We start from the raw sequence: 57,671 nt of genomic DNA on the forward strand, positions 1-57,671 counted from the left end.
CGCGCTGGCCGGGGCTATCGCCCTGCTATTGGCTGATGTGGTCGCCCGACTGGCGCTGGCGTCGGCTGAACTGCCTATCGGGGTGGTCACCGCCACATTGGGGGCACCAGTGTTTATCTGGCTGCTGCTCAAATCCGCGCGTTAGCGCATCGGTAAACAACTGCTTTCATCATTCGCAGTCTATGATTAAAGGCTAACGATGAAACCCGCTATTCTACCGACATCAGGGAGACACCATGCAAAACTCGCTTCTTAATACTCACGTTACGACGATTGATGGAGAGGTCACTACACTTGAAAAATACGCCGGAAAAGTGCTGCTCATTGTAAACGTCGCCTCCAGATGTGGCCTGACGCCGCAATATGAACAGTTGGAAAATATCCAGAAGGCGTGGGCAGATCAGGGGTTTGTCGTGTTGGGTTTTCCCTGCAACCAGTTTATGGGGCAGGAGCCAGGCAGCGAAGAGGAGATTAAAACCTATTGTGCCAGCACCTGGGGCGTCACGTTCCCGATGTTCAGTAAAATTGATGTGAATGGCGACGCGCGCCATCCGCTGTATCAAAAACTGATAGCCGCTGCGCCAACGGCAGTCGCGCCGGAGAAGAGCGGCTTTTACGAACGGATGGTAAGCAAAGGGCGTACGCCACTCTATCCGGATGATATTCTGTGGAATTTTGAAAAATTTTTGGTAGGCCGGGATGGTCAGGTGGTACAGCGTTTTTCGCCGGATATGACGCCTGAAGATCCTATTGTGATGGAAAGCATAAAAATCGCGTTGGCAAAATAATGTCTCAATTGATGCAATTAAAGGATGTCGCCGAGAGCACCCGCCTGGGACCGCTTTCCGGCGAAGTAAGCGCAGGAGAGATCCTTCATCTTGTCGGGCCGAACGGCGCCGGGAAAAGCACGCTACTGGCGCGTATGGCGGGGTTAACCTCCGGCGAGGGGAGCATCAGGTTTGGCGGAGCGCCGCTGGAGGCATGGGCGACGGCAACGCTTGCCCAACACCGCGCTTATCTTGCGCAACAGCAAAATCCGCCGTTCGCCATGCCGGTCTGGCATTACCTGACATTGCATCAACCTGATAAAACGCGAACCGGGCAGCTTAACGAGGTGGCCGATATGCTTGGATTGGGCGACAAACTGGGGCGAAGCGTGAATCAGCTTTCCGGTGGCGAGTGGCAGCGTGTTCGTCTTGCTGCCGTTGTACTACAAATTCATCCCGACGCTAATCCGGTCGGTCAATTATTGTTGCTTGATGAGCCGATGAACAGTCTCGATGTTGCGCAACAAAACGCTCTGGATCGGGTATTACATCATTTGTGTCAGGCAGGAATTGCGATTGTGATGAGTAGCCACGATCTGAACCACACGCTGCGCCATGCGCATAAAGCCTGGTTACTAAAGCGCGGTAAACTCATTGCCTGCGGCCGCCGGGAAGAGGTGCTCACCCCCTCTTATCTGGCGCAAGCCTACGGTCTGCGCTTTCGACGACTCGACGTCGAGGGGCATCCAATGCTCATTTCGGCCACTTAAGTAAAATCGTTTCTTGAAAAGCAGGTAATTTCGACGCTAAATTAATACCAAAATAAAAACAGAGGATTGTTGCGGCATGCGTTTTTGGCTTCTTGTTATCACAGCATTGTTCCTGGCAGGATGCAGTACTCATCGGGCACCGGCGCCAAATGCCAGATTATCAGACTCCATTACCGTCATTGCGGGTCTGAACGATCAGTTGCAGTCCTGGCGCGGTACGCCATACCGTTACGGCGGCATGAGTCGCAGAGGCGTGGACTGTTCCGGCTTTGTGGTAGTCACTATGCGCGACAAGTTTGATTTGCAGTTGCCTCGTGATACGCGTGAACAATCAAAAATCGGCACCAGAATCGATAAAGATGAATTGCTGCCCGGAGATTTGGTTTTCTTTAAAACCGGTTCGGGCGAAAGTGGTTTACATGTTGGTATTTACGATACAAATAATGAGTTTATTCATGCCTCTACCAGTCGTGGCGTGATGCGTTCATCGCTGGATAATGTGTACTGGCGAAAAAACTTCTGGCAGGCACGGCGAATTTAACCTCGCAGACGATATAAATTTTATAGTCTATTTTTAACATATCGCCGGTTGAACTTATGACATCTGTTGTCATCATATATAATGATATAACCGTAGCATTTACAAACGTACTTTTATTAAAAACGGGCGTGTTCACGCCCTGTTAAAAGTACAACATTGGATATTGGTTTATAATCAGAGTAAGTTAAAAAAAGGAACCGGTTCACCGGTAAACAAGAAAAATGATGACGCTTCAATTAGTATCTGAAGTTACGTCTGTTTCCGTCCGTAGTGACTGGATGGCGAATAGCGCCCTAACCATGGGACTGGCGTAATGATTGCTTCACTTGATGAGCTTTACCATTCCGAACTCTTTTTCCTTCCCGTCATGGATGAAAACGCTCGGCTTGTTGGTTTAGAGATTATTGCAACGTTTGCCGCTGAAGACGGCGCCGTGCGGATGCCGACTGAGTTGGTAGCGCCTCGCCTTTCGGTGGAGGAACAATACTGTCTGTTTGTTGAAAAACTGGCGTTGTTAGAAACCTGTCAGCACTTTTTTATTCAGCATAAACTTATTGCATGGCTTAATTTACCGCCTGCAATTAGTGACTTATTATTATTAGATAGCGAACTTTTTTCCCGGACAGCGCGCTTTCCGTTTCTTGAATTAGCTATAAATGAGAATTATCCTGGGTTAAACCAGGGCAAAAACAATGAAACGTTAGCTAATCTGGCAATGCATTTCCCATTAATGCTGGCAAATTTTGGCGCAGGCGAGGCGTCGACTAAAGCTATTTTCGATGGGCTTTTCAAACGAGTCATGTTGGATAAAAATTTTATTCAGCAGCGAGCTGAAATGATCTCATTCGAACCATTCATGCACGCTATTGTTGCCCAGATCTCCTCCAGCTGCGAGTCGCTGATGATTGCCGGTATTGATACTGAGGCGATGTTTGCGCGCGCAGCGCCATTGGGGTTTAGCGCATTCCAGGGCGGACTATGGCCTCCGGTGCCAGTAAGTCAGCTCATTAAACTCGTTCAGCGATAACCTTTCTGTTTGCCGGTGTTTAACCGGTGATTAACCGTCTACACTGAAGACAGGAGGCCCTATGACCCTGTCTTTTACTGCCCGTTGGCGCGATGAACTGCCAGCAACGTATACCGCGCTTTTACCCACACCGTTAAAAAATGCGCGACTGATTTGGTATAACGACGAACTGGCGCAGCAGTTAGCCATTCCCGCGTCGTTATTTGACGCTACCAATGGCGCTGGCGTTTGGGGCGGCGAAACCTTATTACCCGGTATGTCGCCTGTCGCGCAGGTATATAGCGGGCATCAGTTCGGCGTCTGGGCGGGACAACTCGGCGACGGACGCGGTATTTTGCTGGGCGAACAGCTCCTGGCGGATGGCTCGACCCTCGACTGGCATCTGAAAGGCGCCGGATTAACACCCTATTCGCGAATGGGAGATGGACGCGCCGTCCTGCGTTCAACCATACGAGAAAGTCTTGCCAGCGAAGCCATGCATTATCTGGGTATTCCCACGACGCGCGCGTTATCTATCGTAGCCAGCGATACGCCGGTTCAGCGAGAGACGCAGGAAACGGGCGCGATGTTAATGCGTCTGGCGCAAAGTCATATGCGTTTTGGTCATTTCGAACATTTCTACTACCGCCGTGAGCCGGAAAAAGTTCAGCAACTGGCTGATTTCGCTATTCGTCATTACTGGCCGCAATGGCAGGATGTCCCGGAAAAATATGATTTGTGGTTTGAAGAGGTGGCGGCGCGTACCGGAAGACTCATCGCCGAGTGGCAAACCGTCGGTTTTTCGCACGGCGTTATGAATACGGATAACATGTCGATTCTGGGGCTGACCATCGACTATGGTCCCTTTGGTTTTCTCGATGACTACGATCCCGGCTTCATTGGTAACCATTCCGATCATCAGGGACGTTACCGCTTCGATAACCAACCGTCGGTGGCGCTGTGGAATTTACAACGTCTGGCGCAGACGTTAACCCCTTTTATTGAGATCGACGCGTTAAACAGAGCGCTGGATCGCTACCAGGACGCGTTGTTAACGCACTATGGGCAGCGAATGCGCCAGAAGCTGGGCTTCTTTACCGAGCAAAAAGACGATAACGCTTTACTGAATGAATTGTTTAGTCTGATGGCGCGCGAAGGGAGTGACTATACCCGTACATTTCGGATGTTAAGCCATACGGAGCAACACAGCGCTTCCTCGCCGTTGCGGGATACGTTTATCGATCGCGCGGCGTTCGATGCCTGGTTCGATCGCTACCGGGCGCGATTGCGCACAGAGGCGGTGGATGACGCGCTGCGCCAGCAGCAGATGCAACGCGTGAATCCTGCGATTGTGTTGCGCAACTGGTTGGCTCAACGCGCGATAGATGCGGCTGAACAAGGAGACATGGCGGAACTGCATCGGTTGCATGAAGTTTTACGTCAACCTTTTACCGATCGAGATGATGACTATGCCAGCCGACCGCCGGAGTGGGGAAAGCGGCTGGAGGTCAGTTGTTCAAGTTAGCCTGATGCCAGCAGTATCGTCTGCTGGCGCAGCGCTATTTGGTTAACAGTAGCTTCCCGGCCTGAGTTTTGCGCAACAGATACTCCTGACCGTTGTGATCGATAATGACTTTGCCGTCCGGACCTAATAGCGCCTGACTGTTGACGCGCCGTTCAGCGGCAGGGAGAAGCGTTTCATTGTCTATTTCCTTAGGGTGAGGCAGCTCGGTGTTATCCATACGCGACATGTTATTTATTAATAATCAAACTCACAATGATTATTATTATCAATAATTAATGCAATAACAGCAAGTGCTAATTCTGTGGAGTGATATACGCGCGCGGAGAGAAAAGGGCGGGTAAAGCATCGAAGAAACGCCCATCCCGGCAGGATGGGCGAGCTATTAAAAGCGGCTATCTACCGCCGCGGCCAGTTTTTCCAACAGAACTTCCGTATCTTCCCAGTTCAGGCAGGGATCGGTAATGGACTGACCATAGATTAATGGTTGACCGCTGATAATTTTTTGCGTGCCTTCCCGTAAAAAACTCTCGGCCATAATCCCGGCAATTGCCGTGGAGCCATTACGAATCTGCTGGCAAATATCATCACATACCTCCAACTGGCGGCGATGCTGTTTTTGACAGTTGCCGTGGCTGAAGTCGACGACCAGATGTTCCGGCAGATCAAATTCATGCAACGTATCGCAGGCGGCGGCAATATCTTCAGCGTGGTAGTTCGGTTTTTTACCGCCGCGCATGATGATGTGCCCATACGGGTTGCCACTCGTCTGGTAGATGGTCATCTGTCCGTCTTTATCCGGCGAGAGAAACATATGGCTGGCGCGGGAGGCGCGAATAGCGTCAACGGCAATGCGGGTATTGCCATCCGTACCATTTTTAAAGCCGACCGGACAAGAGAGCGCAGAAGCCATTTCCCGATGGATTTGGCTTTCGGTGGTACGCGCGCCAATCGCTCCCCAACTGATCAGATCGGCAATAAACTGGCCAGTGACCATATCAAGAAACTCTGTGGCGGTCGGTACTCCCAGTTCGTTCACCTGCAATAGCAAGCGACGCGCCAGTTCAAGCCCATAATTGACGCGGTAACTTCCATTCAAGTCAGGATCGGAAATCAGGCCTTTCCATCCCACGACGGTGCGCGGTTTTTCAAAATAGGTACGCATGACGATCTCCAGACGCGCCTGATGCTTTTGGCGTTGTGCCTGGAGCTGCGTCGCGTATTCCATGGCAGCATTCAGATCGTGAATCGAACAGGGGCCAATGACGACCAGTAGCCGTGGATCTTCACCATTTAAAATCTTTTCTATCCGGCGTCGGGAGTCGGTAACGTGACTGGCGACGGAGGACGATACAGGATACCGCTGCGCGAGTTCGGTCGGTGTTACCAGGCTGTCGATACGCGCAGTACGGAGTTCGTCGGTTCTGTTCATTACAAGTCTCAGAAATTTGTTGCTTCAACGGCAGGACTACCGGGAAGTGATGGGCATCACGATAAACCAATCCCTGCTGATTTCAAGTGCGAGGCGTGTCACACCTCGCAGGCAGAACGGCATGATAACAAAAACCAACCCATTAAACTAGTTTGCTAGTACATCCTGCGGTTAAGCCCCATAATGTCGAGAATTTTGGTGGCTATCTCTTCAACGGAATAATTGGTGCTGTTCAGGCAGGGGATCTGATTCTTACGATACAGCGCTTCGACCTCCGCCACTTCCATGCGGCACTGACGCAACGAGGCATAGCGACTGTTTTCACGGCGTTCTTCGCGAATTGCCGCCAGGCGTTCAGGGTCAATTGTCAGGCCGAACAGTTTATGTTGTAGCGGTTTTAACGATGTGGGCAGCGTCAAATTATCCATATCATCGGCGATGAAAGGGTAGTTAGCCGCACGAATACCGAATTGCATTGCCAGATAGAGGCTGGTGGGCGTTTTTCCACAGCGCGAAACGCCAAGTAAAATGACCTGAGCCTGATCGAGGTTGCGCAATGAAATGCCATCATCATGCGCCAGGGTATAATCGATAGCGGCAATACGGGCGTCATACTTGTTCAGGTTACCCGGATTAAGCCCATGAGTACGATGAGCGATCGGCGTCGGATCCAGTTTCATCTCCTGCTGAAGCGGCGCCACCAGCGCCTGGACGATATCCTGGCAGAAACCTTCGCTCTGTAAGATGATGGCGCGAATTTCAGGTAAAACAATCGAGTAAAACACCAGCGGGCGAACGCCGGTTTGCTGATAAATGGCGTCAATTTGGTCTTTGACGGCGCGGGCGCGACTTTCGTTTTCCACGAATGGCAGCGTGATGCTGCTGATCGTCACCGGAAACTGCGACATAACCGCGTGACCCAGGACCTCGGCGGTGATGGCGGTACCATCAGAAATATAGAAAACATGGCGATCAACAACATTATCCATTCTGTTCATCCTGAAGAGTAAACATAATTATCTGAAAGCATAAATTAAAAGTAACGGGAAACGTATAACTTGTCGCTTATTTTATAAAATGACAGGCGCTTTTTATAATTAATGAAAAGCATGTTTCATTTCCTGGAAACGCAGTTTATACCGTGGGTGATTAAGGGAATGCCGTGCTATGCGCGGGTTTGCGCAACTACGTAAACAATCTGAAAAAATGAAAAAATAAATTTGCTTGAACGATTCACCGTTTTTTTCGCGGGTTTAAGTATGCCAGGATAAATACGCAACTATGTGTTTCTTAAACTCGTTCATTTATCACAAAAGGATTGTTCGATGTCCAACAATGGCTCGTCACCGCTGGTGCTTTGGTATAACCAACTCGGCATGAATGATGTAGACAGAGTTGGGGGCAAAAATGCCTCCCTGGGTGAAATGATTACTAACCTTTCCGGCATGGGCGTATCCGTTCCGAATGGTTTTGCAACCACTGCCGATGCGTTTAACCAGTTTTTGGATCAAAGCGGCGTAAACCAGCGCATTTATGAGCTGCTGGATAAGACAGATATTGATGATGTCTCCCAGCTGGCGAAAGCGGGCGCGCAGATCCGCCAGTGGATTATCGACACTCCTTTCCAGCCGGCGCTGGAAAACGCCATCCGCGATGCCTATGCGCAGCTTTCGTCGGATGATGAAAATGCCTCTTTTGCCGTGCGTTCCTCCGCTACGGCGGAAGATATGCCAGATGCTTCGTTTGCGGGCCAACAGGAAACGTTTCTTAACGTTCAGGGCTTCGACGCGGTGCTGGTGGCAGTGAAACACGTATTTGCTTCTCTGTTTAACGATCGCGCCATCTCTTATCGCGTTCACCAGGGATATGATCATCGCGGCGTAGCGCTTTCCGCTGGCGTGCAGCGGATGGTTCGCTCCGATCTCGCCTCGTCAGGGGTGATGTTCTCTATCGATACCGAATCCGGCTTTGACCAGGTGGTCTTTATCACCTCGGCATGGGGACTGGGTGAAATGGTGGTGCAGGGCGCGGTTAACCCGGATGAATTTTATGTCCATAAGCCAACCCTGGCGGCAGGCCGTCCGGCCATCGTACGCCGCACCATGGGGTCGAAAAAAATCCGCATGGTTTACGCCGCCACCCAGGAGCACGGCAAGCAAGTGAAGATTGAGGATGTGCCGCAGGAACAGCGCGACATTTTCTCGCTCACCAACGAAGAAGTGCAGGAACTGGCGAAACAAGCGGTGCAGATTGAGCAGCACTATGGTCGTCCGATGGATATCGAATGGGCGAAAGACGGTCATACCGGTAAGCTCTTTATTGTGCAGGCACGTCCGGAAACCGTGCGCTCCCGTGGCCAGGTGATGGAGCGTTATACGCTACATGCGCAGGGGAAAATCATTGCCGAAGGTCGCGCCATTGGTCATCGTATCGGCGCAGGTACGGTAAAAGTTATTCACGATATCGGCGAAATGAACCGTATTGAGCCTGGCGATGTGCTTGTCACCGATATGACCGACCCGGACTGGGAACCGATCATGAAAAAAGCGGCGGCGATTGTCACTAACCGTGGCGGGCGCACCTGTCACGCGGCGATTATCGCCCGCGAATTGGGCATTCCGGCGGTAGTCGGCTGCGGCGACGCCACCGAACGCATGAAAGATGGCGAAAAAGTAACCGTCTCCTGTGCGGAAGGTGATACCGGTTATGTGTATGCCGACATGCTGGATTTCAGCGTAAAAAGCTCCAGCGTAGATACCATGCCAGAGCTACCGCTGAAGGTCATGATGAACGTCGGCAACCCGGACAGGGCATTTGACTTTGCCTGCCTGCCGAATGAAGGTGTAGGTCTGGCGCGACTGGAATTCATCATTAACCGTATGATTGGCGTTCACCCGCGTGCGCTGCTGGAGTTTGACGACCAGGATGCCGCGCTGCAAAACGACATTCGTGAGATGATGAAAGGGTTTGACTCGCCGCGTGAATTTTACGTTGGTCGACTGACGGAAGGGATCGCGACGTTAGGCGCCGCCTTCTACCCGAAACGCGTTATCGTTCGCCTGTCTGACTTTAAGTCCAACGAATACGCCAACCTGGTCGGCGGCGAACGTTATGAGCCGCATGAAGAAAACCCGATGCTGGGCTTCCGCGGCGCGGGTCGTTACGTCGCAGAAAGTTTCCGCGATTGTTTTGCGCTGGAATGCGAAGCGGTGAAACGCGTGCGCAACGATATGGGCCTTACCAACGTCGAAATCATGATCCCGTTCGTGCGGACGGTCGACCAGGCGAAAGCGGTCATCGAAGAGCTGGCGCGCCAGGGGCTTAAACGCGGCGAGAACGGGCTGAAGATCATCATGATGTGCGAGATCCCGTCCAATGCCTTGCTGGCTGAACAGTTCCTCGAGTATTTTGATGGCTTCTCGATTGGTTCTAACGACATGACGCAGCTGGCGCTGGGGCTGGATCGCGATTCCGGCGTGGTGTCTGAACTGTTTGACGAGCGTAACGACGCGGTGAAAGCGCTGCTGTCGATGGCGATCCGCGCGGCGAAAAAACAGGGCAAATATGTTGGAATTTGTGGTCAGGGTCCGTCCGACCATGAAGACTTTGCCGCCTGGCTGATGGAAGAGGGGATCGACAGCCTGTCGCTGAACCCGGACACCGTGGTTCAGACCTGGCTGAGTCTGGCGGAACTGAAGAAGTAGTGTAATACCGGATGGCGGCGTTAACGTCGCCATCCGGCAATTTATACCGCAGTGTGCTCCTGGCGCAGCCGCTCAATAATATCCTGCCGCAACAGAAACTTCTGCACTTTGCCAGAGGCGGTTCTGGGCAGTTTTTCTACGATGACGATCCGTTCCGGATATTTATACTTCGCTACCCGTTTTCGACTGAAAAAAGCGATCACCTCTTCCAGCGTCAGCGAAAGGTGCGGCGGTTTTAAGACTACATACGCGCATGAACGTTCGCCTAAGCGTTCATCAGGCATAGCAACGACGCAAGCATCGTGTATGCGGGGGTGTTGCAATAAAATATCCTCCACCTCGCGACTGCTGATATTTTCACCTCCACGTATAATAATATCCTTTTTGCGCCCGGTAATTTTGATATAACCGTCTTCATCCATGCGGCAGAGGTCGCCGCTGTAATACCAGCCCTCATTATCCAGTGCGCGGGCGGTAAGTTCCGGCTCGTCCAGGTATCCCATAAAAACGTTCGGCCCGCGCGAGGCTTCTTCGCCTTCGTGGCCTGCTGGAAGCGTATTGCGATCTTCATCCACGATTTTAATTTCTACACCGGTGGCGGCATAACCATCGGTGTTCATCATGCGTGAAGTCGAATCACCCAGATTAACCATCGAGTGTGGAGAACTTTCTGTAGAACCGTAAATACTCAATAATTTGATACCGCGCTGCTGGCAGTCGCGGGCAACCTTTTTGGGAATAGTCGTGCCGCCGCATAAGAAGAATCGCAGTGAGGAGAGGTCGGCAGGCTGTTGCTCAACGGCACAAAGCAGATCGTAAATAAACGGCGTCGCGCCTGACATACAGGTACAGCGTTGCTGCGCTAATAAGGTAAGGCAGGCTTCTGGGGTAAAGATGTCCAGCAATACGCTACGCGCCCCGATTAAAAAGGGCGCGGTGACGCCGTGTAAAAATCCGGTGGCGTGGCCCAGTGGCGCAGGCATCAGGAACACATCTTGCCAGGTTAAATTCAACCGCGCGCAATACGCCCGTTCGCTGGCAAGAATATTATTGTGGGTCAACATCACCCCTTTCGGCATTCCTTCTGTGCCGGAGGTAAACAGCACTGCCGCCAGCTCATCACCGTGAATGTTAATGTCTGACTGCAACGGTTCGCTGCGGTCGATGATTTGACTAAGCGCAAGCGCTGTGGTGGCAGGCGCCAGTTTATCCACGCCGACAATATGCGTCAGATGGCGCAGTTGATTTTGTAGCGGAAGGATAAGATCGACCGGACGATTCTGTTTGAATACGGTGGGGGCGAAGAATATTTTAGCCTGACATTTGTTCAGCACCCAAACCAGCTCTGCTTCTCGCCAGGCGGGAAGCAGCGGGACAGATACCGCGCCCGTTTTCAGGCAGGCCAGATAAATGAGAGTAAACTCACACCAGCCCGGAAGCTGAAAGGCCACGCGATCGCCCGGTTGAATCCCCTGAGACAGTAACCAGTTTGCCAGGCGGCTTGCCGCGCAATCGAGCGCGGCGTAGGTCCAGGACGCGCCATGATTATCGACCACGGCGATTTTATCGGGTACGGCGCGTGCGGTTTGCCGCCAGTAGTCGCCCAGTGAAGCATCGCCCCAGTAGCCGGACTCGCGATAGGTTTTCCGCCTTGCGGCGTCAAACGTTAATGTAACACTCATTGACTTGTTCTCTATTAATACAAATGACGTAATCTCCGGGGGCAAGCCGAATAAGACGCCGTAGCGTCGTTATCCGGTGTTTCAGAGCGTCAGCCGTAGCGAAACTCAACGCCGAACGTTCCCGCCGGGTATTCCCATTTTTCGAGAAGAGTATTGCCGCAGAGAACCCTGCAGGTCCCGCACTCCAGGCAGCCCGCGGAGTCAAAATGAATATTTCCCGCATCGTCCAGCTTATAGAGTCCGGCAGGGCAGGCTTTTATTAATTTATTAAACTCCTGCATGTCAGGCGAGGAGCGCAAAATGATATGTGGGTGTCCTTCATCTACGTAAAATTTATTTACGCCCAATTTGACGTCAACATTCACCTTATTGTCCGAACTCATAATGCCGTAGCCCCTTTTATGCCGTCTTTTAATAGATTCACCAGTCCAATTTTTTTCGCATGTGACAGGATAGTTTTACGCAACGGTGGGACTGGACCGCCATCAACGGTGAACAGATCGCCCACAATGTTTGCCGCCATTCGCGGGTACTCGGTAAAAAGCCGTGGGTTTTCCATTAATCCGGGGAGTTTGCGGAAATGCCGCATATCGCGTAACACGCCGTTTTTCTCCAGCGCGCGTTTGTAACCGGCAAGACTCGCGGCGGAAAAATCTTGCCGCGCTTTAGCGTCAATGGCGGTTTGAGCGGCCGCTTGCGCGGACGCGATGGCTAAATCCATGCCGCGGACGGTATAACCGAGATTCAGGCAAAGACCGGCGGCGTCGCCGACAATCATCACGCCGTCATTTGCCAGCTCCGGCATCATTGCTATGCCGCCTTCGGGCACCATATGAGCGGAGTATTCAAGCAGTGTTCCCCCCTGAATCAAAGGGCGTATTGCCGGATGCTGTTTAAAATCTTCCAACATTTGCGGTACGCTTTTGGTCGCGTGAGCAATGTCGCCCAGGCCACATACCAGCCCCAGAGAAACCGAATCGCGGTTGGTATAAAGAAACCCGCCGCCCATGAGCCCGTTGGAGGGCGCGCCAGCGAATAACCAGGCGGCGCCTTCATGGGACGCCAGATTAAAGCGCTCTTCAATAAGTGCCGGAGAGAGCCCAATCAACTCTTTTACGCCGACGGCATAGTGATGCGCAGAAGAGGCAGGCACCATGTCCAGCGAACGGCCCAGCATGGAATTCACGCCGTCCGCGAGAATCACAATATTCGCATCAAGAATATCATCCCCGGCCTGAACGCCAGTGACGCGATTGCCTTCACGTACCAGAGCGTCGACCCGTACACCTGGGATAAACTGTGCGCCAGCCTGCTCCGCCTGCGCCATTAGCCACGGGTCCAGTTTGTTGCGCAGTACGGTATATGACGTAAGGGGCGGAGTAGGGGGCGCGCGGTGAAAATCAAGTGTGACGGCGCTTTCTTCGGTTAAAAAGGAGATTTTTTCACGGGTAACGACACGTTCGATGGGGGCGGACGTTGCGAATCCCGGCATAATACTTTCGATACTGTGAGCGTAGAGCCGCCCACCGGTCATATTTTTGCTGCCCGCGCTGTTTCCGCGTTCAATAACCAGTACATCCAGTCCCGCTTTTGCCATCACATACGCGGCGACCGTTCCTGCTACGCCTGCGCCCACCACAATAGCGTCAAATTTATCATCCGACATGCTTTATGCTCCTTTCCCGCCGTATCGACGACGGGAGATGTGCGTTGAAAAAGGAATTAGCGGCTTAACTGGTCGATGAGGGCAGGAACAACCTTATAGATATCGCCCACCAGACCATAATCGGCATAATTGAAAATGGGCGCGTTTTTATCTTTGTTTATTGCGACAATAATTCTTGCGCCGTTTCCACCCACCATATGTTGAATTTGGCCGGAAATGCCCAGCGTCAGATAGAGATCGGATTTCAACAGAACGCCGGATACGCCAATATAACGCTCGCGTTCCATCCAGTTTTCACCTTCCGCAATGGGGCGGGAACAGCCCACTTCTGCGCCGAGGACGGTCGCCAGTTTATGCACCATATCCAGATCGCTTTGCGCCGCCAGGCCTCGTCCTACGCCGATGACCCGTTTGGCTTTGCTCAAATCGACGCTGCTTAACGATTTCGCGCGCCGCTGCTGGCACAATACCTCGTGGCGTGGGGCAATATATGCCAGCGTGGTCTGCGGGCAAGTATGACCGGGGAGAGGGGCGGCGGGTTCCAGCACGCCGGGTGCCAGCGTAATAATCGCCTGCGGGCTGTTTAATTTCTCTTTGCCGAAAGCAAGTCCGCCGTACATGCGATGCTCTGCGTGTAGCGTCCCGTCGAGGAGGTCAATAGACGTCGCGTCGTTCACCATCACGGCGTCAAGCTGGATGCTCAGCCGGGCGCCCAGCGCTTTACAGCGCTTGGTCGCCGCCATGAGCAGTAGCCCATTTTTGTCGCCTAATAACGAGGCCAGCGTTTCGGCATAGTTTTCCACGCGCTGCAAATTCGTATGCGATTCAAGAATGACTATCTCATCAGCGCCAAGCGCTTTCACGTAGTCGATCTCCGTGTTCCCTTGCACGATGGCGTAAACTTTTTCTCCCCACTGCCGCGCGCCGGTCATTAATTCGGCATAACGCTCTACGTTATCGCTAAATACCCATACGTTAGCTAAATGATTCATGATAATTTTTCTCCGTTGGGCTTAGTTCAGGGATTTTTTCAAATGGTCGGCCAGTGCGGTGATGGCTTCCGGCGAATCGTTATCGAGAATGATATGCTTGCGTTCTGTCTGCGGCGGTACCGAGATGGCGACCAGTTCCGCCAGTGGCGTGGTTGGGGTCCAGTGGATATCGCTCGCCAGCCACGACGTAACGGCTTTTTTCCCGGCGCCGAGAATGGCTTTCATTGACGGGATGCGTGGAACGTTAATATCTGAGGTCACGCAAAGCACCGCGGGCAGCGTGAGCTCGATAATTTCAACGTCTTCTTCCAGTGTGCGTTCAACGATGATTTTGTCGCCGTCGCGTTGAATACGGCTTACTGCGTTGATGACGGGGAGTTTCAGGAGTTCGCCAGTCAGCAGGCCCACCTGTTGGGCATAAATATCGCCGGAGCCCTCTCCAAAGAGCAGCAGGTCAAAGCCAATTTTCTCCGCCGCGGATGCTAGCGCCAGCGCGGTTTCTTTGGGCAGGGCGTGCTCCAGTTGCGCATCCTGAACCATAAAAAGCGCATCCGGCCCGCGGGATAACACATCTTTGCGGACTTTTGAATTTTGTAACAGAGAGCCGCCGACGGTGAGCGCGGCGATCTCGTCGCCATCGCCAGCTAACTGCGCGGCGGCCTCAATTGCATTTAAATCAAACTGGCTGATTTTGGCCTCGGCACGATCAAAATTGAGCGAATGCTCCGGGGTCACGGTAATGTCCTGTTCTTCAGGCACCAACTTAAAGCAGGTTATTATTTTCATTGCATCTCCAGTGAGTCGCGTGCGGATAAGTAACGTAAATCTGACTGAAAATAGTCTGCGGCAGTCTGAAGAGGTTTTCGATGGGTCAATCTGTTTTCCTTGCCAACAATCTTGCACGAAAAATCTGCGAACAGAGAATCGTTAGCAACCATCTGAAAAGGGCGTCATAAAAATATAAATACGGTAGTGAGAATAATAAGTGCGAAGCATATCATCATTTTTTAACATGAAACGTGCGATGTTGTTTCTGTGAGGTTAAAAGAAAACATCAAAGATATGTCGGCTATGTATTTTTGTCTGATAATACGCTATCGACAGGTAATCTGAGCTGTCTGCAAAAGAACATAATATCTTGCATTCGGAACGAATAATCTTGTTTTGCTGGTAATCTCCACGGTTGTACAACACTGACGCTCGCTTTATTTTATCCTGGTTATCTTTTTAAACCTGACAGAGGTTATTATGTATCAGCGCTGTTTTGACTCCGCCGCGGAGACGATTTTTGAACAGGACAAGACCCCTCGATTTTCACGTTTTGTCATTAGCGATGATCCAAACTGGGAGTCTGGCCATCATATGCATGATAATGAAACAGAGCTTATTTACGTCAAAAAAGGGATAGCCAGGTTAATTATTGACTCTTCACTCTACGTCGCGCATGCGGACGATATTGTCGTCGTTGAGCGGGGGCGGCTACACGCTGTAGCATCCGACAGCAATTCGCCGGCTACCACCTATACCTGTGCGCTGTATGGGTTTTGTTTTCCAGGTTGGGAAGAAAACCAACTATTGCAGAGTCATTCCTGTCCGGTGGTTTCCGTGGTTCAGGGGAAAGAGGTCATTAAAAGTATCTTTAATGAATTAAGCGTGTTACTTCCGCAGGGGAAAAATGTATTGGCTTCCTCTGTATACGATGCATTTGCTTACACCCTGACCGCACTTTACTATGAAAATTTTAAAAACGCCTATCGTTCTGAACAAGGTTACATTAAAAAAGATGTATTAATTAAGGATGTACTTGTTTATCTCAATAATAATTATCGTGAAAAAATCACGCTTAACCAGCTATCGAAAAAATTTCGCGCCAGCGTCAGTTATATATGCCATGAATTTGCCAAAGAATATCATATATCCCCTATCAACTATGTTATTCAACGACGTATGACCGAGGCCAAGTTTGCGCTGACAAACACTGAGTCGCCACTGGCAGAAATTTCATGGCGGGTAGGATATGAAAATGTGGACCATTTTGCCAAATTGTTTATGCGGCATGTAGGATGTTCTCCCAACGATTATCGTAAGCAATTTAAAAATAGTCTGGTTGAGCAGGCGTATTTGCTGCCAAATACCTGACGGCGAAATTTATCTGATTTATTCGGCCTGATGCCGTAAAGCAGTCAGGCCGAATAAGACGTTCCGGTACGATCCTTACTTGTTCTGATAGTCTTTCAGAATTTGGCGTCCTGCCACATAGATCATAATTTCATCCGTGCCGCCACCGATACGTTCGCAGCGAACATCGCGCCAGAAGCGGGAGACACGGGCTTCGTCAGTATAACCAAGCCCACCCATAATCTGAATCGCATCGTCAATCACTTCCATCGCTGTGCGTGCGCAGTACAGCTTAGCCAGCGCGGCGCTGGTACGCAGTGACTCTTCCCGATCGGCCTGCCAGGCGACTTTCAACACCATATTGCGCATGTTTTCGATTTTGATGGCCATTAACGCCAGCTTTTCCTGGATCATCTGGTTATGGCCGATGGGTTTACCAAAGGCGATACGCTGGTTGGCGTAACGGGCGGCATCTTCAAATGCGCATTCGGCGAAACCTGTACTGCGCGCCGCATTAATCAAACGCTCCATCTCAAAATTGTACATGACATTGAGGAAACCCATGCCTTCTTCACCGACCCGGTCGCTTTCGTCCACCTCGACATTATCGAGATAAACTTCGCATGTACTCAACATGTGCCAGCCAATTTTGTGCAGCGGATTAATCTTTATGCCCGGTTTATTTGAGTCCACCCACCAAAGCGTGAACGCTTTTTTAGGATCTTTTGGCTCCGTATCGCGCGCCAGAACCAGCATGTAAGGATATTCTTTTGCACCGGTGATAAACGTTTTTTGGCCGTTAAGATAAACCTTGCCGTTTTTACGCGTCCAGGTTGTTGTAGCGCTATTATTATCAGATCCCGCGCCAGGTTCTGTTAAGGCTAGCGCATATGCTGGATCGCCGGTGGCCAGAGTACTTTCTGCTGTTTTACGCAGTTGTTCTGCGGAACCAAAACGGCGCATGCTGTGAATGCATTGGCCGTTGGTAATCAAAAAGGCCGGAGCGCCGCATTTTGAGATTTCCATCAGCGCCAGCATTTGCGTTACATAGTCAGCCGGAATGCCGCCAAATTCTTCCGGGACGCCCAGCATCGAAATACCGTTTTCTGCCAGCGCCTGCATAAATTCTCTGGGATAGGTGCCCGTTTGATCGCAGGTACGGAAATACTCTTCCGGAAAATTGCTGGTGATTAACTCGCGAATACTGGCCAGTAATAGTTCTTGTTCTTCAGTTAATGAAAAATCCATATTTGTACTCCTTTTAATGTGTTGCGTCAGGAAGCGTGAATCCCATAGTGCTATCGGTAAATAATCTTGTGTCCATCAGTTTTAAATCTGGTGAGATAACCGGTGAAAAATCCATCTTGTCAAGAATATCCCGTTGCAGATCGACGCCAGGCGCAATTTCAATTAAATGCAGGCCATCTTGTTTGAGAGTGAAAACCGCACGTTCAGTGATGTAACGCACATCTAACCCGCGCTCAAGCGCAATTTTTCCACTGAACGTAATTTCCGGCAGTTCGCTGACGAATTTTTTGACGCGACCTTCCTGCAGAATATTTAATTTGCCATCGGTAATTTCAGTTTTTAAACTTCCGGCCGTCAGAGTTCCGCAGAAAATAATTTTTTGCGACGTTGCGCTAATATCGATAAACCCGCCGGTGCCCATAATTTTGCCGTTGAATTTATGTACACCGACATTACCGTGTTGATCCACTTCGGCAAAACTTAAATAGCAGACATCGAGCCCACCGCCGTGATAAAAATCAAATTGTGAGGTCATATCAAGGATCGCGCGGGTATTGACATTGGCGCCGAAGGCCACGCCCTGAGAGGTAATACCGCCCACCGGGCCAGTTTCTACGGTCAGCACGAAGTCATCGGCGCAGCCTTCCTCGCGAGCGACCAGACCAATACCGTCGGCAATGCCTACGCCCACATTGCCTACCGCGCCTTTACGCATTTCAAACAGCGCGCGTCGGGCTACCAGCTTGCGCTGATTAAGGGGCAGGGTAAGCTGGGTACTATCATCAAGAGTAAAATCCCCGGAGATAAATCGGTTCACCGGCGCGCCGCCATAGAGTTGCGTCTGGTCGGCGTCGACAACCACAATATCCACCAGATAGCCGGGAATACGCACGGATTTTGGATGCAGCGTGGCTTTTTTTACCATTTTCTGCACCTGCATCATTACAATACCGCCATTATTGTGAACGGCCTGGGCGATCACCAGCGCATCAAGATACATCACCTCATCTTCAAATGATGCATAGCCTTCGCTGTCGCAGGTGGTGGCGCGGATAAAAGCCACATTAGGCGCTATCGCTTTATAATAGAGATATTCTTTATTATCGATCTCTACCAGCTTAATGAGATCTTCTTTAGTCACGTCGTTTAATTTTCCGCCCTGTTGGCGAGGGTCGACAAAGGTACCAATACCGATATCGCTCAGAATACCCGGCTGGTGTGCGGCACTGGCGCGCAGCGTCTGGGTTAATACGCCTTGTGGGTAGTTATAGGCGGCGATTTTATTTTGTTCAGCCAGTTCAGAAATACGGGGAGATTGCCCCCAATGTCCGCATAGCGCCCATTTTACCAGCCCCTCCTGCGCCAGCGGGCTGATGCCGCGATCGGCGCGGTCACCTAATCCGGTAGGGCTAATAATAGATAAATCTCGTGGTGACTGGGTTGCTTGATATTTATCTGCCAGTGCGGTAATTAATGTTGTCGCTTCGAGAATACCGCCGCCTGCGCCCAGAATACATAAAGTGGCCTCGTCTGGAATATAATTTACTGCTTCTTGTGCAGAGAGCACGGGAACGCGGCCATTAATGCGTGATGGCTTATTGAGTTTCATATTTACTCCACTATTATCCCTGAAAGCAATATCGATATAACCGTGTTAAGGTAATAAAGACAGCGGCTTTCAATGAATATGGAACATATTCATGTCAGATAACTATTTATTTTTATTGTGGCAGAAAGAGAATATTCTGCCACACGATAAAGTATTACGCCTGGTGCAATATAGTTAATACGGTACGCAGATCGGCTACCGATATTTGTCCCGGCGCAGATGCTTTTTTCACCGCGCCAAACGTTGCTGCAGAACCGAACACTTCGCCGGCAAGACGAGATATTACCCCGGTTTTCGACATCGACATGGTAATAATCGGACGATCCGCATAGCGCTCCTGCATTTCTACAGTGGCGGTAAGTAAGGTCAGGACATCGGCTTTAGTCTGCGGCATGACGGCGATCTTCGGAATATCGGCGCCCAGTTCCTGCATTTTACGCAGACGCTGAACAATCTCTTCCGCTGCGGGCGTTTTATGAAAATCATGGTTAGACATGATCACCGCAACGTTGTGTTGATGAGCATAGCCGACGGTGGCTTTCACCTCATCGTCGCCGGTAAAAAGCTCAAGATCGATCATATCGACCAGACCGCTGTCAACCGCTGCACGATTCAGAGCGATATACTGTTCGGTGGTTAGTGCCTGTTCGCCGCCTTCTTTCGCGCTGCGGAAGGTAAATAGCAAGGGTTTATCGGTAATAATCTCCCGGATGGCGCCGGCGGCCTCAAGTACGCTTTCCGCCGTTGTCACGTTGGCAAAATGGTCAACGCGCCACTCCAGAATATCGAAATCCGCTTCACGGTAGGCGAGTGCTTCCGATTTCACATCGGTAATGGTTTTTCCCATTAGCGACACAATGATCTTTGGCGCGCCTTCGCCAACCACGAGATCTCTTACAGTTACGGTTTTCATTTGGTACCCTTCATTGTCATTCGTCGCAATTATAATTTTACCGGTCAGGCTGTGAATCCCATCACCTGCTTCACATAGTCCAATGGAAATGCTTTTCCTGTCCACAGTTCAAACTGTTCGGCTCCTTGCCATAACAACATGCCGTAACCATCAATTGTTTTGCAACCAGCTTGTTGCGCCTGCTGCAATAACTTTGTCATATGCGGATTATAAACACATTCGGTGACCAGCAATTCAGGGCGGAGCAGGGAAACATCGCCGATCAGGGATTCGTTCTCCAATGGTTTCATGCCAACTTTGGTGCCGTTCGTCAGAATATCTGCGCTGGCAAGCGCTTCAGTAAAAGCGTGCTGATCGGCAAGATCGGTGACGGTAACGACGCAATCGGTGTTTTCATTCACCCGCTTCGCAAAGGCAACCGCTTTTTCGAAAAAGTCATCTTTACGGTTAAACAGTTTAATTTCCTTAATGCCTTCAATGGCTGCCTGGGCGCCAATGGCGGTAGCCGCGCCTCCCGCGCCGAGCAGCACCATGGTTTTTCCCCGAATATCGAAACCGCTTTCTTTAATTGCCCGAATATGGCCCGTACCATCCGTGTTGTAGCCGCGTAGATAGCCGTCATCGTTAACAATGGTGTTGATAGCGCCAACCAGTTTTGCTGCTGGCGTTAATTCATCGACATACTTACACGCGAGCTGTTTGTTTGGCATGGAGACGCCCGTACCGCGCATTTTTAATGCTTTCAGTCCTTCAATGGCGCTGGCAAACGTCGTGTTATCCACTTCGAAAGCCATATAGGTATACGGTAGCCCCGCTTTTTCTAACGCTTTGTTTTGCATTTCGGGCGATAAGCTATGACGGATAGGATACGCCATAAGACCAATTAATTCATATTTTGCGGTAACATCCATTTTATACTCCTTAATAAGTGGACAGTGCAGAGCAGGGCGCATGCCTGTTGCGCATCGTTAACATTTTTACTGGAAATAACGCTCGCCAAATCGGACATCGTTTTGCGGGATCTTAAATACGCGATAATAGCGAATAAATACAATAATGGCGGTGATAAATGTCAGTAGTGCAAAGGTAAAATCTAACAAAATGATATATTGCAGGCCAATAGTAGAGAGATAACCGGTAATCAGTGGGATAAGAAAGTTAGCAACGCCCCCCATCATCATATATATACTGGTGACTTTAGCTTTACTCTTAGGGAAAAATTCCGACATTACCGATACACCTAATTGTAAAATACCTCCAGCAGCGGAAAAACCAATCACGAAGGCGCCAGCATTACAGATCAGTGGAGAGGGATACAGATAAATTGCCGCAGCGGTGAGTGTCGCCAGCCCGGCATTGAAAACATTGGCCCAGATGGGGCGAACCATTTTTTTCAGCAATGCGGCAAAAATAAACACGCAAACCAACGATCCCATACTGTAATAAGAGATGGTTTTCAGCGCGTCGGATTCCGCCATTCCGGCGAAGGCCATCGCATATTTAGGCATCCAGACCACAATCACATAGAAGGTTGAGAACGCGGCGACGCCAAATAAAACGGAAGCTACGCCTTCCAGCCAGACGAGGGGAGTACTGTTCATCTGGGGTAATTCTTTCGCAATACTGGCATCGACAAGTTGGCTGGGAAAACGGCTTTTCAACAGCATCAACGTGATGAGGACGAAAAGGATACCGGGGATTACCACCGCGTAGCCGTACCAGATATGGTTGACTAACAAGGCGCTGACGATAAGGGGATAAATCATTTGCCCAAAAGAGACCATCGCTTTAACCAGAATAACTGCCGAGCCCGATGCTTTGGGAAAACACTCCATTAATGCAGGGTATCCGCCGGTATCCAGCGCGGAGTTCGCCACGCCGACACACACCGCTAATATGAAAGCGATCATCAGGTTAGGACTGGCGGGAATACCGAAGAAAAACAGCATATATAGTACGGCGCCAAGCAGTATTATTGCCCGACGGCCAAATTTATCGGACAGTACGCCAAAGAATAAAATACTGACCAGACGGCCAAGACCAATGCCAGAGATTAAATAGGCGATACCGGCACTATCCGTGGAGAATTTCTGTGCAAGGGAGGTCATGTTCTGGGCTAGTGTAATAACACTCATGCCGTGGAGAAAGTAACTAAAATAAATGCAGATAACAGCCAGCAAATATGGCATGTTGCGAGCCTTGTTCTGAGACATTTGTTCACAGCTCCTTGCTGATGGTTTGATTCAATGTCCTGCTTATTACTGCTTTACTACATGCAGCGATTGTTCAGTAACACTATAATTCGGTACTGTCGTTATATGTACATAACATGGCGTTTAAAATGCCAGGTTTATTGCATTGATAGCATTTCATTTGTTAGCCAGGAAATATAAAAATTGCTGCGAATTTGTTGTTTAATACATATAACTCGTGATGCTCATCGCAATTTTTCTGATAAGTGTGAAGATAATGAATAATAATTAACACGAAAATTACATTTTTTGTTTCCCGGTGATAATGGCTAACGTTTTATTTTGCATAGCAAGGCAATAATATTGCAGTTGGCACGCTAACATTTATTGCGCAGTTGACGCTGCTTCAGCGTGATGTTGTGATTCAGCCCGACTTCGGTAACCGATGAACAGTGCGAGGAGAAATCCCGCTGCGGCGATACCGGTATCAAACCACATAATATGTGCAATGCTCATTTCTGAAATCCGCGCTGTGATCAACGGAATAGTGAACGTCGCGATACTGCCGGCGCTGTAATAAATGCCGGTCGCTTTACCTTTCTCCTGTGGAAAACGGGCCGCCATCAGCGTCAGGCCGATTTGTACTACGCCACCGGCGGAAGAGAATCCAATGACGAATGCGAAGATCATAACAACATAGGCCTGAGGATGCAGGCAGACCGTCAGAAGCGCAATAAAAGAGATAAAGGTATAAAACATCAATAATGTGGTAGAGCGAATTGTTTTTCTGACCAGCGGGGCGGTTATAAAAACGCAGAGTAGCGAGCCGCAGGTATAAATACTTAACAGTTTGATGGATTGGGTATACGACATTCCTGCGACGAACTGTCCATACTGCGCCAGCCACTGGCTGATAAGGTAAAAGGTTGCCATCGAGATATAGCCATAAAGGGTGTAGCTGATAAGATCGATGAGGGAGCAATGATGTACGCCTGCGACAGGCGCTTGCGAGATTTTGGGTTTCAATATCCGACCTGGATAGGGTGGAAAAGGGCAGCGTAATAAAAACAGAGCATTAATAAGCATGATTGCCCCGGCAAGCAGGAAGGACCAGCCAAACCACATATTAGCCCAGACTAATAAACTGATAATAATGGGCAACAAGAATTGCCCGCCAGAGACAAATGCTTTGATCAGAATATTTGCCGTACTGGGGGAGCGAGGGAAGGCTTCCATCAAACTGGGATAGGTACCTGCATCTAAAAAACTGTTGGCCATACCCGCTAAAAAGCCACAGGCATAAGCGACAAAAATCGTCTGAGCATAAAGAATGCCAATGAAAAAAATCAGGTAACAGGCGGTCCCCAGAATGATAAAAGGACGGCGACCAAAGCGATCGGAAAGCATACCGGCGATTAACAAAACGCTTAGCCGGCCAATACCAAGCGAAGAGATCACAATAGATACGCCTGCGGCACTGGTATGCCATTGCTGTTCAAGCGATGACATGTTCAGGCTCATCAGGATAACCCCCATGCCATGTACAAAGTAATTAAAATACAACCCTACAGCGGTAGGGAAATAACGATTTTTCATATTATCTGACTCAGAGATGTCGCCTGAACGTTACAGTGGTATACACAGGCAGGAAGCATATTGGATAGGGTGACAAGTCAATGTCGTGATTGTGTGGTTTTCTATCCGGTATCAATACGATGCGGCGATAAAGTTTACGTCTAACACAGCCGCTCCAGATCATGTGCGAAAAGTTCGGCAGCAACAGATTGATAAATTTTCCACTCGATAAAATCACCCTCTGTATAAATGGACTGAAAAGAAGATAAATCAGGGAAGTAACGCATTGTATTATTGCCGATGCGGTTATTTATTTTGTCAACAATGGCGTTAATTCGTCGCTGTCTCCTGGCTTTCATTTCCTTTAACCTGGCAATGATTTCTGGAGAGATGGGAGTGTCGCCAGCTTCCCATCGTTGCCAGGTTTCCGAATTATTATCCTGGGTGATATAGATTGTGCATTCTTCAATCGTCATATCAAAAATACGCCGTAGTGCTTGTAGTTCTAACGCGTTCATCATTTTTTAGGCTTTTATATGAAAAAAGTGATGCTATAAATAGCACCACCGACACCGTTTCGACTTGAACAGAATCACACTATTTTGTGCAATATTATTTGTTCGTTGCAGATATCGCGGTGTTGAAGGAAAACGGGAGCTGGCTTATGTAACAATGCGGCGAAAAAAGTTAAAAAAAAAAGCCCATCGTAGGAGACGGGCAAAGACTACACACAGCAATTCGTTGTTTCACTCAGGGGATTTCCATGCTTATAAATCAATGTGTTGATTTATAACCGTGTGCTAATAGTAGGCATGAGCACTTTTTGCGTCGATCAGATTCGTCTCAATAGTTTAAAAACTGTAACGGATTTGCGACAGAAATGAGATGCGGCGGGGAACAGACGGGCGAATCAAAATGGGGTGTGCGTTGAATTGATAAACGTCGTTAAAGCATCGGGCGGCGATGCCGCCCGACGGGATTATGACTGCTTGTTGGCTTCCTCGATATCATCCAACTCTTCAAGGATCTCCTCTGGTTCATTCGTCGGCGCCGGAACTTCATGTACCCATGCGGAGAACAAACGCCAGGTCACGGCCAGAAGCACCGGTCCAATAAACAGACCAATCATACCGAATGCAATCAGGCCGCCGATTACCCCGGAAAGGATCAGAAGCAGCGGTAAATCGGCGCCCATGCGGATGAGTACCGGGCGAATCACGTTATCCAGAGTGCCGACGACGGCGCTCCAAACCAGCAGCACGGTGCCCCAGGTGGTGTCGCCTGTCCAGTAAAGCCAGATAATGGCTGGAATCAATACCGGCAACGGCCCCAACTGAACCAGACACGAAAGGATCATCACTACCGTCAACAGAGTAGCGTAAGGCACGCCGGAAATCGCCAGCCCGACGCCGCCAAGTACCGCCTGTACCAGCGCGGTGACCACCACGCCAAGCGCCACGGCGCGGATCGCCTGGGCAGCCAGCAGAACCGCCGCATCGCCGCGTTTAGCCGCGAGACGACAGGCAAAATGGCGTATTCCCATCGCCACTTGTTCGCCGCGCCAGTAAAGCAGGGCGCTAAACAACAGCATCAGGGCGCAGTGCATCATAAAGCGTCCGATATGCGCCGCCTGACCGACAAACCAGGTCGTGGTTGTGCCGATATAAGGCCGCACTTTCGCCATAATAGCGCTACCGCCCATATCCAGCAGGCTATGCCATCCGGCATACAGTTTGGCGCCAACCAACGGAATATTATTTAACCATGCCAGATCGGGTAGCGTCATATCGCCGCCGGTCACTGCATGGATGAGCGGGCCGCTACCGTCGACAATGCTGTTCACCAGCAAGGCGACGGGAATAACGAAGAGCAGCACTAACAGCAGCGTCATGACCAGTACGGCAAGCGAGCGGCGGCCCCACAATATTTTTTGTAATTTCAGCAAAACGGGCCAGGTCGCGATAACAATCGTACCTGCCCATGCAAACCCCAAAATAAAAGGCTGTACTATCCACAAACAGGCCACAATCATGATGGCTAAAAACAGCACCGATAGCAGCACTTGCGCAATATCCCTGGGCTGACGAACATTTACCATAAATACTTTTCACCTTTGTCTTTGCGCCAGAACGTTGGCGCGACGTGAACATGCAAACCACACCCTATAATGATGAGCAATTTCAGCGGTTTTTAACAGGCCGATTCTGCATGTAATTCTGTTGGGCGCACAGGAAAAAAATGTGATACAACAAATAACGCAACACGCAAACGATTAAGCATCCCTTCCTGTGCGTAGACCGCTCGCGCTCGCCGGGTTGGGCGCCACCGTTCACAACATAGACCGCAGGAAAAGGTCAATATAATGATTCCACAAATTTCTCAGGCACCCGGCGTCGTTCAGCTGGTGCTCAATTTTTTGCAGGCGCTGGAGCAGCAAGGGTTTACGGGCGATACGGCAACCAGCTATGCCGACCGTCTGACAATGTCGACCGATAACAGTATCTACCAGCTTCTTCCCGATGCTGTTGTGTTTCCCCGTTCTACGGCGGATGTCGCGCTTCTTGCCCGTCTGGCGGCGGAGCCGCGCTTTACGTCGCTGATATTTACCCCTCGAGGCGGCGGTACTGGCACGAATGGCCAGGCGCTAAATCAGGGCATTATTGTTGATATGTCCCGCTATATGAACCGCATTATTGAAATTAATCCTGAAGAGGGATGGGTGCGGGTAGAGGCGGGAGTGATAAAAGATCAGCTTAATCAAGCGTTAAAGCCGTATGGCTATTTTTTTGCGCCGGAACTTTCCACCAGTAATCGCGCCACGCTTGGCGGTATGATTAATACCGATGCCTCTGGTCAGGGTTCGCTGGTCTATGGAAAAACGTCAGATCACGTCTTAGGCATACGGGCCGTATTGTTGGGGGGCGATATCCTTGACACGCAATCGATGCCCGTAGAGCTTGCCCGGACGCTGGGTGAAAACACGACGATGCCAGGCCGCATCTATCAGACCGTCTATCAGTCCTGCCTGGAAAACCGTCAACTTATCCTCGATAGCTTTCCAAAGCTCAATCGTTTCCTGACAGGCTACGATTTACGCCACGTCTTTAACGATGATATGACCCGCTTCGATCTTACCCGCATCTTAACGGGGTCGGAAGGGACGCTGGCGTTTATTACTGAAGCCCGGCTGGATATTACCCCGATACCCAAAGTCCGCCGTCTGGTGAATGTAAAATACGACTCCTTTGATTCCGCGCTGCGTAACGCCCCTTTTATGGTTGATGCGCGCGCCTTATCCGTCGAGACGGTCGATTCCAAAGTCCTTAACCTCGCGCGGGAAGATATTGTCTGGCACTCCGTTAGCGAATTGATTACCGATGTACCGGATAAAGAAATGCTTGGCCTGAATATCGTGGAATTCGCGGGTGACGATGAAGCGCTTATTGACGGACAGGTCGAGGCGCTGTGCCACCGGCTGGATGGCCTGATGGCGCGTGCGGAAGCGGGCGTGATCGGCTGGCAACTTTGTACCGATTTGACGGGTATTGAGCGTATTTACGCGATGCGTAAAAAAGCGGTAGGGCTGCTGGGTAATGCGAAAGGTGCTGCCAAACCGATTCCTTTTGCGGAAGATACCTGCGTGCCGCCTGAATATCTGGCCGATTACATCGCCGAATTTCGCGCCCTGCTGGATGGTCATGGCTTAAGTTACGGCATGTTCGGCCACGTGGATGCCGGGGTGCTGCATGTGCGTCCGGCGCTGGATATGTGCGATCCGCAGCAGGAACTGTTGATGAAACAGATCTCCGATGAGGTCGTCGCGCTGACCGCCAGATACGGCGGGCTGTTGTGGGGCGAGCATGGAAAAGGTTTCCGTGCGGAATACAGCCCGGCCTTTTTCGGCGAAGTCCTGTATGGCGAGCTGCGCAAAATAAAAGCGGCTTTTGATCCGCATAATCGACTTAACCCGGGTAAAATCTGTCCGCCGCAAGGGATAGAGGCGCCGATGATGAAGGTGGATGCGGTAAAACGCGGCACCTGGGATCGGCAAATCCCGCTGGCGGTACGGCAGACCTGGCGCGGCGCTATGGAGTGTAATGGTAACGGCCTGTGCTTTAATTTCGATGCGAAAAGCCCGATGTGCCCGTCGATGAAAATTAGCCTTAACCGGATCCACTCGCCGAAAGGGCGGGCGACGCTGGTACGGGAATGGCTCCGTCTATTGGCCGATCGTGGCGTCGATCCGTTGAAGCTGGAAAAGGAGTTGCCAGAAAAACGCGCCAGCTTACGCACGCTGATTGCCCGCACCCGGAATAGTTGGCACAAACGCAAAGGCGAGTATGACTTTTCCCATGAAGTTAAAGAGGCCATGTCCGGCTGTCTGGCGTGTAAAGCCTGTACGACCCAGTGTCCGATTAAAATCGATGTTCCGGAGTTTCGTTCACGTTTCTTACAGCTTTACCATACGCGTTATCTGCGCCCGGTACGCGATCATCTGGTGGCGACGGTCGAGACCTATGCGCCGCTGATGGCGCGTGCGCCAAAGACCTTTAACTTTTTTATTAACCAACCGATGGTTCGCAATCTGGCGAAAAAACATATCGGTATGGTGGATTTACCTCTGCTTTCTGCCCCTTCATTGCAACAGCAACTGGTGGGCCATCCGTCCGCTAATATGACGCTTGAGCAACTGGAGCGCATGAGCGCCGAGCAAAAAGCGAAAACGGTACTGGTGGTTCAGGACCCGTTTACCAGCTACTACGACGCCCGGGTCGTAGCGGACTTTATCCGCCTGGCGGAAAAACTGGGCAGGAGGCCGGTATTGTTACCGTTCTCGCCGAATGGTAAGGCGCAGCATATTAAAGGTTTTCTTAATCGCTTTGCGAAAACGGCGAAAAAAACCTCTGAGTTCCTTAATCGGATCGCTGCGTTGGGGATGCCGATGGTGGGCGTCGATCCGGCGCTGGTTCTGTGTTATCGCGACGAATACAAACTGGCGCTGGGCGAACAGCGCGGCGATTTTCATGTGTTGCTGGTGAATGAATGGCTGGCGCAGGAAATAAATGCAAGACTGTCCATCGAGGTGAGCGGCGAACCGTGGTACTTTTTTGGTCATTGTACGGAAGTCACGGCTTTACCCGGCGCGCCTGCGCAGTGGGCCGCCATCTTTGCCCATTTTGGCGCGAAGCTGGAAAATGTCAGCGTAGGCTGCTGCGGTATGGCGGGCACTTATGGACATGAACTCACCAATCATAAAAATTCGCTGGGAATTTATGAGCTATCCTGGCATCAGGCGATGCAACGTCTACCGCGAAACCGTTGCCTGGCAACCGGCTATTCCTGCCGAAGCCAGGTTAAACGCATTGAAGGTACGGGCGTGCGTCACCCGTTGCAGGCATTACTGGAGATTATAGGTTGATCTGGAAACGTGAAGTGACCCTCGATGCGCTTAATGCGATGGGGGAAGGGAATATGGTTGGCCTGCTTGATATCCGCTTTGAGCGTATTGGGGACGATACGCTGGAAGCGACAATGCCCGTCGATCATCGCACCAAACAGCCGTTCGGCTTGCTGCATGGCGGAGCGTCTGTGGTGCTGGCGGAAAGTATCGGCTCGGTCGCAGGCTATCTGTGTACGCAGGGGGAGCAAAAGGTGGTGGGGCTGGAGGTGAATGCCAACCATGTACGGTCGGCGCGTCAGGGGCGCGTACGAGGCGTCTGTAAAGCGTTGCATACCGGGGCTCGCCATCAGGTCTGGCAGATAGAGATCTTTGATGAACAGGGACGTCTGTGCTGTTCTTCGCGTCTTACTACGGCGATTGTGTGACGTTGTCACCATAAAAGTGTGATGCATATTGCTTTTGGTCAAAATGTGCGCAGAAAAAGGTGATATACTGTGCACGTTTACACATAAGCGAGGATGATATGTCTACTGATTTAGACCCAACCCAACTGGCGATTGAATTTTTACGCCGTGATAAAACCGAACTTTCTCCCGCGCAGTATTTGAAGCGTTTAAAACAGCTGGAGTTAGAGTTTGCCGATCTCCTCACCCTCTCTGCAACCGAACTGAAAGAAGAGATCTATTTCGCCTGGCGGTTGGGCGTGCATTAATAAAGTCTGTGTAGGCCGGATAAGGCGTTAGCCGCCATCCGGCTATGTTACCAGGCAATCTCACCAGACCCTATCCCCAGGTAATAGATAATCCTCTTGATTTTGTTTAAAAAAAATACAGATCGCCATTTGTGCTAAAAAGGCGCGCGCTCTTTATGAGATTATTCTTATGCCCCTTCAAGAGCTAAGCCATTAAGAGTGCCGGAGATAAGCGCCGGATGGGGCCGGAACCCTTAAGCCTGTATTGAACAGACTTAAGGGTTTTTCTTTTCCGGGCGCGTAAAAAACTAAGGTCTGTCAATAACCGCTGGCATGTCGTCAGCCGTATGATTATTCAAAATACGGTTAGCCAGCACACCTGACATCATCGATCCGTTAACGTTCAGTGCCGTGCGGGCCATATCAACGATAGGTTCGATGGCAATAAAAATACCGACCAGCGCAACGGGAAAATTCAACGTCGACAGGACAATCAGCGCCGCGAACGTACCACCGCCGCCGACGCCGGCTACGCCAATAGACCCTAGCGCAATGGCAGGCAACATCGCTGCCAGAAAATGCAGCGAGAGCGGATCAATGCCGATGGTGGGCGCAATCATCGCTACCATAATAGCCGGATAAATCCCGGCGCAGCCATTTTGCCCCATACTGGAGCCAAACGAGGCGGAAATATTGGCAATGGTGCTTTGTACGCCAAATTTTTCCTGGGCGGAAATGGCCAGCGGGATAGAGGCTGCGCTGCTGCGGGAAACAAACGCAAAGGTTAAGACGGGCCACACCATTCTGAAATAACGCGCTGGATTATTACCGCTGAGGATCAGCAAGATGGCGTGCACGATAAACATCATGAAAATCGCGATGTAACAGGCGCCGATAAAACCAAGTAAGCTGGCGAATTGTTCAAGGCGGTATGATGAAAATACGGTGGTCATTAATGCCATGACGCCATAGGGCGTTAATGCAATAACGATACGTACCATCTTCATGACCCAGATCTGAATAGCGTTAATGCCTGCGCTTAATTTCTGACCTTCTTCCGGCGCCTCTTTTTTGACCTTTAACAGGGCGATCCCCGCTATTAGCGTGAAGATAACGATGCCGATAACGGAAACACTTCTGGCCCCCGTAAGATCAAGAAAAATATTAGTCGGGATCAGCGATGTCACTAACTGGGGAATCGACACCGCGGCAGTCTTATTGACTTCTTCTGTAGTTAACATTGACGGCATGTGCACAAAAGCGCTGGCGTCAAGCCCCAGTATATGAGCGGTCAGTAATCCGATAAAACCGGCAACCATCACCAGGCATAACATGCATCCGACGATCGTCAGCGACATTTTTCCGATGCCGGCGCTATTTTCCAGTTTATTGATGGCGGAAAGAATAGAAATAAAAATTAGCGGTATAGCGACCAGTTTCAACAGATGGACGTAACCATTGCCGACGATGCTGTACCATTCGATAATAGTTTTAGTGTGATTTGCTGAAATAAAATGCAGGGATAAACCAATAACAGCCCCTAAAAAGATAGCGATAAAAACGCTTTTCGACAGGGAATCGCTTTTTTGATTAATTCTCAAGATGACCCACGAGAAAACCAAAAAAAGTGCGATATACGCGAGCGTAACAACCATATTTTAAGCCTCTTGCCTCATTCAGCACCTGAAATGCCGGAAAGAGTTTACATAAACCTATAGCCCAAACTGAGTTATAGAACCGCAGCGGATTATAAAGAGCGCAACGCCAGGTATCCATACAAAAAATGGGGTTCTGACCTCGCCGCCTGACAATGTCGACAGCCTATTAATTAAATAGTCATTTTCTATACATCTTTTCGTTTTTGACCTGCCAGAACGGTTAACGTCTTATAAATCATTATTTATCAAAAAGTTAAGCGATTTTTTGTCTGTCGTATGACCTGGCGGACAGGGTCTATGCTTAATAAAAGGCGCTCAATATAACCATTTGTTGGAAAGCCCCTGCGGTTAAGGGGTTGAAGTGATAATCATTATCACTAACATGCTGTTATATCCTGGTGATTTAGAACGCGAGGTAACTCTATGGAATTGCATTCAGACACGTTTAACCCGGAGGACTTCCCCTGGCAAGGGCTGACGCTAACGCCAGCGGCGGCAGCGCACATACGTGAACTGGCAGCAAAGCAGCCGGGCATGTTGGGCGTGCGGTTAAGCGTAAAACAGACGGGATGTGCCGGATTTGGCTATGTTCTGGATACCGTTCGGGAGCCGGATAAAGACGATCTGGTTTTTGAAGCCGAAGGCGCAAAGCTTTTCGCACCGTTACAGGCGATGCCTTTTATTGACGGAACAGAAGTGGATTATGTACAGGAAGGGCTGAACCAGTTATTTAAATTTCATAACCCCAAAGCCCAGAATGAATGCGGCTGCGGCGAAAGTTTTGGGGTATAGGCGGTACTATGTCTCGTAATACTGAAGCAACGGAAGAGGTCGGCATCTGGACAGGCGGACGCCTTAATTACAAAGAAGGATTTTTCACGCAACTACCCACTGATGAACTGGCAAAAGGCATCAGCGAAGAGGTGGTGCGCGCGATTTCCGCAAAGCGTAACGAACCTGAGTGGATGCTGGAATTTCGTCTCAATGCCTATAGAGCCTGGCTGGACATGGATGAACCGCACTGGCTGAAGGCGCACTATGATAAACTGAACTATCAGGACTACAGCTATTACTCTGCGCCATCATGCGGAAACTGCGATGATAGCTGCGTTTCCCAGCCGGGAGCCGTACAGCAAACGGGCGCGAATACCTTTTTGAGTAAAGAGGTTGAAGACGCCTTCGAGCAACTTGGCGTTCCGGTTCGCGAAGGGAAAGAGGTCGCCGTCGATGCGATTTTTGACTCGGTCTCCGTAGCGACCACATACCGTGAAAAACTGGCGGAACAGGGCATTATTTTCTGTTCTTTTGGCGAAGCGATACACGATCACCCTGACCTGGTCAGGAAATATCTTGGCACCGTCGTGCCGGGGAACGATAACTTTTTTGCCGCGCTGAATGCGGCAGTCGCTTCCGATGGGACATTTATCTATGTTCCCAAAGGTGTGCGTTGCCCGATGGAGTTATCCACCTATTTTCGCATTAACGCTGAGAAAACCGGTCAGTTTGAGCGCACGATTCTGGTGGCGGATGAAGGCAGCTATGTGAGTTATATCGAAGGCTGCTCCGCGCCCGTACGCGACAGTTATCAGCTCCACGCCGCGGTAGTGGAAGTCATCATCCATAAAGATGCTGAAGTAAAATATTCCACCGTACAAAACTGGTTCCCGGGCGACAACAACACGGGCGGTATTCTGAACTTTGTGACCAAGCGTGCGTTGTGCGAAGGGGAAAACAGCAAGATGTCGTGGACCCAGTCGGAAACCGGTTCGGCGATTACCTGGAAATACCCGAGCTGTATTTTGCGCGGTGATAATTCTATCGGCGAGTTCTATTCCGTTGCGCTGACCAGTGGACATCAGCAGGCTGACACCGGCACCAAAATGATCCATATCGGTAAAAACACACGCTCAACCATTATTTCAAAAGGCATTTCCGCCGGCCACAGCCAGAACAGCTACCGTGGGCTGGTAAAAATTATGCCGACGGCGACCAACGCCCGAAATTTCACCCAATGCGACTCCATGTTGATTGGCGCGGACTGCGGCGCGCATACGTTCCCGTATGTTGAATGCCGCAATAACAGCGCGCAGCTGGAGCACGAAGCGACAACATCACGTATCGGTGAAGATCAGCTTTTCTATTGTTTGCAACGCGGCATCAGTGAAGAAGACGCTATTTCGATGATCGTCAACGGGTTCTGTAAAGACGTTTTCTCGGAACTGCCGCTGGAGTTTGCCGTTGAAGCGCAAAAACTGCTGGCGATTAGCCTTGAGCACAGCGTCGGTTAATGATGAAGGAAAACCCATGTTAAGCATTAAAGATTTACAGGTCAGTGTGGAAGAAAAAGCGATTTTGCGTGGCCTGAATCTGGAGATTCGCCCCGGCGAAGTTCACGCCATTATGGGGCCGAACGGTTCCGGGAAAAGCACGCTCTCCGCCACCCTGGCGGGACGTGAAGATTACGAGGTCACCGGCGGCTCGGTTACGTTCAAAGGTAAAGATCTGCTTGAACTGTCGCCGGAGGAACGGGCGGGCGAAGGGATTTTTATGGCCTTCCAGTACCCGGTAGAAATCCCCGGCGTCAGTAACCAGTTTTTCCTGCAAACCGCGCTGAATGCCGTGCGCGCCTACCGCGGGCAGACGTCATTGGATCGCTTTGATTTTCAGGATCTGATGGAAGAAAAGATCGCATTGCTGAAAATGCCGGAAGATTTGCTGACCCGTTCGGTAAACGTCGGTTTTTCCGGCGGGGAGAAAAAGCGCAATGATATTTTGCAAATGGCGGTGCTGGAGCCGGAACTGTGCATCCTTGATGAGTCGGACTCCGGACTGGATATTGATGCGTTAAAAATTGTGGCGGAAGGCGTCAACGCGTTACGCGACGATAAACGCGCTTTTATTATCGTGACCCACTATCAGCGCATACTGGACTACATCAAGCCTGATTACGTCCATGTCCTCTATCAGGGGCGAATTGTCCGATCCGGCGATTTTACTCTGGTCAAACAACTGGAGGAGCAGGGTTATGGCTGGCTTACCGAACAGCAGTAAAGCGCTACAGCAATGGCAGCATCTCTTTGAAGAAAAAGGAGAAAGTCGAACTGAGCAGGCAAGAGAACATTTACAACAGATGTTACGTCTGGGATTGCCGACGCGTAAACATGAAGACTGGAAATACACGCCGCTGGAGGGCTTAACCCATAGCCAGTTTATCCAGCAGTGTGCGACTATCAGCGCCGCACAGCGTGATGCGCTGGCGCTGCAAATCGATGCCGTGCGGCTGGTGTTTGTCGATGGTCGGTTTATGCCAGAGCTCAGTGATAGCACGCAAAACAGCGGATTTGACGTTAGCGTCAGGGATGAGCGCCAGACGCTTGCCGCGCCGGTACAGCCTGAGGTTTTTCTGCATCTGACGGAAAGCCTGGCGCAATGTGTCACGTATATACAGGTACGGCGAAATCAGCGTCCGACCAGGCCGCTACTGTTAATGCATATCACGCAGGGCGTGGATGGCGACGAGCTGAATACCGCGCATTATCGCCACCATCTGGCGCTGGCGGAAGGCGCGGAAGCGACGGTTATTGAGCATTATGTCAGCCTTACAGCGGCAAAACATTTTACCGGCGCGCGTCTGACGATGAACGTTGCAGACAATGCGCAACTGCGCCATATCAAACTGGCGTTTGAAAATGCGTCCAGCTATCACTTTGCGCATAACGATCTTCTGCTGGCGACTGACGCCTCGGCGTTTAGCCACAGTTTTCTGCTGGGCGCCGCAGTACTACGTCACCACAGCAGCTCACAACTGAATGGCGAAAACGCGACGCTTCGACTGAATAGTCTGGCGATGCCGGTGAAAAATGAAGTCTGCGATACGCGGACATGGCTGGAACATAACAAAGGCTACTGTAACAGCCGCCAGTTGCACAAGACCATCGTCAGCGACAAAGGACGCGCGGTCTTTAATGGCCTGATCAACGTGGCGCAACACGCCATTAAAACCGACGGCCAGATGACCAATAATAACCTGTTGTTGGGGAAACTGGCCGAAGTCGATACCAAACCGCAATTAGAGATCTATGCCGATGACGTGAAGTGCAGCCACGGCGCGACGATCGGGCGTATTGACGATGAGCAGATGTTTTATCTGCAATCACGCGGCATCAGACAGCAGGAGGCGCGGCACATGATTCTTTACGCGTTTGCCGCAGAGTTAACGGAAGCTATCCATGATAGCGCCCTTAAACAGCAGGTGCTGGCGCGAATCGGCCAGCGACTGCCCGGAGGCCTGGTATGACATTTCCTGTAGAAAAAGTACGGGCGGATTTTCCCATACTGCAGCGTGAAGTTAACGGCCTGCCGCTGGCTTACCTGGACAGTGCAGCCAGCGCTCAAAAACCCAATCAGGTGATTGACGCTGAATCTGCCTTCTACCGTCACGGCTATGCTGCGGTACATCGAGGTATCCATACGTTAAGCGCACAGGCGACCGAAAGCATGGAGAATGTGCGTAAGCAGGCGTCGCGGTTTATTAACGCCCGCTCCGCAGAAGAACTGGTGTTCGTGCGCGGTACGACGGAGGGCATTAACCTTGTCGCCAACAGTTGGGGAACGGAAAATATTCGCGCCGGGGATAACATTATCATCAGCGAGATGGAGCATCACGCTAACATCGTTCCCTGGCAGATGCTGTGTGAGCGCAAAGGCGCTGAACTGCGCGTGATCCCATTGCATCCTGACGGTACGCTGCGGCTGGAGACCTTAGCTGCGCTGTTCGATGACCGGACCCGACTGCTGGCCATTACCCATGTTTCCAATGTGCTGGGGACGGAAAACCCACTGCCGGACATGATTGCGCTGGCGCGCCAGCATGGAGCGAAAGTGCTGGTGGATGGCGCCCAGGCCGTGATGCACCATGCTGTTGACGTCCAGGCGCTGGACTGCGATTTTTACGTTTTCTCCGGCCATAAACTTTACGGGCCGACCGGCATCGGTATTCTGTATGTTAAAGAGGCGTTGCTGCAAGAAATGCCGCCGTGGGAAGGGGGCGGGTCGATGATCTCGACCGTCAGCCTGACGCAGGGAACGACATGGGCGAAAGCGCCCTGGCGTTTTGAGGCGGGAACGCCGAATACTGGCGGCATCATCGGTCTCGGCGCGGCAATTGACTATGTGACGTCGCTGGGACTGGATAAGATTGGCGATTATGAGCAGATGCTGATGCGCTATGCGCTGGAGCAACTGGCGCAGGTGCCTGATATCACGCTGTATGGTCCGGCACAGCGGTTGGGCGTCATCGCGTTTAATCTGGGTAAACACCATGCTTACGACGTCGGCAGCTTTCTTGATAATTACGGCATCGCGGTACGAACGGGGCATCACTGCGCAATGCCGCTCATGGCCTGGTATGGCGTGCCGGCAATGTGCCGGGCTTCGCTGGCGATGTATAACACCCATGAAGAAGTGGACCGACTGGTGGCAGGATTAACGCGTATCCACCGCTTATTGGGATAACAGTGAGGTTTTATGGCTGCACCGGATAAAGAAAAATTGCTGCGTAACTTTACGCGTTGCGCTAATTGGGAAGAGAAATATTTATATATTATTGAGTTGGGGCAGCGCCTGGCGGAGTTAAATCCGCAGGATCGCAATCCGCAAAATACGATTCATGGCTGTCAGAGCCAGGTGTGGATCGTGATGCGGCGAAACGCCAACGGCATTATCGAATTGCAGGGCGACAGCGACGCGGCGATCGTTAAAGGCCTTATGGCGGTGGTATTTATTTTGTACCACCAAATGACGGCGCAGGATATTGTGCATTTTGATGTCCGGCCATGGTTCGAAAAAATGGCGCTTACGCAACACCTCACACCTTCTCGTTCTCAGGGGCTGGAAGCAATGATTCGCGCAATTCGCGCTAAGGCCGCCACTCTTAGCTAAACTGTACAGACAGCGTTCTACCTGATGTCAAATCCTTTGTCGGACGGCGACGTCGCTTTATCCAGAGTGGACAGAGCGTATATTTTGTTGTTCTGATAAGCGAAGCGCTACCAGTCGTCGCAGAGGGCATCACCAGGAATACAGGAGGTTTGGTATGAAACGTGCGTCTTTCATTACGCTAACTATTATCGGCGCGTATAGCGCGTTACAGGCAGCCTGGGCGGTTGATTATCCATTACCGCCAGAAGGCAGCCGTCTTATTGGTCAGAATCAAACCTATACCGTACAGGACGGTGATAAAAACCTGCAGGCTATCGCCCGGCGTTTTGATACGGCGGCGATGCTCATTCTTGAAGCGAACAATACGATTGCGCCGGTGCCTAAGCCCGGTACGCTAATTACCATTCCCTCGCAGATGCTATTGCCGGATGCGCCCAGGGAAGGCGTTATCGTCAACCTCGCGGAGCTACGGTTGTATTATTACCCGCCGGGAGAAAACCGCGTTCAGGTGTATCCCATCGGCATCGGTTTGCAGGGACTGGAAACTCCCGTCATGGACACCCGGATAGGGCAAAAGATCCCCAACCCGACGTGGACGCCGACGGCGGGCATACGCCAACGTTCGCTTGAGCGGGGTATCACGCTGCCGCCGGTGATCCCTGCCGGGCCAAATAACCCGCTGGGACGCTATGCGCTGCGTCTGGCGCACGGTAATGGGGAATATCTCATTCATGGCACCAGCGCGCCGGATAGCGTGGGTCTGCGCGTGAGTTCCGGTTGCATTCGCATGAACGCGCCGGACATCAAAGCGTTATTTGCGCAGGTCAGAACGGGGACGCCGGTAAAAGTGATTAACCAGCCGGTGAAATTCTCTGTCGAGCCGAATGGCATTCGTTATGTAGAGGTACACAGGCCGCTATCGCCGGAAGAAGAGCAAAACGTGCAGACGATGCCCTACGTGTTGCCTGCGGAATTTACCGCGTTCAGAAACGCACAAGGGGTGGATAGTCGCCTGGTCGATAAGGCGCTATACCGGCGAGCCGGGTATCCAGTCAGCGTGAGCGCCGGGCAGACGCCAGCGGTAAATACGACCGCAGTCGAATCCGCTCAGAACGGTTTTGTCGGAGAAGAGGGGCAAACGCGCGTCACGCAGTAGCCTTCGCAGTAAATGACGGACAAAAAAATGGCGCACGATGTGCGCCATTTTATATCGTGCGTCAAATCATTTACAGATGCGGAATACTTTGTTGTCCAGACGTTGGTTAGCGCGAGCAGCATCGTCTTTAGCAGCCTGAACGTCGGAACGCATTGCATTTACGTCATTACTCAGTTGCTCAACTTTAGCGCTCAGCGTCTGTACATCGGAAGACAACTGATCGATTTTAGCGTTGCTGGAACAACCTGCCAGTAACGTGGAACCCAGAACTACTGCACCTAAGATCAGCTTGTTAGTGCGGGTCATAACAATAACATTATATTTTGTGTGGTTATATAGGTAAAAAAAATGGCGCACAATGTGCGCCATTTTTATTACGCAGGTACTATTACTTACGGTATTTAGTAGCCTGGTTGTCCAGACGCTGGTTAGCGCGAGCTGCGTCGTCTTTAGCAGCCTGAACGTCGGAACGCATTGCGTTCACGTCGTTGCTCAGCTGGTCAACTTTAGCGTTCAGAGTCTGAACGTCAGAAGACAGCTGATCGATTTTAGCGTTGCTGGAGCAACCAGCCAGCAGAGTAGAACCCAGGATTACCGCGCCCAGTACCAGTTTAGTACGATTCATTATTAATACCCTCTAGATTGAGTTAATCTCCATGTAGCGTTACAAGTATTACACAAACTTTTTTATGTTGAGAATATTTTTTTGATGGGAATGCACTTATTTTTGATCGTTCGCTCAAAGAAGCATCGAAATGCATGAAAGTCCCTAAAAAACCGAAAGAAAACAGGGGGCTTCCATCGGATTCTTCTTAGATAATCCGCAATTAGATAGTAAAATCCGATTTGATTTTTTTATTAATAGTGGCTATCGATTAAATAAAAAAAGCGCCGGAAGGGCGCTTTTTTAAACAAATTAATTCACACAACAATTATTACAGTACGTGAACAGAGGCGGTGTTAGTGGTGCCGCTTGGAACCAGCGCGCCGGAGACCATCACTACGACGTCGCCTTTCTGGGCGAGGCCGCTTTGCAGGGCGACATCTTTGCCCAGACGGTAGAAATCATCAGTAGAATTGATTTCTTTCACCAGCTGCGATACCACGCCTTTGCTCAGTACTAACTGGCGGGCGGTCACTTCATTGGTGGTCAATGCCAGGATGGTGGCGTCCGGGAAGTATTTACGTACGGCGCGAGCGGATTTACCGCCCTGGGTCGCTACCACGATCAGCGGCGCTTCCAGTTTTTCGGCGGTTTCTACCGCGCCGCGGCATACTGCTTCCGTAATGCGCAGTTTACGGCTGTCGTTGTTGTAGTCCAGACGGCTGTTCATGACGCGGTCGGTACGTTCGCAGATGGTCGCCATGATAGAAACGGCTTCCAGCGGGTATTTCCCTTTTGCGGATTCGCCGGACAGCATAACCGCATCCGTACCGTCGAGGATGGCGTTTGCAACATCGCCTGCTTCTGCGCGGGTCGGACGCGGATTTTTGATCATAGAATCCAGCATCTGAGTCGCGGTGATCACGACTTTACGTGCGCGGATACATTTTTCGATCATCATTTTCTGCGCAAAGATCACTTCTTCAACCGGGATTTCTACGCCCAGGTCGCCACGCGCAACCATGATGCCGTCGGAAGCTTCGAGAATTTCATCGAAGTTGTTCAGGCCTTCCTGGTTTTCGATCTTAGAGATAATCTGGATGTTTTCGCCGCCGTGGGCTTTCAGATGCTCGCGAATTTCGACAACGTCAGAACGTTTACGGATAAAGGACGCAGCAACAAAGTCAACGCCCTGTTCGCAACCGAAGATCAGGTCCTGTTTGTCTTTTTCAGCCAGCGCCGGCAGAGCAATAGAAACGCCCGGCAGGTTAACGCCTTTGTTCTCGCCCAGATCGCCGTTGTTCAGCACCTTACAAATGACTTTATTGCCTTCGATGGCGGTCACTTCCATACCGATCAGACCATCGTCAACCAGGACGGTGTTGCCAACGCTCAGGTCGCTGGTGAAGCCTTCATAGGTGACGGCAACGATTTCATTATTACCGACCACGGATTTGTCGGTGGTAAAAGTAAAGGTTTGGCCCGCTTTCAGCGAAACGTCGTTACCGCCTTCCAGTTTAATGGTGCGGATTTCTGGTCCTTTAGTATCAAGCAGAATAGCGGCTTTTTTACCAGTTTTGCTCATCACGTTGCGCAAGTTCTGGATACGCTGACCGTGTTCTGCATAATCGCCATGAGAGAAGTTCAGACGCATCACGTTCATGCCCGCGTCCAGCATTTTGCTTAACATCTCTTCGGATTCGGTTTTCGGACCGATAGTACAAACAATTTTCGTCTTTTTCATGACAGTCTTAGTCTTTAAGTTGAGGAGGATATGGAAATCTGGCTTCGGGCGCGCACGGCCCGGAAGCTAAGCCTGTGTTGCTAAAGTGATGATGCCTCGCTCTAAGGATAGGTGACATCGAAAGAGCGTGCAGAGGAATGTGTGCTCGCGTTTCAGCCCAACGGGAAGGGGATAATTTTAGTCGTTGAGTTTTACAGTCCAATGCGCTGAAACCATTCAAGAGACAATTGGCGCGCATTATACGCTGAAATTTACAAAAAAGGAAAATGAAAACCCTGTTTCAAAAGACATCTGTGCAGATCCACAACGGTTTGTTATTACGCTGTTTACGATGTCGCTGGCGATGACGCCGCCCGAACAGGGGCGGCGTTGCGCAACAGCTGGTGTTGTTGCGCATAATGTCAATCGAGCAACTTTTTGCCTTCCAGGTCGATGGCGATGTTTTGGTTGTGTGCTTTTCGGTAGCACAGTATCGCTATCCCGATCGCCGCCCAGCTAATTCCGAGTATCAGAGCGTGAATGTTCATGTTTAAACAGACGTAGCCGATGACGATCATCCCCATGATCGGCGAAATGACATGGGCGAAAATGCGCCGCTGGGCTTTCATCCGGAAATTGAACAGGATAAACACACACAGGTTCACGACAAAAAAAGCGAAAAGCGCGCCAAAGTTCACCAGCGTGGAGATAGATTCAATCTTGCCGGAAAACAGGTAGCTGAGCAGCAGGGTGACGCCGCCGGTAAACAGAATGGCATAATCCGGCGTTTTACGCGTGGTATGGACGTGAGCGAGGAAGGCGGGCAACATTCGGTCGCGCCCCATTGAAAATAGCACTCTGGACACCGCCGTTTGCGCGGTAATAATGTTGCCGACGGCGCACACAAACGCCACAATGATGGAAAATGCCACTTTGAGCCAGATACCGCCAACGTTGCCGGCAATGGTGAAAAATGCTTCATTCGTCGCATTACCATCCGCGAAGCGGTCGACGTTACCGGTGGCGAACGCCGCAAACGCCACAACGATAATAAACAGTACCGTCGCCAAAACTAACGCCAACAGCGTTGCTTTACTGACGGCGCGTCCCCCGCCTTCGCTTTCTTCACTTAATGTACTGATAGCGTCAAAGCCGAGAAAATTCAGCGCAGCCACCGAAATCGCCGTCGCGATGAGCCCAGGGGTGAACCACTGTGAATCGAAAAAAGGCCGGAAGGAAAGCGTTATCTGACTACTGTCCTGCATCATCAGACGGACAATGAGTAGCACGAAAATCGCCAGAATACCGAGTTGAATAAAGACCAGTAACTTATCAAATTTCGCCGTTTGCTGTATCCCGAGATAGTTGACTCCGGTGCCAATAGCCACATAAATCAACGGCCAGACCCAGACCGGGATTTGCGGTAAAATAGCGTGGACCGCGACGCCGCCCAGCACTGCCACGAGCGTAGGGAACAAAAGATAATCCAGCAGTAATATCCATCCGGTCAGAAACCCTACGGCGGGATTAATGCATACGCCAGCATACGCATAGGCCGAACCCGACGAGGAGATATGCTGCGATAAGGTAGAGTAGCTGTACGCGGTAAAAAACATCGCGATCGCGCCAATAATATAAACCAGCGCAACCATACCGTGCGAAAGATTATAAACGACGCCATAAAGGGAGACTGGCGCGATAGGCACCATAAACACCAGACCATAAAGCACTAAATCGGTAAGAGACAATTTTTTGACTTTTTTCATGATAAATACCTTAATGGCTTTTTATGCCAGGTCGCGTAAAAACGCGCTTACCGCTGCGAGGCAGGGCGCGATATTTTCTTCATGCGGGTTATGGCTGCTGCCAGGAATAGTGACCGCGCGGCAGTCTGAAATGTGAGAGAGAAGCGGAGAGACGACGCGCTCGGTTGCCTGATCGTTTTCGCCGCGCAGTACCAGAACAGGACAGCGTATCTGGCACAAATGGGGCGTAATATCCCAGTCGGCAAGTTTGCCATTTGCCGCCAGTTCATTGGTTCCCCATAAAATGTGATAACCCGTAGGGTCGGCGGCGAACTGCGCATTAGATCGCTGAACATGAACGGCTTCTTCCGCGAGGGTATAAACGTGTCTGGCATAATAAGCGACCAGCTGTTCCGGTGGGTTTTGATAAATGACGGCGGGCATAATGACGTTTTTGATATCGTCATCGGACATTGGCGTCAGAGCGTTAAAGAGCCGTATGGCTTCCTGTTGCCACAGGGCGATACTGGCCGGCGAACTGGCCAGTATCGTCCCGCGAAGCCCGGCAGGCTGTAAGCAGGCGTGCTCTGCGGCAAGCATTCCGCCCCAGGAATGTCCCAGTATCGAATACCCGTGCCCAATACCCAGGTGATGAATTAATTGGGTTAATTGACGGAGATAACGCGCAATAGTCCAGAAAGACGCGTCGGCATGAGGAAAATGCGTTGAACGACCGCAGCCATATTGATCGTAAAATATTACCATGCGCCCGTCATCAGCCAGACGGCGATAATTTAATAAATAATCAAAGCCGCCAGAAGGGCCGCCATGAAGGATAATGAGCGGCGTGAGTAATGATTTTCTGTCTCCATAAATCCGATAGCTTGTCAATATGTTTTCAGAAAACATTTCGCCATAGAGATAAGTATCATTCATATTCTTAATGACTCAGTGTGTGGCAGGGCAGGCGAAATTTATATTCGCCTGGGTAATATTATTTTTTTATTGTGTGTAAAACATTACACCAGAAGGTGGCGTACTGTTCCCATTGCAGAAACTGCGGGCTTCCCCAGTGCGGTGAACAATCACTGGCAAAGCAACATACTTTCCCTTTATGGTAAGTACCCATAACTAACAGTGGATCGCCATTAATTTCAGCAAGGACCTGACTATTTTCTTTGGCGATAAGCTTGTTATAGCCCAATAGCGGCGGCCATTCGCTAAATGGCTGGGTAATAACATGCTCTACCGCAGTATTTACTGCTTTACATCCTTGCGGTAGTTCTACGCGGTCATCTACATCCAGCATATCAACCGGCAATACCTCCGCCAGAACCGTATTTTTATAATTGGCTTTTGCTTCTATTCCCATAAAGGATAAATAGCCGCCGATCATCAACAGACCGCCGCCCTCAGCAACATAATCGGCGATAAGTTGTAATGCATCAGGAATAATGTCCATATTATAAAACGTTCTGTTTTGTAGCAGGAACGTATTGCTACCGATATCACTGATGACGATCGCATCATAGCAGGCTAATGCTTCGGCGGTTTGTGGAAAACGAGTTTGCACAATATGGGCAGGCATGTAGTCCACATCGATATTACCCTGGCGTAAGCAGGATAATAAATAGTCTGCGCCTTCTTCATATTTGCTCGATGTAAAGCTATCAAAACCTTTAGAGTGAATCATATGAATGTGCCAGGATTCGCCAATAAATAAAATTTTCATTATGTCACCTGTTAATTAATGTTAATGACTTTATTAGATTGGGTACGCATTCGATGTAAAACCTGCAAGTGCTGAGGCATACTCGACGCACCGACTTGTTCCACCGCCAGAGAAGCGAAAGCGGAGGCATATTGAATGGCTGCGACCATATCTGCTTGTCGCGCCAGCGCGGCGGCTAAGGCGCCATTAAAAGCGTCACCGGCCCCAGCGGCATCTTTTACCACGGCGCTCCACGCAGGAATATACAACGTGCGGGCGTGCTCACAGAGCAGAGAACCACGGGCGCCAAGGGTAATAATGACTTTTTTCACCCCGGATTGCAGAATAATATTTCCGGCTTTTTTCGCATCATTAATATCAGTAATGGTTACGCCGGATAAAAAAGAGGCTTCAGTTTCATTCGGCGTGATGATGTCAATATCAGATAATAAATGCGTCACCTGTTTCGTATAGGGGGCAGGATTGAGCATGATCATTTTATTTTCTTGTTTGCCCAGGCGAATAAATTCAGTCAACGCTTCAATGTTCGTTTCGAGCTGCATTAACATAACGTCAGACTCGGCGATATAACGGTGTTGCTCGTTAATCTCTTGCGTGGTGAGCATCATATTGGCGCCAGGGTAGATGGCGATAATATTATCGCCATCCACGGCGGAGACATAGATCAATGCGCTACCGGTGGGCGCTTTATCTGTTTGATACGCGCTGTATGAAGTGATGCCTGATTGAATAATATGATTCATAGCAAATGCGCTGAACTGATCTTTACCCACTTTAAAAATAAAATGCGCCGCAGCGCCGGCATTGTTTGCCGCTAAAGCCTGGTTGGCTCCTTTACCGCCAGGATAGAATCCAAATTGACTGGCCAGAATGGATTCTCCGCTTTGTGGAAACCACGGCACGGTTGCTGAAACATCAATATTGAATGAGCCTAAAACACACACCTTGCCTGCTTTTTTTGTGTTTTCCCGGCGCAGTTTTGCATCCTGATGGATTGGCGTGGCGATAGTGCTGGAGATATCAATCTTATTTTCAGTGATAAGCTTACTCAGCGCGTCACGGTTTAAAATCCCTCCGCCATAGCAACGCTGAAGCATACCTGATTTCTGGAAATAGCGTAGATCGGAACGAATAGTCTCCTGGCTAACCTTATAAAGGTCTGAAAGTTTACTGACGCTAACACTATTATCCTTTATCAGTAAATTAATGATGGCATGACGTCTTTCTTCTTTAAACATATTGCCTCCGGGTAGTGAGTTGAATTGTATTTATGGCAATGTTGTCATGCGGTGAATTCAATCACAGATTATGCGGTCAACCGGAAGTAACCCCAAATGAATGTCAATAATCAGAAGCGCAGCCAATGTGTTAAATATTAATTGCTTACAGAAGGGGAAAATAGTTTTGTGAGTGTTGTCATATATTTTCTATGTAATATGACGGGGTGAACGTAAAATAGTTGGGCTTGCACGATTCAGTGAGTATATGCAGCCGGACAGCGTTCGCTTATCAGTCGCTACCCTCGACGAAATAAGACGATATCGCTCTCCGGCCCTGGGGTTATATACGCTCGATTTTTGCCGGCAGCCCCTGACGTACTGCCGCACCGGAAACCCAGTCGAGCCAGGTGTTGGTAATGGTTCTTGTCGGATCGGCAAAGCCCAGATCGTTAAGATTTATGCCTGCCCTGATTTGTGGATCATACGGCATAGGCACGCCATCCAGAGAGTGCTGCGTTGCACCCATCTCGCGGTGACCATATCCGTGTTCGATGGCGATGACGCCTGGCATCACGCCATTTAACAAACTGATTTGCGCCACGACCTGACCGCCCGGCGTAATGATCCGTACCCGATCGCCATGTTGCAGTCCATAACGCTCGCCGTCTTGCGGATTCAGCGCCACCAGGTTTGCTGGCTTCACATGGTGTAAGCGCGGGATGACGGCTGTTGAGCTGGACATGGTATTTGATTTAAATGAAATCAGTTTCAGCGGCCATTGCCCAATGGGAAACTGGTCGTCAATCGCACGACCATCTGACAAACGCGCCGGATACCAGACCGGGCAACCGCTGAAACGCTCCCCGGTGATGGCGTGACGGTGGGCGGCGACTTCTGCATTCCAGACCTGTAAGGGTTTTTTCCACGCGTTACCTAACCGTTGCTCCGTATAGCCGCTATCCTCGGGCGCAAACCGGCCGCCACGCGAGTAGATAAACGCCACGCGACCGATCTCATCAGCTTTAAGCGTGTGCTGAATTGCTGGCAGAATGCGGCTGACGCCGGTAAGCGAAATATCTTCCTGATTTGCCGGCGCGACCGGCGTCTTGCCCATAAAGGCGATATTAGCGGCTACGCGCAGATAGAAATCTTCCGCCCGGTTCAGTGGAAAAGCATTGCCCTGCGGATCGGTTATCGCCCGGTCGCCGAAGCCGGGCAGACGGAGCCGTTTTGCTACCGCAATACAAAATGCTTCCATTGAGACAGGTTGCCCGTCCGCCGTTCGGTGAGTGGCGGGGGCGACAACCGGCCAGCGGGCGGTAGTGGCTTTACTGGCTACGCCGCCCCAGGGTGCCGTAAAGCCCCAGCTCTCAAAATTATGTGTATCCGGCACAATGTAATCCGCCAGCGCCGTCGTTTCATTCATAAAGGCGTCAATCGCGATAAAGAGCGGCAGTCGGCGAGGGTCTTTTAGTTTTTCTTCCGCCACGGCGCGTAGACCGGGAACACCGTAAAACGGGTTGCTCATATTGGAAATCCAGGCTTTAAGCGGATAAGGATAGCCTTCGAGCGCGGAGGTCAACAGTTCGGTAAGCTGGCCTGCCACAAAGGGATACCACGGCGCTTTGGCTGGATAAGGGGATTGCCCGCCGGCAATTTTGTCGCGGTATTCTTCCGATGCTTCATAAGCGGTTTTGCTACGGGCAATACTTAACCCGGACGGTTTCACTTTTCCGGCAAAACTGTTCATGTTGTAGCGGGGGCCGTCGCTAACGCCGTTGAATTTGCCGCCGCCGACAAAGACGCCGCCGGACAAGCTGAGGTTGCCGATCAGCGCGTTAAGCATCATGACCGACCAGGCGTTATAAAACCCATTGCCGGCCATCATGCCGCCGTGACTGATGACCGCAGCTTTACGTCCGTGACTGGTAAAGGTTTCCGCCAGCGCGATAATTTGCGCTTCCGGCACGCCGCACTGTTCGCTGTATTGCGCCAACGAGAGCTTTTCTGCCGCCTCTTTCAAGCGTTGCAACCCGCTCTTCACCGTGACCCGCTGGCCGTCGGCGAGCGTAACGTACTGCGTCACGAAAAGCCGTGCCTGTCGGCAAGTGGATGCATCGACCAACTCGCCGTCGGTATTCAGTACGACAGGGGTCTCTTCGCCATCGGGCGTAAGATGGCGCAGCGTCAGGTGTTGTCCGGCAAGCGTCGGCAGTTCATCCGCAATGACCAGGTGCGTGGCGTTGGTCCAACTTTGCTCGCCGGCCTGCTGCATCGCCTGTACGCCGGGAATCGCCAGATAATCAGCATTATAACGTTGATTATCCATGATCCAGCGGATCATCCCCATTGCCAGCGCCGAATCGCTGCCGGGCATGACCGGTTGCCAGCGACCGCGAGGATCGGCGAGCACCGTTGATAAGGGGAGGGCGGGGGCGACCACGACGTATTGAAAATTCTCACGCAGCCGGGCGCTCGCCAACTGACGCGCCTGGCGTTTAAACGGATTGCCGGACTGTGCCGGGGAGGTGCCCATAAAGAGCGCAAATTCCACGTTTTCCCAGTCGGGTTTGACATGCGGGTTTTTATCCAGATCGCCCATCAGCGCCCCGGAGCCGGCCCGGTAAGCCAGTCCACAGTAGGCGCCATGCGCGCCGAAATTCTTGCTGCCGAAGCTATTTAGCGCAAAACGACGCAGAAACGCATCGCGGCCTTCGTCGCTGGTATTCGTGACCAGTAACTGATTGGTTTTGGGCCCGAAACTGGGGTGCTTTGCGTCAATTGGCGTATCCGGCGCATGAATAGCGCGCAGTCCGTCCACATGACCTTCGCCAAACAGATCGCCGCCTTCCACGACTTCTTCAATAAGTTGCTCAAAGCTGATGCGCTGCCATTTCCCTTCGCCGCGTTTACCCACGCGTTTCATCGGTTCAAGCAGTCGTAGCGGACTGTACAGGCTTTCCAGCAGCGTGGCGCCGCGCGCGCAGGCGGTTGAGCGGGCGTCAAGACCGCTTTCTCCCGCCAGTTGCTCCATGGCTTCGCTAAAAGGGACGGACGAGTCAATAGGGTGTTCCTGCGACAAGGGGTGATAGGGATTGCCGGCGATGCGTATCACTTTGCCATCGGCATTTACCCTGGCGCGGATACCGCACTGTGTCCAACAGCCGAAGCATTGCGTCATGGCGATGGTTTGTTGTGGATTTTGCTGCCAGTGCGTTTGCGCCTGCGCCTCCGGAATTAACGCATTGCCAAAGATGCGGTCGCGCGTTACCTTGCCGGATGTCCCGTTTAACAGGCCATCAATTGCGCGTTTCGCCACATCACGGTAGCTCAGACCAAAAGTGACCATCCCACCGACGGCGAGACCGACTTTTAGCCACTGACGACGGGTTAAATTAGCCATGTTGTAATCTCCTGGTGAGTCCGTTCAGCGTTTCACGAATAATAATCAGTAGCGCTATCCACAGGCCGAAGGTGCCGAGAATAGCCAGCCAGCCATCCGTTCCGCCTGGTAACGAGTAAGGGTTAAATTGCGCGTTGAACTTGGGGACGGTTTGTACCTGAATCAACAATGTCCAGCGCATCAGCCAACATAGCGCCAGCGCGCTGAGAACCAGCAGGACGCGTCTTAGCTGTGATAACGGATGGCGTAGCGCCAGGCTACAGAACAGCAGTGTGCATACCCACAGCGCTACCCAGCCGACAGCGTAATATTTGGCTGACAGGGCGACGGTAATCCACTGACGGATTGCCGTGCCGGAAAGCGTATCGCCGCTAACCCACATGGCCACAACCAGCCCCAGCGCCGCCAGTGTCCAGAGTTGTCCCCACAATATTTTTGGCAGCCTTACCGAGTCGCGTCGGGCGGCGACAATCATCAGCGCGAAGAACGCCTGTAAGGCGCTAAGGAACATCGCCACGGGGAAGGCGTAGCTAAACCAGATTGGGCGCGCCAGCACAACGGAGACTTCGCGACCGGTATAAATCAACAGGCCCACCGCGCAAAGCGCGCTGGCTAACGCCAACCATTTAGTGACGTTGTAACTTTTATTGAATAATCGTTTAATCTGCTGCGCCAGGAACCACAGAGCGAGAAAGCCGGTAAACAGCGGCAGAAATAATGCTCCCCAGGGCATCCACGACCAGGGCGTCGGCCAGGCATAGAAATGCCAGACGCGGGCGGTCTGGTGCAGATCCGCCGTCAGCGCCAGCGGTGCGGTAATCGCACAGGTAATGGCAATCAGTAATGCCCGATTTTCTTCTGTTGCGGCGTCTTTTTTCCGCCAGTGAAGATAACAGGCAAACAGTGCGGCGCAGGCGGCAATGCCAATAAAAAAGAAATATTGTACCGCCCACGGCAGCCAGCTAATGTCCTGCGGGTGAGCCAGCACTTCTTCAATGATGAGTGAATGCGTCATTCAGACCTCCTGCCAAAGCGCGGGCTGCGCACGGCCCATTAATGGGGTGACAAAGGCGTCGTCCAGACCCAGGTAGAAAACATGGGGCGACGTGCCGTTTTCCGGCTTTAATACCTTGATAGCGTCGCGATGCTGATGAAGCAGGGTGGCGATGCGGCTATGGGGATCTTTGATATCGCCAATAATACGCGCGCCGCCGACGCAGGACTCTACGCAAGCGGGTAACAGTCCGGCTTCCAGACGATGGACGCAAAACGTGCATTTATCGGCAGTTTGCGTTTCATGATTGATAAATCGGGCGTCGTAAGGACACGCCTGGACACAATAGGCGCAGCCGACGCAGCGTTTGTTATCCACCACCACAATGCCATCTTCCCGCTGAAAGGTGGCTTGTACCGGGCAGACCGGCACACAGGGGGGGTTATCGCAATGGTTGCACAGACGCGGCAACAGCACATTCGTGACTTCCTGACTACCTTCACGCTGGACCTGGTATTGGTTCACCGTCGTACGAAACGCGCCCTGCGGCGTTTGGTTTTCAATAGTGCAACTTACGGTACAGGACTGACAGCCGATACAACGCCGCAGGTCGATAAGCATGGCGTAACGGTGTCGGGGAGAGCCTTCATGCCGCTCCGGCGAAAAAGGAAATTTCGCTTCAGCCAGCGGAACCAGCGAGGCGCCAGCGGTCAGGACGCCAAGCTGCTGGAGAAATTGCCGTTTACTGCTGTCCATATTGACTCCCGTCCACATTGCCAACAATGAAACATTTGTCACGATGTTGGTTCATGTGTAATGAATAAAAAATGTCGATGATTTACAGTGTAAAAATCGAGGCGGGGTGCGCTCTATTGTGGTTAACCACATACCCGGCTTGTTGTTGATCTAAAACAACATAATTGACAGGGATATTAGGGTGAGAGGTAAAACCGTAAGGCGCCTGGCGGTGTTGGCGGCAGTAGGGCTACTTTGTCATGGCGCGTGGGCAGGGACGTGGAATATCGGTATTTTGGCCATGCGCGGCGAGGCGTCTACGCGTAGCCACTGGCAACCGTTGGCAAAGACATTAAGCCAACAGCTTCCAGGCGAAACCTTTCACATCCAGCCGCTGGATCTGCATCAAATGCAGGAGGCTGTTAACCAGGGAACCGTGCAGTTTGTGATAACCAACCCGGCGCAATTTGTCCAACTGAACAGCCATGCGCCGCTGCGCTGGTTAGCTTCCCTGCGCTCCACGCGCGATGGGAAAGCGGTGAGTAATGTTATTGGCAGCGTGATTTTGACCCGGCGCGATAGCGGCATCACCACGGCGCATGATCTCATCGGTAAGACAGTCGGCGCGATTGATGCTCAGGCGTTTGGCGGCTATTTATTAGGCTATAAAGCGCTCAGCGACGCGGGCTTACGCCCGGAGCGCGATTTTCATCTTCGTTTTACCGGATTTCCTGGCGATGCCTTAATCTATATGCTGCGCGAAAAAGCGGTGCAGGCGGCAATTGTGCCAGTGTGCCTGTTAGAAAATATGGATCAGGAAGGATTGATTAATAAAAAGGACTTTATCGCGCTGCTTTCCCGACCGACGCCCCTGCCTTGCTTAACCAGTACGCCGTTATATCCTGACTGGTCGTTCGCGGCGCTACCTGCGGTAAGCGATGCGCTGGCGGATCGCGTAACGCGAGCGCTATTCAACGCGCCCGCCGCCGCGTCATTTCACTGGGGCGCGCCAGCGTCGACCAGTCAGGTGGAAGCGTTGCTGCGTGATGTTCGTCAGCACCCTCAGCAGCGTCGACTGTGGCTGGATGTCAAAAGTTGGTTAATCCAGCACCAGCTAATGGTCGGCGGCGTGATTCTGGCGTTCCTGTTGCTCACGCTCAATTATATTTGGGTCATGCTGCTGGTGCGTCGACGTGGAAAGCAACTGGAACGTAATAGCGTAGTTCTTCATCAGCATGAGCGGGCGCTGGAAACCGCCCGGCAAATGAGCGTGTTGGGTGAAATGACCTCCGGGTTTGCCCATGAGCTTAATCAGCCGCTTTCCGCGATTCGACATTATGCCCAGGGGTGCCTGATTCGACTGCGCGCTGCAGATGAACAGCATCCCTTGCTGCCGGCGCTGGAGCAGATTGACCAGCAGGCGCAACGCGGTGCGGATACTCTGCGTAACCTGCGTCACTGGGTCAGCCAGGCGCAGGGCAACCCGGTGCTAACCGAAGCGTGGAAGGCCATAGCCATTCGCGAGGCGATTGATCATGTCTGGCAATTGTTGCGTATGGCGCAACAGTTTCCGACAGTGACTCTGCATACCGAGGTTAGCGCTGCGCTGCGCGTAACGCTGCCGTCAGTGCTGCTGGAACAGGTGCTGGCGAATATCATTCTTAATGCGGCTCAGGCGGGCGCCACCCATTTATGGGTCGTTGCTGAACGCACTGAAAACGGCATCAGCATCGTTTTACAGGATAACGCCGGGGGAATCGACGAGGCGCTATTACGTCAGGCGTTTCAGCCGTTTATGACCACCCGCAAAGAGGGGATGGGCTTAGGGCTGGCGATTTGCCAGCGGCTGGTGCGGTATGGGCGGGGCGATATCAGCATCAGGAACCAGACCGCGCCGGACGGTCTGTCGGGAACGGTGGTTACGATACATTTCTTACATGAACATGGGGGCAGGGATGGCGACAATTCATCTACTGGATGATGATACGGCGGTCACTAACGCGTGCGCGTTTTTACTGGAAAGTCTGGGATATGACGTAAAATGCTGGACGCAGGGGGCGGATTTTTTGGCGCAGGCCAGTCTGTATCAGGCCGGAGTCGTATTACTGGATATGCGAATGCCGGTACTGGATGGGCAGGGCGTTCATGATGCGTTGCGCCAGTGCGGAAGTACCCTGGCGGTTGTTTTTCTTACCGGGCATGGCGATGTACCGATGGCCGTGGAGCAGATGAAACGCGGCGCCGTCGATTTTCTGCAAAAACCGGTATCAGTAAAACCGCTACAGGCGGCGCTGGAGCGTGCGCTGACGGTTTCATCGGCAGCGGTGGCGCGCCGTGAGATTATACTGTGTTATCAGCAGTTGACGCCGAAAGAGCGTGAGCTGGCCAGCCTGGTGGCAAAAGGATTTATGAACCGGGAAATTGCGGAAGCGATGAATATCGCGGTGCGTACCGTAGAGGTGCACCGCGCCAGAGTCATGGAAAAAATGCAGGCCGGTAGCCTGGCGGAACTGATTAGGCGTTTCGAAAAAATGGCCTCGCCAGAGACCAGAATACGAACAACGTATGAGCCATGAATAATAAACCGCGTTATTTCTTTGATTTGCATCAAATTTTGTTTAATTGAGAAGACTGTTATATTCTGTTGGTTTGAGCTGGCGACGAGTAAAACGTATGACAAAACCGACAAAAGATGACGAACTGTACCGCGAGATGTGCCGGGTGGTGGGCAAGGTCGTGCTGGAAATGCGCGATCTGGGGCAGGAGCCTAAATATATTGTTATTGCGGGCGTGTTAAGAACCGCGCTGGCGAATCAACGCATCCAACGTAGCGCGTTAGAAAAACAGGCTATGGAAACCGTGATTAACGCTCTGGCGCGGTCATAGCCGCTATCAGGGTGGCAATAACGAAATCGCCTTTGAATTGTCGCGATTGTCACCATGGCGGGCTGGTTACCCGCCGTTAGCGATGCGCAGGGTTATCAGGTGATGGCTAGGCGCAGCCCTAATGTATCAGGGTACGGCTCAAAATAATTCTGGCTGCGTAGATAGTCATCCGGATGTTCCGCCAGATAGTGCTTCAGCAGCGTTAACGGTGCCAGGATAGGTAGTCGGCCCGCCCGGTAGCCGAGAATCACCTCGCGTAATTCCGCGCGTTGCCTGCTGTTCAACGCGCGGTGAAAATAGCCCTGGATATGCATCAGCACATTGGTGTGATTTTTACGTGAAGCGGGGTGGCGCAGGATAGCCATCAGTTTTTCTCTGTATCGGACAAAGAAGGCATCCAGATCGTCCCACTCATGCAGACGCGCGACGAAAGGGCCAATTTCGCGGTAGCCGGCCTGGTGGTGGGCGAGAAGCTGAAGTTTATATCGGCTATGAAACGCGAGCAAACTGTGACGACTCAAGCCCTGCGCGCGTAGCGCATTTAATTCATGTAGCGCGAAGATACGTGCGATGAAATTCTCGCGTAGTACCGGATCGTGCAGGCGACCATCTTCCTCTATCGGCAGCCAGGGATATTTGTCCATCATCGCGGCGGTAAACAGCCCCGTGCCAGCTTTGCGGCCCCTGTTACCCTTTTCATCATACAGGCGAACGCGCTCCATTCCGCAACTGGGCGATTTTGCACACACAATAAACCCCGCCAGTTCGCCTATTGTTGGCAGAAACCGATCGGCAAAGGCATTCATTCGCTCGGTGACGTCATCGTGCGGGGCATGGCTATAGCGCATCCGAATGTCGCCACAGGTCGTCTGGATAAGACGCAGCGCAGGGCGGGGCACGGGCAGGCCGATCGCCACCTCCGGGCAGATCGGTTTGTAGGCCACCCACGGCGCCAGAGAGTTCATGACAAAATCCATACGCTTATGTCCGCCATCAAAGCGTACCGCGGCGCCAGTCAGACATCCGCTAATGCCGACTACGGGTTTGTTATTCATGATTCCCCCTTATTGAAAGTACGACGACTGACGCCAACGGCGCAAAATGTTATCTCACGCTGATTTAAAACTTACACAACTTTGTTTTTTTGTCTAAGTTTTCGCGGAGATTTTTTTGATGTACTTAAATATCAATAAGATAGAATGAGGGGAAGAAATCTATTTCAGCGCTTATAGTGTGATAACCTCCAGCGAAGCGACCACGTTGCGCCACTGGGCAAGCTGTTTTTTCTGCCCGGCAGTGAGCTTGCCGGTGGTCACCAGGAACCATTTTCTCTGGGCGAACAGCTCGGGCGCCAGAACGGCTGGTGGAGAGGGAAGCACATTGAGCCGCAGCTCTTGTCCGGTACGAGTCAACGCTTCCAGCCAGATTTCACAGTGATCCGAGAGATGCCATCCGCTAATAAAAGCATTGTTGCCAGGCGCTTTTCTGTCGCCTTCAAGGCAAAAAGAGGTGTAGGCAATAATGATGCCATCCAGTATTTCGCGCAGCGTCATCACGGCGGGAAGATGCGCGGACACTTTGCTGCGCAACGGACGCAATAAATGGGTCACCAGTTCTGCGCGGGGATATTCCCGGCCACAGTCATAAATCAACTGCCGCAGCGCGTCAATTCGCCCTTCGTGGAGATGTTGAAGCATCGTCTCCTGAATCGTTATCCAGTTATCGCCCAGGCGAATGACCGGACGCGACAGTAAGGGTTTGACCTGACTTATCGGTACGCCTTTTCTCACCCAGTCGAGGATGCTAAGCGCTTGTCGAATATCGTCATCGCTGTATAAGCGATGCCCGCCATCAGTACGCTGCGGTTTCAATAAACCATAGCGTCGCTGCCATGCCCTTAGCGTGGCGGCATTGATACCGCATAGTCTGGCAAATTCGCCGATAGAATACGACATGGTAAAGCCCGTTAAATAAGGGGATTCTACTATATCATGATTAAATGAAGACTAAGGTAGTGATAAATGGTGCGGCATACCAGGGCATCCGTATGGATTTTGTCGATGATGAGCAATACTGCGTGGCGTAAGGCTCATCAAAATATGACCAATGCTTAATACCATCGGATGCCCCTGGTTAATACTCTATTAACCTCATTCTTCGGGCGCAGTTAAGTAACTCTGTCACTTTATGAACCTGTAGCTTTCTCATCATATTCATCCGATGTGTTTCGACGGTTTTTATACTGATATGTAGCTTTTCGCTGATCCCATGATTGGTATACCCCTCGTCAATAAGTTTAAGAACCTGACGCTCGCGCAAAGTAAGCAGTTGATGATTGGTCGTGTCAGCCTTTAATTCAGCCAGGATAGCTTCCCGATTCAACGTCGGGTCAATGTAACGCTTGTTTACTGCGACTGTTTGCAATGCCGCTAACAGAACTTGCTGACTACTGCTTTTTAAAACATAGCCATTAGCACCTGCGGCTAAAGTTTTAATGGTCATATACTCTTGTTGGTATGCTGTGTAAACCAGAATATTCATTGCTGGCCAACGCTGATGTAATTGAGGAATGATATCCAGGCCATTGATGCCAGGTAAGCTAAGATCAAGGATAAGTATGTCAGGCTCGTATGCGCAACAGGCATTATAAACCTCAAGACCATTTTTAACATGCTCTACAATTTTAAAATGAGGCCAGGGTAATAAGGCATTCATAATGCCGTTAATGATGATTTCATGATCGTCTACTAATAAGATCTTATATTCTTTCATTTTGCTGCCCTCGCGAAAATTAAGATAATATTAAGTAATGGTGTAGTTTTTGAAGATCATACGTATTTTCTGGCGTAAGTCGGTTAGTTCCTCCAGCGCGATGATTTTCCCCATTTTTACGCGATTCTCAATGTCTATGACATAGCATACCAATTCAGTCTGCCCTATTTGACCTAAACAGCCTTTTAATGTGTGAATTAACTGATCGATTTTTTGTCCAGCCGATACGGCATTTTCAATATCAGCCAGCAAGAGGTCCAGTGATTGGAAAATCTTGCTATTAATGACCATATCATCTGTCGCCAGTAGCGCTGAGCAGCGACTTGGATCCTGCTCCTGTAGCTCTATATTTCGTAAAAGCTGGTATTCTGCGGCAATACTGATATAGCGAGCTAAGGTAGCCAATGTCACTGGTTTTGTAATGTAATGATGAATCCCATTTTTTTTACAACGATGAATATCTTCTGTCGCTACGCTAGCGGATAGCGCCACAAACATGCAGTCAGGATCTAAATTATTCGGCTCATCGTGCCATAATTGTACACATTCAATACCATCTATTTCTGGCATTCTAATGTCAATCAGTACTAAATCGAATCGTTGCTGTTGTGATAAAGTCAGAGCCTCGTTACTACTGGCGGCAATAGTGACGTGTTGGCCCAGGCTGACAAGCATTTTGCCGATGATATCCCGATTAATATCGGCATCATCAACCAAAAGAATCTGCAACTGCCAGGGTGGTAACAAATTATTTATTACTGGCATATTTGGTGTACACAATATTAACTGTTGCGCCAGGTCGTAGAGTTTTCCGGGGAAATACAAAAGCTCTGCGTTGAGAAGCGCATTTTGCTGGTGGGGTGGTTCACCGCGTATTCCCCAGCAAGCCAGTTGCCGATGCAGGCAGAACGGCGCTGACAGTGTCCCTTTAATTGGTTGAGGCGGCTGGTATTCTTGTAAGGGTAATACTAGCGAGACACAGGTTCCAACCCCGGGGACACTTTTTAGTGTCAGATTACCGCCCATCATTTTAGCCAGGCTTGACGCAATAGTCAGTCCAATTCCTGTACCTTGCGAATTTGTGTCTGCTTGATAAAAAGCAGTAAAGATTTGAGACTGCTGCTGTATTTCAATCCCTTTACCGCTATCGCTAACCAGAAATATTAATTGTTCCTCATGACGCTTGACAGTCAGACGTATCCCTCCGGTTTCGGTAAATTTTACCGCGTTCCCGAGTAAATTAACCAAAATTTGCCGTAAACGGATACTGTCGG

General features: G+C 51.0%; 52 protein-coding genes and 1 other RNA gene (2 of these 53 running past the window's edge). 21 read left to right on the top strand and 32 right to left on the bottom strand.

What is annotated here, in order from left to right; translation table 11 throughout:
* The 6 genes from btuC to selO form a co-directional block, all read left to right on the top strand.
* Positions 1-145: the final stretch of a vitamin B12 ABC transporter permease BtuC gene (gene btuC / locus ACLJZ5_RS00280; protein WP_000954982.1), read on the top strand. Its footprint begins 836 nt before the window's first position; only the last 145 of its 981 coding nucleotides appear in the window; its start codon lies beyond the left edge, outside the window; it ends in the stop codon at positions 143-145.
* A gap of 91 nt (positions 146-236) precedes the next feature.
* Positions 237-788 (top strand): glutathione peroxidase, encoded by a 552-nt coding sequence (locus tag ACLJZ5_RS00285; RefSeq protein WP_001181565.1) that lies wholly within the window; start codon positions 237-239, stop codon positions 786-788.
* Positions 788-1,537, top strand: coding sequence for a vitamin B12 ABC transporter ATP-binding protein BtuD (gene btuD, locus ACLJZ5_RS00290; protein WP_000080607.1), 750 nt, complete (start codon positions 788-790; stop codon positions 1,535-1,537). The genes ACLJZ5_RS00285 and btuD overlap by 1 nt, the downstream gene beginning before the upstream one ends.
* A gap of 76 nt (positions 1,538-1,613) precedes the next feature.
* Positions 1,614-2,078: a C40 family peptidase gene (locus tag ACLJZ5_RS00295; RefSeq protein ID WP_001213256.1), complete on the top strand. Its 465-nt coding sequence runs from the start codon at positions 1,614-1,616 to the stop codon at positions 2,076-2,078.
* 313 nt (positions 2,079-2,391) lie between these two features.
* Positions 2,392-3,105: an anti-FlhDC factor YdiV gene (gene ydiV, locus ACLJZ5_RS00300; protein WP_000562011.1), complete on the top strand. Its 714-nt coding sequence runs from the start codon at positions 2,392-2,394 to the stop codon at positions 3,103-3,105.
* Positions 3,106-3,166: 61 nt separating this feature from the next.
* Positions 3,167-4,609 carry a protein adenylyltransferase SelO gene (selO, locus tag ACLJZ5_RS00305; RefSeq protein WP_024797465.1) on the top strand — a complete coding sequence of 481 codons (1,443 nt, stop codon included), beginning with the start codon at positions 3,167-3,169 and terminating at the stop codon, positions 4,607-4,609.
* 34 nt (positions 4,610-4,643) lie between these two features.
* Here the strand turns inward: selO and hemP are convergent, their stop codons facing one another.
* The 3 genes from hemP to ppsR form a co-directional block, all read right to left on the bottom strand.
* Entirely contained in the window at positions 4,644-4,835 is a 192-nt protein-coding gene (gene hemP, locus ACLJZ5_RS00310) for a hemin uptake protein HemP (RefSeq protein ID WP_000089115.1), read from the bottom strand.
* Between the two features lie 156 nt (positions 4,836-4,991).
* Positions 4,992-6,038 (bottom strand): 3-deoxy-7-phosphoheptulonate synthase AroH, encoded by a 1,047-nt coding sequence (gene aroH / locus ACLJZ5_RS00315; RefSeq protein ID WP_001082196.1) that lies wholly within the window; start codon positions 6,036-6,038, stop codon positions 4,992-4,994.
* 155 nt (positions 6,039-6,193) lie between these two features.
* Positions 6,194-7,027 (bottom strand): posphoenolpyruvate synthetase regulatory kinase/phosphorylase PpsR, encoded by an 834-nt coding sequence (gene ppsR, locus ACLJZ5_RS00320; RefSeq protein WP_000370992.1) that lies wholly within the window; start codon positions 7,025-7,027, stop codon positions 6,194-6,196.
* A gap of 336 nt (positions 7,028-7,363) precedes the next feature.
* On the opposite strand from ppsR, the gene ppsA reads away from it, so the two are divergent.
* The gene (gene ppsA / locus ACLJZ5_RS00325) at positions 7,364-9,742 is read left to right on the top strand and encodes a phosphoenolpyruvate synthase (protein ID WP_000069333.1); all 2,379 of its coding nucleotides are present in this window, start codon (positions 7,364-7,366) and stop codon (positions 9,740-9,742) included.
* 41 nt (positions 9,743-9,783) lie between these two features.
* Here the strand turns inward: ppsA and fadK are convergent, their stop codons facing one another.
* The 5 genes from fadK to ACLJZ5_RS00350 all read right to left on the bottom strand — a co-directional run bounded on the left by fadK (position 9,784) and on the right by ACLJZ5_RS00350 (position 14,868).
* Positions 9,784-11,424, bottom strand: coding sequence for a medium-chain fatty-acid--CoA ligase (gene fadK / locus ACLJZ5_RS00330; RefSeq protein WP_000117492.1), 1,641 nt, complete (start codon positions 11,422-11,424; stop codon positions 9,784-9,786).
* An 89-nt stretch (positions 11,425-11,513) separates the two neighbouring features.
* Positions 11,514-11,807, bottom strand: coding sequence for a ferredoxin family protein (locus ACLJZ5_RS00335; protein WP_000093362.1), 294 nt, complete (start codon positions 11,805-11,807; stop codon positions 11,514-11,516).
* Complete coding sequence (locus ACLJZ5_RS00340) at positions 11,804-13,090, bottom strand: FAD-dependent oxidoreductase (protein ID WP_001278555.1); 1,287 nt, start codon at positions 13,088-13,090, stop codon at positions 11,804-11,806. Before ACLJZ5_RS00340 ends, ACLJZ5_RS00335 begins: the two co-directional genes overlap by 4 nt.
* Positions 13,091-13,146: 56 nt before the next feature.
* Entirely contained in the window at positions 13,147-14,082 is a 936-nt protein-coding gene (locus ACLJZ5_RS00345) for an electron transfer flavoprotein subunit alpha (RefSeq protein WP_024798460.1), read from the bottom strand.
* A 21-nt stretch (positions 14,083-14,103) separates the two neighbouring features.
* Complete coding sequence (locus ACLJZ5_RS00350; protein WP_024798030.1) at positions 14,104-14,868, bottom strand: electron transfer flavoprotein; 765 nt, start codon at positions 14,866-14,868, stop codon at positions 14,104-14,106.
* 462 nt (positions 14,869-15,330) lie between these two features.
* On the opposite strand from ACLJZ5_RS00350, the gene ACLJZ5_RS00355 reads away from it, so the two are divergent.
* Positions 15,331-16,221, top strand: coding sequence for an AraC family transcriptional regulator (locus ACLJZ5_RS00355; RefSeq protein WP_024798031.1), 891 nt, complete (start codon positions 15,331-15,333; stop codon positions 16,219-16,221).
* A gap of 75 nt (positions 16,222-16,296) precedes the next feature.
* Here the strand turns inward: ACLJZ5_RS00355 and ACLJZ5_RS00360 are convergent, their stop codons facing one another.
* From ACLJZ5_RS00360 to ydiK, 9 genes are all read right to left on the bottom strand, one after another.
* Entirely contained in the window at positions 16,297-17,448 is a 1,152-nt protein-coding gene (locus tag ACLJZ5_RS00360; RefSeq protein WP_000347824.1) for an acyl-CoA dehydrogenase, read from the bottom strand.
* Between the two features lie 13 nt (positions 17,449-17,461).
* Positions 17,462-19,057 (bottom strand): acyl CoA:acetate/3-ketoacid CoA transferase, encoded by a 1,596-nt coding sequence (locus ACLJZ5_RS00365; RefSeq protein ID WP_024798032.1) that lies wholly within the window; start codon positions 19,055-19,057, stop codon positions 17,462-17,464.
* 154 nt (positions 19,058-19,211) lie between these two features.
* On the bottom strand, positions 19,212-19,970 hold the full coding sequence (gene aroD / locus ACLJZ5_RS00370; RefSeq protein ID WP_000860221.1) for a type I 3-dehydroquinate dehydratase: 759 nt from the start codon (positions 19,968-19,970) through the stop codon (positions 19,212-19,214).
* 44 nt (positions 19,971-20,014) lie between these two features.
* Positions 20,015-20,881, bottom strand: a complete 867-nt coding sequence (gene ydiB, locus ACLJZ5_RS00375; RefSeq protein ID WP_024798033.1) for a quinate/shikimate dehydrogenase — start codon at positions 20,879-20,881, stop codon at positions 20,015-20,017.
* 66 nt (positions 20,882-20,947) lie between these two features.
* Positions 20,948-22,183, bottom strand: a complete 1,236-nt coding sequence (locus tag ACLJZ5_RS00380) for an MFS transporter (RefSeq protein WP_024157009.1) — start codon at positions 22,181-22,183, stop codon at positions 20,948-20,950.
* Between the two features lie 363 nt (positions 22,184-22,546).
* Entirely contained in the window at positions 22,547-23,758 is a 1,212-nt protein-coding gene (locus ACLJZ5_RS00385) for an MFS transporter (protein ID WP_000797666.1), read from the bottom strand.
* Between the two features lie 140 nt (positions 23,759-23,898).
* Positions 23,899-24,258 (bottom strand): YdiL family protein, encoded by a 360-nt coding sequence (locus tag ACLJZ5_RS00390; RefSeq protein WP_077914049.1) that lies wholly within the window; start codon positions 24,256-24,258, stop codon positions 23,899-23,901.
* Positions 24,259-24,426: 168 nt separating this feature from the next.
* Positions 24,427-24,534, bottom strand: an RNA gene (gene rprA, locus ACLJZ5_RS00395) — antisense sRNA RprA.
* A 182-nt stretch (positions 24,535-24,716) separates the two neighbouring features.
* Complete coding sequence (gene ydiK / locus ACLJZ5_RS00400; RefSeq protein WP_000248615.1) at positions 24,717-25,835, bottom strand: AI-2E family transporter YdiK; 1,119 nt, start codon at positions 25,833-25,835, stop codon at positions 24,717-24,719.
* A 264-nt stretch (positions 25,836-26,099) separates the two neighbouring features.
* On the opposite strand from ydiK, the gene ACLJZ5_RS00405 reads away from it, so the two are divergent.
* From ACLJZ5_RS00405 to ACLJZ5_RS00415, 3 genes are all read left to right on the top strand, one after another.
* Complete coding sequence (locus ACLJZ5_RS00405) at positions 26,100-29,156, top strand: FAD-binding and (Fe-S)-binding domain-containing protein (protein ID WP_024798035.1); 3,057 nt, start codon at positions 26,100-26,102, stop codon at positions 29,154-29,156.
* Entirely contained in the window at positions 29,153-29,563 is a 411-nt protein-coding gene (gene menI / locus ACLJZ5_RS00410; protein ID WP_000637930.1) for a 1,4-dihydroxy-2-naphthoyl-CoA hydrolase, read from the top strand. Before ACLJZ5_RS00405 ends, menI begins: the two co-directional genes overlap by 4 nt.
* Positions 29,564-29,661: 98 nt before the next feature.
* Complete coding sequence (locus ACLJZ5_RS00415; protein ID WP_001537749.1) at positions 29,662-29,850, top strand: YdiH family protein; 189 nt, start codon at positions 29,662-29,664, stop codon at positions 29,848-29,850.
* Between the two features lie 287 nt (positions 29,851-30,137).
* Here ACLJZ5_RS00415 and ACLJZ5_RS00420 read toward each other — a convergent pair whose 3' ends face one another.
* Positions 30,138-31,484: an L-cystine transporter gene (locus ACLJZ5_RS00420; RefSeq protein WP_000261860.1), complete on the bottom strand. Its 1,347-nt coding sequence runs from the start codon at positions 31,482-31,484 to the stop codon at positions 30,138-30,140.
* A 426-nt stretch (positions 31,485-31,910) separates the two neighbouring features.
* Between ACLJZ5_RS00420 and sufA the strand changes: the two genes are divergently transcribed.
* The 7 genes from sufA to ACLJZ5_RS00455 all read left to right on the top strand — a co-directional run bounded on the left by sufA (position 31,911) and on the right by ACLJZ5_RS00455 (position 38,583).
* On the top strand, positions 31,911-32,279 hold the full coding sequence (gene sufA, locus ACLJZ5_RS00425; protein WP_000418969.1) for a Fe-S cluster assembly scaffold SufA: 369 nt from the start codon (positions 31,911-31,913) through the stop codon (positions 32,277-32,279).
* 8 nt (positions 32,280-32,287) lie between these two features.
* On the top strand, positions 32,288-33,775 hold the full coding sequence (sufB, locus tag ACLJZ5_RS00430) for a Fe-S cluster assembly protein SufB (RefSeq protein WP_000089383.1): 1,488 nt from the start codon (positions 32,288-32,290) through the stop codon (positions 33,773-33,775).
* Positions 33,776-33,791: 16 nt separating this feature from the next.
* Positions 33,792-34,538 (top strand): Fe-S cluster assembly ATPase SufC, encoded by a 747-nt coding sequence (gene sufC, locus ACLJZ5_RS00435; RefSeq protein ID WP_000948904.1) that lies wholly within the window; start codon positions 33,792-33,794, stop codon positions 34,536-34,538.
* On the top strand, positions 34,513-35,784 hold the full coding sequence (gene sufD / locus ACLJZ5_RS00440) for a Fe-S cluster assembly protein SufD (protein ID WP_024798036.1): 1,272 nt from the start codon (positions 34,513-34,515) through the stop codon (positions 35,782-35,784). Before sufC ends, sufD begins: the two co-directional genes overlap by 26 nt.
* Positions 35,781-37,001: a cysteine desulfurase SufS gene (gene sufS / locus ACLJZ5_RS00445; RefSeq protein ID WP_000143859.1), complete on the top strand. Its 1,221-nt coding sequence runs from the start codon at positions 35,781-35,783 to the stop codon at positions 36,999-37,001. The genes sufD and sufS overlap by 4 nt, the downstream gene beginning before the upstream one ends.
* A 12-nt stretch (positions 37,002-37,013) precedes the next feature.
* Positions 37,014-37,427: a cysteine desulfuration protein SufE gene (gene sufE, locus ACLJZ5_RS00450; protein ID WP_024798037.1), complete on the top strand. Its 414-nt coding sequence runs from the start codon at positions 37,014-37,016 to the stop codon at positions 37,425-37,427.
* 154 nt (positions 37,428-37,581) lie between these two features.
* Positions 37,582-38,583, top strand: a complete 1,002-nt coding sequence (locus ACLJZ5_RS00455) for a L,D-transpeptidase family protein (protein WP_023205912.1) — start codon at positions 37,582-37,584, stop codon at positions 38,581-38,583.
* Between the two features lie 66 nt (positions 38,584-38,649).
* Here ACLJZ5_RS00455 and ACLJZ5_RS00460 read toward each other — a convergent pair whose 3' ends face one another.
* From ACLJZ5_RS00460 to ttrB, 10 genes are all read right to left on the bottom strand, one after another.
* A complete protein-coding gene (locus ACLJZ5_RS00460) occupies positions 38,650-38,889 on the bottom strand; it encodes a major outer membrane lipoprotein (protein WP_001727727.1) in 240 nt (79 codons plus the stop codon).
* A gap of 82 nt (positions 38,890-38,971) precedes the next feature.
* A complete protein-coding gene (lpp, locus tag ACLJZ5_RS00465) occupies positions 38,972-39,208 on the bottom strand; it encodes a murein lipoprotein Lpp (RefSeq protein ID WP_001082307.1) in 237 nt (78 codons plus the stop codon).
* A 310-nt stretch (positions 39,209-39,518) separates the two neighbouring features.
* Positions 39,519-40,931 (bottom strand): pyruvate kinase PykF, encoded by a 1,413-nt coding sequence (pykF, locus tag ACLJZ5_RS00470; RefSeq protein ID WP_000751447.1) that lies wholly within the window; start codon positions 40,929-40,931, stop codon positions 39,519-39,521.
* Between the two features lie 401 nt (positions 40,932-41,332).
* A complete protein-coding gene (locus ACLJZ5_RS00475; protein ID WP_023211257.1) occupies positions 41,333-42,676 on the bottom strand; it encodes an APC family permease in 1,344 nt (447 codons plus the stop codon).
* 21 nt (positions 42,677-42,697) lie between these two features.
* Positions 42,698-43,591: a proline iminopeptidase-family hydrolase gene (locus ACLJZ5_RS00480; protein ID WP_001000508.1), complete on the bottom strand. Its 894-nt coding sequence runs from the start codon at positions 43,589-43,591 to the stop codon at positions 42,698-42,700.
* 58 nt (positions 43,592-43,649) lie between these two features.
* The gene (locus ACLJZ5_RS00485) at positions 43,650-44,387 is read right to left on the bottom strand and encodes a glutamine amidotransferase (RefSeq protein ID WP_024798038.1); all 738 of its coding nucleotides are present in this window, start codon (positions 44,385-44,387) and stop codon (positions 43,650-43,652) included.
* A gap of 11 nt (positions 44,388-44,398) precedes the next feature.
* Positions 44,399-45,625 carry a PfkB family carbohydrate kinase gene (locus ACLJZ5_RS00490; RefSeq protein ID WP_000471823.1) on the bottom strand — a complete coding sequence of 409 codons (1,227 nt, stop codon included), beginning with the start codon at positions 45,623-45,625 and terminating at the stop codon, positions 44,399-44,401.
* 322 nt (positions 45,626-45,947) lie between these two features.
* On the bottom strand, positions 45,948-49,010 hold the full coding sequence (ttrA, locus tag ACLJZ5_RS00495; protein WP_024798039.1) for a tetrathionate reductase subunit TtrA: 3,063 nt from the start codon (positions 49,008-49,010) through the stop codon (positions 45,948-45,950).
* The gene (ttrC, locus tag ACLJZ5_RS00500; protein ID WP_023194173.1) at positions 49,003-50,025 is read right to left on the bottom strand and encodes a tetrathionate reductase subunit TtrC; all 1,023 of its coding nucleotides are present in this window, start codon (positions 50,023-50,025) and stop codon (positions 49,003-49,005) included. The genes ttrA and ttrC overlap by 8 nt, the downstream gene beginning before the upstream one ends.
* A complete protein-coding gene (gene ttrB, locus ACLJZ5_RS00505) occupies positions 50,026-50,760 on the bottom strand; it encodes a tetrathionate reductase subunit TtrB (protein WP_001518945.1) in 735 nt (244 codons plus the stop codon).
* A 181-nt stretch (positions 50,761-50,941) separates the two neighbouring features.
* Here ttrB and ttrS point away from each other — a divergent pair, with 181 nt between their 5' ends.
* The 3 genes from ttrS to fumD all read left to right on the top strand — a co-directional run bounded on the left by ttrS (position 50,942) and on the right by fumD (position 53,625).
* Positions 50,942-52,720 carry a tetrathionate respiration histidine kinase TtrS gene (ttrS, locus tag ACLJZ5_RS00510; RefSeq protein WP_001214403.1) on the top strand — a complete coding sequence of 593 codons (1,779 nt, stop codon included), beginning with the start codon at positions 50,942-50,944 and terminating at the stop codon, positions 52,718-52,720.
* Positions 52,695-53,315, top strand: a complete 621-nt coding sequence (gene ttrR, locus ACLJZ5_RS00515; RefSeq protein WP_000190927.1) for a tetrathionate respiration response regulator TtrR — start codon at positions 52,695-52,697, stop codon at positions 53,313-53,315. The genes ttrS and ttrR overlap by 26 nt, the downstream gene beginning before the upstream one ends.
* 97 nt (positions 53,316-53,412) lie before the next feature.
* Positions 53,413-53,625, top strand: coding sequence for a fumarate hydratase FumD (gene fumD, locus ACLJZ5_RS00520; RefSeq protein WP_000165779.1), 213 nt, complete (start codon positions 53,413-53,415; stop codon positions 53,623-53,625).
* Positions 53,626-53,720: 95 nt separating this feature from the next.
* Here the strand turns inward: fumD and mlrB are convergent, their stop codons facing one another.
* The 4 genes from mlrB to ACLJZ5_RS00540 form a co-directional block, all read right to left on the bottom strand.
* Positions 53,721-54,680, bottom strand: a complete 960-nt coding sequence (gene mlrB / locus ACLJZ5_RS00525) for a transcriptional regulator MlrB (protein ID WP_001060717.1) — start codon at positions 54,678-54,680, stop codon at positions 53,721-53,723.
* A 171-nt stretch (positions 54,681-54,851) separates the two neighbouring features.
* Positions 54,852-55,580 (bottom strand): MerR family transcriptional regulator, encoded by a 729-nt coding sequence (locus ACLJZ5_RS00530; protein WP_000122320.1) that lies wholly within the window; start codon positions 55,578-55,580, stop codon positions 54,852-54,854.
* A 178-nt stretch (positions 55,581-55,758) separates the two neighbouring features.
* On the bottom strand, positions 55,759-56,397 hold the full coding sequence (locus ACLJZ5_RS00535) for a two component system response regulator (protein ID WP_000666334.1): 639 nt from the start codon (positions 56,395-56,397) through the stop codon (positions 55,759-55,761).
* Positions 56,398-56,427: 30 nt separating this feature from the next.
* Positions 56,428-57,671, bottom strand: partial view of a two component system sensor kinase gene (locus ACLJZ5_RS00540; RefSeq protein ID WP_024798041.1) — the 3' end only. It continues 1,519 nt past the right edge of the window; 1,244 of the gene's 2,763 nt are visible here — the last part of the coding sequence; its start codon lies beyond the right edge, outside the window; the stop codon is at positions 56,428-56,430.

Source organism: Salmonella sp. 5800 (assembly GCF_046558195.1).
GTDB classification, from domain to species: Bacteria; Pseudomonadota; Gammaproteobacteria; order Enterobacterales; family Enterobacteriaceae; genus Salmonella; species Salmonella enterica.

What these genes read in the sequence shown, in the direction of transcription:
- ACLJZ5_RS00285 (WP_001181565.1), top strand. Translation starts at nt 237, where the DNA reads ATGCAAAACTCGCTTCTTAATACTCACGTTACGACGATTGATGGAGAG.
- btuD (WP_000080607.1), top strand. Translation starts at nt 788, where the DNA reads ATGTCTCAATTGATGCAATTAAAGGATGTCGCCGAGAGCACCCGCCTG.
- ACLJZ5_RS00295 (WP_001213256.1), top strand. Translation starts at nt 1,614, where the DNA reads ATGCGTTTTTGGCTTCTTGTTATCACAGCATTGTTCCTGGCAGGATGC.
- ydiV (WP_000562011.1), top strand. Translation starts at nt 2,392, where the DNA reads ATGATTGCTTCACTTGATGAGCTTTACCATTCCGAACTCTTTTTCCTT.
- selO (WP_024797465.1), top strand. Translation starts at nt 3,167, where the DNA reads ATGACCCTGTCTTTTACTGCCCGTTGGCGCGATGAACTGCCAGCAACG.
- hemP (WP_000089115.1), bottom strand. Translation starts at nt 4,835, where the DNA reads ATGTCGCGTATGGATAACACCGAGCTGCCTCACCCTAAGGAAATAGAC.
- aroH (WP_001082196.1), bottom strand. Translation starts at nt 6,038, where the DNA reads ATGAACAGAACCGACGAACTCCGTACTGCGCGTATCGACAGCCTGGTA.
- ppsR (WP_000370992.1), bottom strand. Translation starts at nt 7,027, where the DNA reads ATGGATAATGTTGTTGATCGCCATGTTTTCTATATTTCTGATGGTACC.
- ppsA (WP_000069333.1), top strand. Translation starts at nt 7,364, where the DNA reads ATGTCCAACAATGGCTCGTCACCGCTGGTGCTTTGGTATAACCAACTC.
- fadK (WP_000117492.1), bottom strand. Translation starts at nt 11,424, where the DNA reads ATGAGTGTTACATTAACGTTTGACGCCGCAAGGCGGAAAACCTATCGC.
- ACLJZ5_RS00335 (WP_000093362.1), bottom strand. Translation starts at nt 11,807, where the DNA reads ATGAGTTCGGACAATAAGGTGAATGTTGACGTCAAATTGGGCGTAAAT.
- ACLJZ5_RS00340 (WP_001278555.1), bottom strand. Translation starts at nt 13,090, where the DNA reads ATGTCGGATGATAAATTTGACGCTATTGTGGTGGGCGCAGGCGTAGCA.
- ACLJZ5_RS00345 (WP_024798460.1), bottom strand. Translation starts at nt 14,082, where the DNA reads ATGAATCATTTAGCTAACGTATGGGTATTTAGCGATAACGTAGAGCGT.
- ACLJZ5_RS00350 (WP_024798030.1), bottom strand. Translation starts at nt 14,868, where the DNA reads ATGAAAATAATAACCTGCTTTAAGTTGGTGCCTGAAGAACAGGACATT.
- ACLJZ5_RS00355 (WP_024798031.1), top strand. Translation starts at nt 15,331, where the DNA reads ATGTATCAGCGCTGTTTTGACTCCGCCGCGGAGACGATTTTTGAACAG.
- ACLJZ5_RS00360 (WP_000347824.1), bottom strand. Translation starts at nt 17,448, where the DNA reads ATGGATTTTTCATTAACTGAAGAACAAGAACTATTACTGGCCAGTATT.
- ACLJZ5_RS00365 (WP_024798032.1), bottom strand. Translation starts at nt 19,057, where the DNA reads ATGAAACTCAATAAGCCATCACGCATTAATGGCCGCGTTCCCGTGCTC.
- aroD (WP_000860221.1), bottom strand. Translation starts at nt 19,970, where the DNA reads ATGAAAACCGTAACTGTAAGAGATCTCGTGGTTGGCGAAGGCGCGCCA.
- ydiB (WP_024798033.1), bottom strand. Translation starts at nt 20,881, where the DNA reads ATGGATGTTACCGCAAAATATGAATTAATTGGTCTTATGGCGTATCCT.
- ACLJZ5_RS00380 (WP_024157009.1), bottom strand. Translation starts at nt 22,183, where the DNA reads ATGTCTCAGAACAAGGCTCGCAACATGCCATATTTGCTGGCTGTTATC.
- ACLJZ5_RS00385 (WP_000797666.1), bottom strand. Translation starts at nt 23,758, where the DNA reads ATGAAAAATCGTTATTTCCCTACCGCTGTAGGGTTGTATTTTAATTAC.
- ACLJZ5_RS00390 (WP_077914049.1), bottom strand. Translation starts at nt 24,258, where the DNA reads ATGATGAACGCGTTAGAACTACAAGCACTACGGCGTATTTTTGATATG.
- ydiK (WP_000248615.1), bottom strand. Translation starts at nt 25,835, where the DNA reads ATGGTAAATGTTCGTCAGCCCAGGGATATTGCGCAAGTGCTGCTATCG.
- ACLJZ5_RS00405 (WP_024798035.1), top strand. Translation starts at nt 26,100, where the DNA reads ATGATTCCACAAATTTCTCAGGCACCCGGCGTCGTTCAGCTGGTGCTC.
- ACLJZ5_RS00415 (WP_001537749.1), top strand. Translation starts at nt 29,662, where the DNA reads ATGTCTACTGATTTAGACCCAACCCAACTGGCGATTGAATTTTTACGC.
- ACLJZ5_RS00420 (WP_000261860.1), bottom strand. Translation starts at nt 31,484, where the DNA reads ATGGTTGTTACGCTCGCGTATATCGCACTTTTTTTGGTTTTCTCGTGG.
- sufA (WP_000418969.1), top strand. Translation starts at nt 31,911, where the DNA reads ATGGAATTGCATTCAGACACGTTTAACCCGGAGGACTTCCCCTGGCAA.
- sufB (WP_000089383.1), top strand. Translation starts at nt 32,288, where the DNA reads ATGTCTCGTAATACTGAAGCAACGGAAGAGGTCGGCATCTGGACAGGC.
- sufC (WP_000948904.1), top strand. Translation starts at nt 33,792, where the DNA reads ATGTTAAGCATTAAAGATTTACAGGTCAGTGTGGAAGAAAAAGCGATT.
- sufD (WP_024798036.1), top strand. Translation starts at nt 34,513, where the DNA reads ATGGCTGGCTTACCGAACAGCAGTAAAGCGCTACAGCAATGGCAGCAT.
- sufS (WP_000143859.1), top strand. Translation starts at nt 35,781, where the DNA reads ATGACATTTCCTGTAGAAAAAGTACGGGCGGATTTTCCCATACTGCAG.
- sufE (WP_024798037.1), top strand. Translation starts at nt 37,014, where the DNA reads ATGGCTGCACCGGATAAAGAAAAATTGCTGCGTAACTTTACGCGTTGC.
- ACLJZ5_RS00455 (WP_023205912.1), top strand. Translation starts at nt 37,582, where the DNA reads ATGAAACGTGCGTCTTTCATTACGCTAACTATTATCGGCGCGTATAGC.
- ACLJZ5_RS00460 (WP_001727727.1), bottom strand. Translation starts at nt 38,889, where the DNA reads ATGACCCGCACTAACAAGCTGATCTTAGGTGCAGTAGTTCTGGGTTCC.
- lpp (WP_001082307.1), bottom strand. Translation starts at nt 39,208, where the DNA reads ATGAATCGTACTAAACTGGTACTGGGCGCGGTAATCCTGGGTTCTACT.
- pykF (WP_000751447.1), bottom strand. Translation starts at nt 40,931, where the DNA reads ATGAAAAAGACGAAAATTGTTTGTACTATCGGTCCGAAAACCGAATCC.
- ACLJZ5_RS00475 (WP_023211257.1), bottom strand. Translation starts at nt 42,676, where the DNA reads ATGAAAAAAGTCAAAAAATTGTCTCTTACCGATTTAGTGCTTTATGGT.
- ACLJZ5_RS00480 (WP_001000508.1), bottom strand. Translation starts at nt 43,591, where the DNA reads ATGAATGATACTTATCTCTATGGCGAAATGTTTTCTGAAAACATATTG.
- ACLJZ5_RS00485 (WP_024798038.1), bottom strand. Translation starts at nt 44,387, where the DNA reads ATGAAAATTTTATTTATTGGCGAATCCTGGCACATTCATATGATTCAC.
- ACLJZ5_RS00490 (WP_000471823.1), bottom strand. Translation starts at nt 45,625, where the DNA reads ATGTTTAAAGAAGAAAGACGTCATGCCATCATTAATTTACTGATAAAG.
- ttrA (WP_024798039.1), bottom strand. Translation starts at nt 49,010, where the DNA reads ATGGCTAATTTAACCCGTCGTCAGTGGCTAAAAGTCGGTCTCGCCGTC.
- ttrC (WP_023194173.1), bottom strand. Translation starts at nt 50,025, where the DNA reads ATGACGCATTCACTCATCATTGAAGAAGTGCTGGCTCACCCGCAGGAC.
- ttrB (WP_001518945.1), bottom strand. Translation starts at nt 50,760, where the DNA reads ATGGACAGCAGTAAACGGCAATTTCTCCAGCAGCTTGGCGTCCTGACC.
- ttrR (WP_000190927.1), top strand. Translation starts at nt 52,695, where the DNA reads ATGGCGACAATTCATCTACTGGATGATGATACGGCGGTCACTAACGCG.
- fumD (WP_000165779.1), top strand. Translation starts at nt 53,413, where the DNA reads ATGACAAAACCGACAAAAGATGACGAACTGTACCGCGAGATGTGCCGG.
- mlrB (WP_001060717.1), bottom strand. Translation starts at nt 54,680, where the DNA reads ATGAATAACAAACCCGTAGTCGGCATTAGCGGATGTCTGACTGGCGCC.
- ACLJZ5_RS00530 (WP_000122320.1), bottom strand. Translation starts at nt 55,580, where the DNA reads ATGTCGTATTCTATCGGCGAATTTGCCAGACTATGCGGTATCAATGCC.
- ACLJZ5_RS00535 (WP_000666334.1), bottom strand. Translation starts at nt 56,397, where the DNA reads ATGAAAGAATATAAGATCTTATTAGTAGACGATCATGAAATCATCATT.